52 protein-coding genes, 1 tRNA gene and 1 pseudogene are annotated in these 51,609 nt (G+C 61.8%); 27 read left to right on the forward strand and 27 right to left on the reverse strand.

Translation table 11 applies throughout. The features are described 5' to 3' along the window. Positions 1-373: 373 nt before the first annotated feature. Positions 374-450: transfer RNA gene (locus tag GO014_RS18035), tRNA-Ile, on the reverse strand. A gap of 338 nt (positions 451-788) precedes the next feature. Here GO014_RS18035 and GO014_RS18040 point away from each other — a divergent pair. From GO014_RS18040 to phoB, 7 genes are all read left to right on the forward strand, one after another. Next, entirely contained in the window at positions 789-1,544 is a 756-nt protein-coding gene (locus GO014_RS18040) for an IclR family transcriptional regulator (protein ID WP_116589098.1), read from the forward strand. A gap of 303 nt (positions 1,545-1,847) precedes the next feature. Continuing rightward, a complete protein-coding gene (locus GO014_RS18045) occupies positions 1,848-2,876 on the forward strand; it encodes a PstS family phosphate ABC transporter substrate-binding protein (protein ID WP_157291700.1) in 1,029 nt (342 codons plus the stop codon). A 109-nt stretch (positions 2,877-2,985) separates the two neighbouring features. Then, positions 2,986-4,362 carry a phosphate ABC transporter permease subunit PstC gene (gene pstC / locus GO014_RS18050; protein WP_343031010.1) on the forward strand — a complete coding sequence of 459 codons (1,377 nt, stop codon included), beginning with the start codon at positions 2,986-2,988 and terminating at the stop codon, positions 4,360-4,362. Positions 4,363-4,364: 2 nt separating this feature from the next. Continuing rightward, positions 4,365-5,726 carry a phosphate ABC transporter permease PstA gene (gene pstA / locus GO014_RS18055; RefSeq protein WP_116589097.1) on the forward strand — a complete coding sequence of 454 codons (1,362 nt, stop codon included), beginning with the start codon at positions 4,365-4,367 and terminating at the stop codon, positions 5,724-5,726. A 66-nt stretch (positions 5,727-5,792) separates the two neighbouring features. Next, entirely contained in the window at positions 5,793-6,575 is a 783-nt protein-coding gene (pstB, locus tag GO014_RS18060; protein WP_246204726.1) for a phosphate ABC transporter ATP-binding protein PstB, read from the forward strand. Positions 6,576-6,598: 23 nt separating this feature from the next. After that, entirely contained in the window at positions 6,599-7,309 is a 711-nt protein-coding gene (gene phoU, locus GO014_RS18065; RefSeq protein WP_116589095.1) for a phosphate signaling complex protein PhoU, read from the forward strand. Positions 7,310-7,465: 156 nt separating this feature from the next. Next, positions 7,466-8,167 (forward strand): phosphate regulon transcriptional regulator PhoB, encoded by a 702-nt coding sequence (gene phoB / locus GO014_RS18070; RefSeq protein ID WP_116589094.1) that lies wholly within the window; start codon positions 7,466-7,468, stop codon positions 8,165-8,167. 71 nt (positions 8,168-8,238) lie between these two features. Here phoB and GO014_RS18075 read toward each other — a convergent pair whose 3' ends face one another. Continuing rightward, positions 8,239-9,678 carry an aldehyde dehydrogenase family protein gene (locus tag GO014_RS18075; protein WP_157291702.1) on the reverse strand — a complete coding sequence of 480 codons (1,440 nt, stop codon included), beginning with the start codon at positions 9,676-9,678 and terminating at the stop codon, positions 8,239-8,241. A 45-nt stretch (positions 9,679-9,723) separates the two neighbouring features. Next, on the reverse strand, positions 9,724-10,869 hold the full coding sequence (locus GO014_RS18080; RefSeq protein WP_157291703.1) for a fumarylacetoacetate hydrolase family protein: 1,146 nt from the start codon (positions 10,867-10,869) through the stop codon (positions 9,724-9,726). Between the two features lie 190 nt (positions 10,870-11,059). Here GO014_RS18080 and GO014_RS18085 point away from each other — a divergent pair, with 190 nt between their 5' ends. Continuing rightward, positions 11,060-11,776 (forward strand): SIMPL domain-containing protein, encoded by a 717-nt coding sequence (locus GO014_RS18085; RefSeq protein WP_116589091.1) that lies wholly within the window; start codon positions 11,060-11,062, stop codon positions 11,774-11,776. A gap of 277 nt (positions 11,777-12,053) precedes the next feature. On the opposite strand, the gene GO014_RS18090 is transcribed toward GO014_RS18085, so the two are convergent. Together GO014_RS18090 and GO014_RS18095 are read right to left on the reverse strand one after the other, a co-directional pair. Further along, on the reverse strand, positions 12,054-12,884 hold the full coding sequence (locus GO014_RS18090) for a sulfite exporter TauE/SafE family protein (RefSeq protein ID WP_157291704.1): 831 nt from the start codon (positions 12,882-12,884) through the stop codon (positions 12,054-12,056). Positions 12,885-12,886: 2 nt separating this feature from the next. Then, the gene (locus GO014_RS18095) at positions 12,887-13,306 is read right to left on the reverse strand and encodes a secondary thiamine-phosphate synthase enzyme YjbQ (RefSeq protein WP_157291705.1); all 420 of its coding nucleotides are present in this window, start codon (positions 13,304-13,306) and stop codon (positions 12,887-12,889) included. 270 nt (positions 13,307-13,576) lie between these two features. Between GO014_RS18095 and GO014_RS18100 the strand changes: the two genes are divergently transcribed. The 4 genes and pseudogenes from GO014_RS18100 to GO014_RS18115 form a co-directional block, all read left to right on the forward strand. Then, positions 13,577-15,706 carry an OmpA family protein gene (locus GO014_RS18100; RefSeq protein WP_157291706.1) on the forward strand — a complete coding sequence of 710 codons (2,130 nt, stop codon included), beginning with the start codon at positions 13,577-13,579 and terminating at the stop codon, positions 15,704-15,706. Positions 15,707-15,957: 251 nt separating this feature from the next. Beyond that, positions 15,958-16,320, forward strand: coding sequence for a hypothetical protein (locus tag GO014_RS18105; RefSeq protein WP_157291707.1), 363 nt, complete (start codon positions 15,958-15,960; stop codon positions 16,318-16,320). A gap of 155 nt (positions 16,321-16,475) precedes the next feature. Then, complete coding sequence (locus tag GO014_RS18110; protein WP_157291708.1) at positions 16,476-17,168, forward strand: tellurite resistance TerB family protein; 693 nt, start codon at positions 16,476-16,478, stop codon at positions 17,166-17,168. A 90-nt stretch (positions 17,169-17,258) separates the two neighbouring features. Then, positions 17,259-17,533 (forward strand): annotated as a pseudogene (locus tag GO014_RS18115) (glutamine cyclotransferase); the annotation flags it as partial. 20 nt (positions 17,534-17,553) lie between these two features. Here the strand turns inward: GO014_RS18115 and GO014_RS18120 are convergent. From GO014_RS18120 to dnaG, 5 genes are all read right to left on the reverse strand, one after another. Beyond that, positions 17,554-17,775 carry a hypothetical protein gene (locus GO014_RS18120; RefSeq protein WP_104893731.1) on the reverse strand — a complete coding sequence of 74 codons (222 nt, stop codon included), beginning with the start codon at positions 17,773-17,775 and terminating at the stop codon, positions 17,554-17,556. A gap of 74 nt (positions 17,776-17,849) precedes the next feature. Next, a complete protein-coding gene (locus tag GO014_RS18125) occupies positions 17,850-18,137 on the reverse strand; it encodes an HlyU family transcriptional regulator (protein WP_157291709.1) in 288 nt (95 codons plus the stop codon). Then, positions 18,137-18,442: a DUF2442 domain-containing protein gene (locus tag GO014_RS18130; protein WP_157291710.1), complete on the reverse strand. Its 306-nt coding sequence runs from the start codon at positions 18,440-18,442 to the stop codon at positions 18,137-18,139. The genes GO014_RS18125 and GO014_RS18130 overlap by 1 nt, the downstream gene beginning before the upstream one ends. An 11-nt stretch (positions 18,443-18,453) precedes the next feature. After that, positions 18,454-20,502 carry an RNA polymerase sigma factor RpoD gene (rpoD, locus tag GO014_RS18135; protein WP_116589191.1) on the reverse strand — a complete coding sequence of 683 codons (2,049 nt, stop codon included), beginning with the start codon at positions 20,500-20,502 and terminating at the stop codon, positions 18,454-18,456. 190 nt (positions 20,503-20,692) lie between these two features. Continuing rightward, positions 20,693-22,636, reverse strand: a complete 1,944-nt coding sequence (gene dnaG, locus GO014_RS18140; protein ID WP_116589081.1) for a DNA primase — start codon at positions 22,634-22,636, stop codon at positions 20,693-20,695. A gap of 57 nt (positions 22,637-22,693) precedes the next feature. Here dnaG and GO014_RS18145 point away from each other — a divergent pair, with 57 nt between their 5' ends. Further along, positions 22,694-23,083: a hypothetical protein gene (locus GO014_RS18145; protein WP_116589080.1), complete on the forward strand. Its 390-nt coding sequence runs from the start codon at positions 22,694-22,696 to the stop codon at positions 23,081-23,083. Positions 23,084-23,096: 13 nt separating this feature from the next. Here GO014_RS18145 and GO014_RS18150 read toward each other — a convergent pair whose 3' ends face one another. Continuing rightward, positions 23,097-23,657, reverse strand: a complete 561-nt coding sequence (locus GO014_RS18150; protein WP_116589079.1) for an HdeD family acid-resistance protein — start codon at positions 23,655-23,657, stop codon at positions 23,097-23,099. Between the two features lie 181 nt (positions 23,658-23,838). Between GO014_RS18150 and GO014_RS18155 the strand changes: the two genes are divergently transcribed. Together GO014_RS18155 and GO014_RS19680 are read left to right on the forward strand one after the other, a co-directional pair. After that, positions 23,839-25,029, forward strand: a complete 1,191-nt coding sequence (locus GO014_RS18155) for an MFS transporter (RefSeq protein WP_157291711.1) — start codon at positions 23,839-23,841, stop codon at positions 25,027-25,029. Between the two features lie 170 nt (positions 25,030-25,199). Continuing rightward, the gene (locus GO014_RS19680) at positions 25,200-25,499 is read left to right on the forward strand and encodes a GGDEF domain-containing protein (RefSeq protein ID WP_157291712.1); all 300 of its coding nucleotides are present in this window, start codon (positions 25,200-25,202) and stop codon (positions 25,497-25,499) included. A 6-nt stretch (positions 25,500-25,505) separates the two neighbouring features. Here the strand turns inward: GO014_RS19680 and GO014_RS18165 are convergent, their stop codons facing one another. Beyond that, on the reverse strand, positions 25,506-25,958 hold the full coding sequence (locus tag GO014_RS18165) for a GatB/YqeY domain-containing protein (protein ID WP_157291713.1): 453 nt from the start codon (positions 25,956-25,958) through the stop codon (positions 25,506-25,508). A 191-nt stretch (positions 25,959-26,149) separates the two neighbouring features. Here GO014_RS18165 and carA point away from each other — a divergent pair, with 191 nt between their 5' ends. Continuing rightward, positions 26,150-27,361: a glutamine-hydrolyzing carbamoyl-phosphate synthase small subunit gene (gene carA / locus GO014_RS18170; RefSeq protein ID WP_343031011.1), complete on the forward strand. Its 1,212-nt coding sequence runs from the start codon at positions 26,150-26,152 to the stop codon at positions 27,359-27,361. Between the two features lie 108 nt (positions 27,362-27,469). Here carA and GO014_RS18175 read toward each other — a convergent pair whose 3' ends face one another. The 4 genes from GO014_RS18175 to GO014_RS18190 all read right to left on the reverse strand — a co-directional run bounded on the left by GO014_RS18175 (position 27,470) and on the right by GO014_RS18190 (position 30,820). Then, positions 27,470-27,643: a hypothetical protein gene (locus tag GO014_RS18175; protein ID WP_157291715.1), complete on the reverse strand. Its 174-nt coding sequence runs from the start codon at positions 27,641-27,643 to the stop codon at positions 27,470-27,472. Between the two features lie 67 nt (positions 27,644-27,710). After that, a complete protein-coding gene (locus tag GO014_RS18180; RefSeq protein WP_157291716.1) occupies positions 27,711-28,217 on the reverse strand; it encodes a cupin domain-containing protein in 507 nt (168 codons plus the stop codon). A 50-nt stretch (positions 28,218-28,267) separates the two neighbouring features. After that, on the reverse strand, positions 28,268-29,188 hold the full coding sequence (gene ypfJ, locus GO014_RS18185) for a KPN_02809 family neutral zinc metallopeptidase (protein WP_157291717.1): 921 nt from the start codon (positions 29,186-29,188) through the stop codon (positions 28,268-28,270). 159 nt (positions 29,189-29,347) lie between these two features. Further along, complete coding sequence (locus tag GO014_RS18190; protein WP_425482103.1) at positions 29,348-30,820, reverse strand: mannitol dehydrogenase family protein; 1,473 nt, start codon at positions 30,818-30,820, stop codon at positions 29,348-29,350. Between the two features lie 133 nt (positions 30,821-30,953). Here GO014_RS18190 and GO014_RS18195 point away from each other — a divergent pair, with 133 nt between their 5' ends. Then, entirely contained in the window at positions 30,954-31,862 is a 909-nt protein-coding gene (locus tag GO014_RS18195; RefSeq protein WP_343031012.1) for a sugar kinase, read from the forward strand. Between the two features lie 42 nt (positions 31,863-31,904). Here GO014_RS18195 and GO014_RS19685 read toward each other — a convergent pair whose 3' ends face one another. After that, positions 31,905-32,255: an endonuclease domain-containing protein gene (locus GO014_RS19685; protein ID WP_157291718.1), complete on the reverse strand. Its 351-nt coding sequence runs from the start codon at positions 32,253-32,255 to the stop codon at positions 31,905-31,907. Positions 32,256-32,547: 292 nt separating this feature from the next. Here GO014_RS19685 and GO014_RS18205 point away from each other — a divergent pair, with 292 nt between their 5' ends. Beyond that, entirely contained in the window at positions 32,548-34,533 is a 1,986-nt protein-coding gene (locus GO014_RS18205; protein WP_157291719.1) for a bifunctional 2',3'-cyclic-nucleotide 2'-phosphodiesterase/3'-nucleotidase, read from the forward strand. Positions 34,534-34,597: 64 nt separating this feature from the next. Here the strand turns inward: GO014_RS18205 and GO014_RS18210 are convergent, their stop codons facing one another. Beyond that, positions 34,598-34,795, reverse strand: coding sequence for a hypothetical protein (locus GO014_RS18210; RefSeq protein WP_133244501.1), 198 nt, complete (start codon positions 34,793-34,795; stop codon positions 34,598-34,600). A gap of 93 nt (positions 34,796-34,888) precedes the next feature. Here GO014_RS18210 and GO014_RS18215 point away from each other — a divergent pair, with 93 nt between their 5' ends. From GO014_RS18215 to GO014_RS18225, 3 genes are all read left to right on the forward strand, one after another. Then, positions 34,889-35,866 carry a ribonuclease T2 family protein gene (locus GO014_RS18215; RefSeq protein WP_157291720.1) on the forward strand — a complete coding sequence of 326 codons (978 nt, stop codon included), beginning with the start codon at positions 34,889-34,891 and terminating at the stop codon, positions 35,864-35,866. Between the two features lie 165 nt (positions 35,867-36,031). Then, a complete protein-coding gene (locus GO014_RS18220) occupies positions 36,032-36,796 on the forward strand; it encodes an ABC transporter ATP-binding protein (protein ID WP_157291721.1) in 765 nt (254 codons plus the stop codon). Next, a complete protein-coding gene (locus GO014_RS18225; protein ID WP_343031013.1) occupies positions 36,793-38,331 on the forward strand; it encodes a permease in 1,539 nt (512 codons plus the stop codon). The genes GO014_RS18220 and GO014_RS18225 overlap by 4 nt, the downstream gene beginning before the upstream one ends. Before the next feature lie 43 nt (positions 38,332-38,374). Here the strand turns inward: GO014_RS18225 and GO014_RS18230 are convergent, their stop codons facing one another. Further along, on the reverse strand, positions 38,375-38,548 hold the full coding sequence (locus GO014_RS18230) for a DUF1328 family protein (RefSeq protein ID WP_104893707.1): 174 nt from the start codon (positions 38,546-38,548) through the stop codon (positions 38,375-38,377). 143 nt (positions 38,549-38,691) lie between these two features. On the opposite strand from GO014_RS18230, the gene GO014_RS18235 reads away from it, so the two are divergent. Further along, positions 38,692-41,016 (forward strand): putative bifunctional diguanylate cyclase/phosphodiesterase, encoded by a 2,325-nt coding sequence (locus tag GO014_RS18235; RefSeq protein WP_157291722.1) that lies wholly within the window; start codon positions 38,692-38,694, stop codon positions 41,014-41,016. Here the strand turns inward: GO014_RS18235 and GO014_RS18240 are convergent. The 4 genes from GO014_RS18240 to motA form a co-directional block, all read right to left on the reverse strand. After that, a complete protein-coding gene (locus GO014_RS18240) occupies positions 41,013-41,984 on the reverse strand; it encodes a FecR family protein (protein WP_157291723.1) in 972 nt (323 codons plus the stop codon). The two genes, GO014_RS18235 and GO014_RS18240, sit on opposite strands and share 4 nt — an antisense overlap. Positions 41,985-42,155: 171 nt before the next feature. Continuing rightward, positions 42,156-42,965 carry a FecR domain-containing protein gene (locus tag GO014_RS18245; protein ID WP_157291724.1) on the reverse strand — a complete coding sequence of 270 codons (810 nt, stop codon included), beginning with the start codon at positions 42,963-42,965 and terminating at the stop codon, positions 42,156-42,158. Between the two features lie 135 nt (positions 42,966-43,100). Then, positions 43,101-44,021, reverse strand: a complete 921-nt coding sequence (locus GO014_RS18250) for a flagellar motor protein MotB (RefSeq protein ID WP_116589065.1) — start codon at positions 44,019-44,021, stop codon at positions 43,101-43,103. A 23-nt stretch (positions 44,022-44,044) separates the two neighbouring features. After that, complete coding sequence (gene motA, locus GO014_RS18255) at positions 44,045-44,908, reverse strand: flagellar motor stator protein MotA (protein WP_116589064.1); 864 nt, start codon at positions 44,906-44,908, stop codon at positions 44,045-44,047. Between the two features lie 177 nt (positions 44,909-45,085). Here motA and GO014_RS18260 point away from each other — a divergent pair, with 177 nt between their 5' ends. Beyond that, positions 45,086-45,526, forward strand: a complete 441-nt coding sequence (locus GO014_RS18260) for a hypothetical protein (protein ID WP_157291725.1) — start codon at positions 45,086-45,088, stop codon at positions 45,524-45,526. A 70-nt stretch (positions 45,527-45,596) separates the two neighbouring features. On the opposite strand, the gene yghU is transcribed toward GO014_RS18260, so the two are convergent. Further along, the gene (gene yghU, locus GO014_RS18265) at positions 45,597-46,463 is read right to left on the reverse strand and encodes a glutathione-dependent disulfide-bond oxidoreductase (protein WP_157291726.1); all 867 of its coding nucleotides are present in this window, start codon (positions 46,461-46,463) and stop codon (positions 45,597-45,599) included. Between the two features lie 141 nt (positions 46,464-46,604). Here yghU and GO014_RS18270 point away from each other — a divergent pair, with 141 nt between their 5' ends. Then, a complete protein-coding gene (locus GO014_RS18270) occupies positions 46,605-47,711 on the forward strand; it encodes a THUMP domain-containing class I SAM-dependent RNA methyltransferase (RefSeq protein WP_157291727.1) in 1,107 nt (368 codons plus the stop codon). A 66-nt stretch (positions 47,712-47,777) separates the two neighbouring features. Here GO014_RS18270 and GO014_RS18275 read toward each other — a convergent pair whose 3' ends face one another. Then, entirely contained in the window at positions 47,778-49,145 is a 1,368-nt protein-coding gene (locus tag GO014_RS18275; RefSeq protein WP_343031014.1) for an HD-GYP domain-containing protein, read from the reverse strand. A gap of 206 nt (positions 49,146-49,351) precedes the next feature. On the opposite strand from GO014_RS18275, the gene GO014_RS18280 reads away from it, so the two are divergent. The 3 genes from GO014_RS18280 (at position 49,352) to GO014_RS18290 (ending at position 50,668) form a co-directional block, all read left to right on the forward strand. After that, on the forward strand, positions 49,352-49,720 hold the full coding sequence (locus GO014_RS18280; RefSeq protein WP_157291729.1) for a response regulator: 369 nt from the start codon (positions 49,352-49,354) through the stop codon (positions 49,718-49,720). Between the two features lie 10 nt (positions 49,721-49,730). Next, positions 49,731-50,399 carry a VTT domain-containing protein gene (locus GO014_RS18285; protein WP_157291730.1) on the forward strand — a complete coding sequence of 223 codons (669 nt, stop codon included), beginning with the start codon at positions 49,731-49,733 and terminating at the stop codon, positions 50,397-50,399. 68 nt (positions 50,400-50,467) lie between these two features. After that, positions 50,468-50,668: a CsbD family protein gene (locus tag GO014_RS18290; protein WP_116589189.1), complete on the forward strand. Its 201-nt coding sequence runs from the start codon at positions 50,468-50,470 to the stop codon at positions 50,666-50,668. A gap of 64 nt (positions 50,669-50,732) precedes the next feature. Here the strand turns inward: GO014_RS18290 and GO014_RS18295 are convergent, their stop codons facing one another. Both GO014_RS18295 and GO014_RS18300 read right to left on the reverse strand, forming a co-directional pair. Beyond that, positions 50,733-51,122 (reverse strand): VOC family protein, encoded by a 390-nt coding sequence (locus GO014_RS18295; RefSeq protein WP_157291731.1) that lies wholly within the window; start codon positions 51,120-51,122, stop codon positions 50,733-50,735. Next, complete coding sequence (locus GO014_RS18300; RefSeq protein ID WP_157291732.1) at positions 51,119-51,427, reverse strand: ArsR/SmtB family transcription factor; 309 nt, start codon at positions 51,425-51,427, stop codon at positions 51,119-51,121. The genes GO014_RS18295 and GO014_RS18300 overlap by 4 nt, the downstream gene beginning before the upstream one ends. Positions 51,428-51,609: the final 182 nt, after the last annotated feature.

A 51,609-nucleotide genomic window follows, 5' to 3' on the forward strand; every position in this document is an offset into this window, starting at 1 on the left:
GCACCCAAAACACGGAAGGAAAAACCCGCCACTTGACCGTTCCCGCGTCGCGGGAAACTATCGTCCAACCGGGTCAGTTCTCGATGACAATCCCGGGTCAGTTCCTGGCGACAATCAACACCCCACACGCCCGCAGAAGCGAGCTCACATTTTCTGTGAGTTCACAGTTGCGGATCCGTGCAGAGTCTGCAAGCTCAAATTTTCCGTGGGGACAGGTAGATATCGCCTGCACTGGCAAAGGCGCTAGAACTGCCCTACCATGCATCAGCCCTGCAACTGGCAGTCCGGCGTGTGTCGGATAAAATGCCGGATCGACTCTCAATTGCTCGAAATCGACTCGGTCTTAATTTTATCCGACAGGGAAGAAGGCGTATGGTGGGCGCGGAGGGACTCGAACCCCCAACCAAGTTCTTATGAGGAACCAGCTACTAACCATTGAGCTACGCGCCCGCCGTGGCCTTTTGCGACATCCAGGAGGACGACGCAAGAGGCCGAAAATCGTCGTTTCATGGGACATAACATGGGACGTGAATTCCATGCTTGCTCCCAAAATCCGCCAAGTCATTGACTTAGCAGTAGTAATTTTAGCGTCACCGCTCTTCGAGCCGGACGTTATGAGCGGTCGGCTCTAACCATTGAGCTATAGGCCCCTGTCCGCGTCATATCAGGGTCGCGGCCGCTGTCAAACTCTGTTTGCACAGCCTATGCACGCAAACCCATAGCCGCTTCCCCCAGCGCCAATGCCCGGCTAGCTTGTGCGCAAGCCGAACAGATGACGGACAGCGCCCATGCGAAACGGGGATATCATTCATGGCCTGATGCGCGGGCTCTCGGTGATCGAGTGCTTCGACGAAGACCATGCGCGCATGTCGATCACCGATGTGGCCGAGCGCACCGGCCTTGAACGCGCCACCGCACGACGCTGCCTGCTTACTTTGGTCCACCTGGGCTATGCCACCTATGACGGCAAATTTTTCCAGTTGACGCCGCGCGTGCTCAATCTGGGCCATTCCTATCTCGCCGCCACGCCCCTGCCCCGGCTGATCCAGCCCTTCCTCGAAGAGCTCTCCCGCGCCACCGGCGAGAGCACCTCGGCGGCCGTGCTGGAAGGCACCGACATTCTTTATGTCGCCCGCGCCTCCACCCGCCGGGTCATGTCGATCAATCTGGGCGCCGGTGCGCGCCTGCCCGCCTATTGCACCTCCATGGGTCGGACCCTGTTGGCCGCGTTGCCGCCCGAAGAGGCCCAGGCGATTCTCGAACGCTCCGATATCGTCGCCTATACCGCCCGCACCAAGGCCGATAAGGCCACCATAACCACCGAACTGGCCGTCATCGCCGCGCAGGGATTCGCCGTCATCGACCAGGAACTCGAACTGGGCCTGTGCTCGATAGCCGTTCCGCTGCACAATGCCGTTGGTCAGGTGGTGGCTGCCATCAATATCGGTGCCCACGTCGCCCGGGCGCCCACTTCGCGCATGATCGCACATTTCCTGCCGCTGATGCGCAAGGTGCAGGCCGAGGTCCGTCCACTGCTGCGCTAAGGATTTGCAAAGCCCGCGACAATGTCCGGAAACTGTCACACAGCGCCGCTAGTTTGACAGTCAGAGGCCCGGAAAAGGCCTGGTTAACGGCCATTGACGCCGTGTCTACATGGATCGGCAAGAGTCTGGCACTTTTTGCTCCCAGCCGATTTTAGCTCTCAATTTCAACAGATTAAACTGTCACAAACCAGTCATTGAACTGCAATAAAACTGTCGCTGCGCCCTCCTATGGTCTGCCGCGTCACAGGGCGGCCCAACGAATGGCTGGCCATGTTTGCAAATGAATTCCGGAAGGGACATTCCATGAAGACCGCACTCTACGCCAGTGCCGCCGTTATCGCTCTTGCAGCATTCGGCACCAATGCTGCCTACGCCCAGTCGCGCAACACCATTCAGATCGCCGGTTCCTCGACCGTGCTGCCCTTCGCTTCGATCGTTGCCGAAGAATTTGCCAATGCCTTCCCCGACTACAATGCACCCAACGTTGCCGGCGGCGGTTCGGGCGGCGGCAAGCGCCAGCTTTGCGAAGGCGTCGGCGAGGCCACTCTGGACATCGCCAATTCGTCCTCCAAGATGAGCGCCAGCGAGCTGGAAAGCTGCCATGCCAATGGCGTGACCGATGTGCGCGAAATCGTGTTCGGCTATGACGGCATCGTCTTCGCCACCGGCATCAACCAGGGCGACTTCGCTCTCGAGCCCGTCCACCTCTACAAGGCTATCGCTGCTCAGGTTCCGGTTGACGGCGAACTGGTCGACAATCCCTACACCAACTGGTCCGAGATCGACGCATCGCTGCCCGACCAGGGCATCTTCGTAGCCATTCCCGGCACCAATCATGGTACCCGCGAAGTCTTCGACCAGCGCGTCCTCGAAGCTGGTTGTGAAGCTGCCGAACTCCCGGAAATGGATGAAGACGCCATGGAAGCAGCTTGCCTGACCCCACGTCAGGATGTCGTTGTGGAAATCGCCGGCGACTACACCGAAACCCTGGCCCGTCTGCAGTCGAACCCCGAAGCCGTCGGCGTGTTCGGTCTGAGCTTCTACGACCAGAACCGCGACACCCTCAAGGTTGCCACGGTTTCCGGCGTTGAGCCGAGCCTGGACACCATCGCGGCCGGTGACTATCCGGTCTCGCGTCCGCTCCAGTTCTACGTCAAGGGCGCCCATGTTGGCGTTATCCCGGGCATCGAAGATTACGTCGCCTTCTTCCTGTCCGAGCAGATGGCCGGTGCCGGTGGCACTCTGGAAGCTGCCGGTCTGGTTCCGGCTTCCAGCGAATTCCTCGCTGGCCAGCTCGAAGCCTTTAACAACGCTGAACAGTACACCCGCTAAGCGGTTCTACTTTTCCCAGGAGGATCCCGGCCCCGCCGGGGTTCTCCCCAAGCATTCGAGATACGCGCCAGGCCCATTGGCCCGGCACACCAGGAAGGATCGCTTTGTCGTGAACGCCCTCGTTATTGCAGCCCTTCTTCTGGTGCTACTCACGGTCTCCTATCAGGTGGGCTGGTCGCGCAGCCGCAAATTGGCCGATGGCAAGGACACGCGCCTTCACTCTCGCCCGATCTATCATGGCGCACTGGCCGCGCTCTTCGCTCTGCTGCCCGCCATTGTCATTCTGGGTCTGTGGGCTCTGTTCAGCCAGTCGGTGACCAACAGCTTCATTCTGGCGCAACTCCCGGCAGAAGTCGCACAGCAGCAGCCTTTCGAAGTCCAGGCCGCCGTTTCTCGGGTACAGGCCATCGCTTCGGGCTATGGCGTCATCGGCGAGCCGACGCCGATGGAGACCGCCGCCGCCAGCGCCTATGCTTCCTTCCAGCAACTCTCTTTCCTTGGCGTCATCGCCGCCGCCGCTGCCCTTGGCGCGGTCGGTTTGTTCTGGGCGCAGCGCCGTATTGCGCCCCGCCTCCGCGCCCGTACCGAAGTGGAAATTTTCGTCCGCCTGGCGCTCATCGCCTGTTCCACCGTGGCCATTTTGACCACCCTGGGCATCGTGCTCTCCCTTCTCTCCGACGCACTGCGCTTCTTCAGCTTCATCAGCCCGCTCGATTTCTTTTTCGGCACCACCTGGAACCCGCGCTTCCAGAGTACCGGTTCGGGGTCGGCCGGCGAATATGGGCTGCTGCCGCTGCTCTGGGGGACGGTGATGATCAGTATCATCGCCATGCTGGTCGCTGTTCCCATTGGCCTGATGTCGGCAATTTACCTGTCTCAGTACGCCCACGCGCGCGTGCGCAGCGTGGTCAAGCCGATCATCGAAATTCTTGCCGGCATTCCCACCATCGTCTACGGCTTTTTTGCTCTGGTCACCGTCGGCCCGTTCCTTTCGGGACTGGGTGACGTCATCGGCATCAACATTCGAGCCACCAGCGCGCTCACGGCCGGCGTGGTGATGGGGATAATGATCATCCCCTTCATCTCCTCGCTCAGCGACGACATTCTGGGCCAGGTGCCGCGCACCATGCGCGACGGATCGCTGGGCCTTGGTGCCACCCAGTCCGAAACCATCCGCAAGGTGCTGCTGCCCGCCGCCCTGCCCGGCGTGGTCGGCGCTGTGCTGCTCGCAGTCAGCCGCGCCATCGGGGAAACCATGATTGTGGTGCTGGCTGCGGGCAACAGCCCGGTGTTGCGCGCCAATCCGGCGGAACCGACCTCGACGGTTACCGTCAGCATCGTCAATCAGCTTACGGGCGATGCCGACTTCACCAGCCCGCAATCGCTGGTCGCCTTCGCCCTCGGCCTCACGCTTTTTGCCATGACATTGCTGCTCAACGTCCTGGCGCTCTACATCGTCCGCAAATTCAGGGAGCAATACGAATAGCCATGACTGATACCGTGCTCCCTGGCGCCGCGGCCGGCGCGCAAAATCGCGAACGGGTTCGCAAGAGCCTGACCCGTCGCCATCGCAACGAAACGCTGTTCCGCTGGGCCGGCATCCTTTCCATTGCCGCCGCACTCGGTTTCGTCGCTATTTTGTTCGGCATGATCCTGTCCAAGGGCCTGCCCTCGTTCTGGCAGTCCACTGTTCATTTCGAAGCCTATTTCGACCCCGAACTGATCCAAGGTGGCCCGCGTCCAGAGCGCGCCGATTTCGCTTCGCCTGCTGACCACCAGCAGGCCGTGAACACCTGGCAGCGCGCTGTGACCATGTCCAATTGGAACAAGATCGTTGAGACCGGTCTGCGTGAGGCTGCGCCGGACTTTGAGATCGAGAGTCGCGATCTGCTCGAGCTTGTGACCTCCGCCGGCCGCTTCCAGTTGCGCGACATCTATTTTGCCGATCCGGAGGTGCTGGGCCAGACCGTCCCCGTCTCTATTCTTGCCTCGGCGAATACCGACAACTGGCTCAAGGGCACCATCGATCGCAGCCAGCCCGATGAGCGTCAGCAGCTTGCCGCTACGACCCGAGCCCTGGCCGACCAGTTTGAAGAGAATGGCACCATCAGTTTCGATTTTGCCTGGCACATCTTCACCAATGTCGACAGCCGTTCGGCACCCGCGACAGCGGGTTTGGCGGGCGCCTTCATGGGGTCGCTCTACATGATGATCGTGGTGATCGTGCTGGCCGTGCCAATTGGCGTGGCAAGTGCGGTCTATCTTGAGGAATTCGCGCCCAAGAACCGCCTGACCGACCTGATCGAGGTCAACATCAACAATCTGGCGGCCGTGCCCTCCATCGTCTTCGGCCTGCTCGGTGCCGCCGTCTTCATCAACTATTTCGGTCTGCCGCGCTCGGCGCCCCTGGTTGGTGGCCTGGTGCTGACCCTGATGACGCTGCCAACAATCATCATCGCTACCCGCGCCGCGTTGCGAGCCGTACCGCCATCGCTGCGACAGGCCGCCCTCGGCCTTGGTGCCTCGCACAACCAGACCGTATTCCACCACGTTTTACCCATGACCTATCCGGGCGTGCTGACGGCGACGATCATCGGCGTGGCGCAGGCTCTGGGTGAAACCGCGCCGCTGCTACTGATCGGCATGAGCGCCTTCATTGCCAATATTCCGGCCGGTCCGCTGGACTCCGCCACCGCCCTTCCAGTGCAGATCTATCTCTGGCAGGGTAACGAAAACCGCAACTTCTTCGAGGCGAGGACCTCTGCAGCCATCATCGTTCTGCTCGGTTTGATGCTGCTGCTCAATGCCATCGCCATCTTCCTGCGCTCGCGCCTCGAAAAGCGCGCTTAAGGAGACACCAAAATGGACGTTCTCGCCGGCAAGGTTAAAGTAACCTCAAAGACTCTGGATCAGACCATGAACCCCGCTGAATTGATGGATCATCCCATCCGCCTCTCTGCACGCGACGTCACCGTCCATTACGGTGAAAAGCAGGCGCTCCATGGTATCTCCATCGATATTCCCGATCGCGCTGTGACCGCCTTCATCGGGCCCTCGGGCTGCGGCAAGTCTACATTCCTGCGCTGCATCAACCGCATGAACGACACCATTGAAGGCGCCAAGGTCGGCGGCAAGATCGAACTGGACGGAGAGGATATATATTCGGCAGACCTCGATGTGGTCGAGCTGCGCGCCCGCGTCGGCATGGTGTTCCAGAAGCCGAACCCCTTCCCCAAGTCGATCTATGACAACGTGGCCTATGGCCCGCGCATTCACGGCCTGGCCAAGTCCAAGGCCGATCTCGACGAGATCGTCATTTCCTCGCTGCGCAAGGCGGGCCTGTTCGAAGAGGTCAAGGATCGCCTCGCCGAGCCTGGTACCGGTCTGTCCGGCGGCCAGCAGCAGCGCCTCTGCATTGCCCGCGCCATTGCCGTTGGCCCAGAAGTCATCCTGATGGACGAGCCCTGCTCGGCCCTCGACCCGATCGCCACCGCCATCATCGAAGAACTGATCGACGAACTGCGCGAAAACTACACCATCGTGATCGTCACCCACTCGATGCAGCAGGCTGCCCGCGTCAGCCAGAAGACCGCCTTCTTTCACCTGGGCAACCTGATCGAGCATGGCGACACCGAGGATATTTTCACCAATCCGGTGAACAAGCAGACCCAAGACTACATCATGGGCCGTATTGGCTAAAGGCCGCGGGAAGAGGAAACATCATGCCCAATACCGGCACCGACCACATCGTAACGTCTTACAATGAAGAGCTGCTAGCACTCGCCCAGGCCATCGCCGAAATGGGCGGCCAGGTCGAAGTGGCCATCGAGAATGGCACCCGCGCGCTGCTCAAGCTTGACCGTGAGCTGGCCGACCTGACCATCATCGCCGACCAGAGCATCGACGACATGCAGCGCGACATTGACGAGATGGCCGTCTCGATGATTGCCCGCCGCCAGCCCATGGCCAGCGATCTGCGCGCCATCGTCACCGCGATCCACGTGGCTTCCGACCTTGAGCGCATTGGCGACATGGCCAAGCAGCTGGCGCGCCGCTCGCTGAAGCTCGAAGGCCTCAACCTGCAGCCAACCTTCTACAATGGCGTCAAGAACATGACGGCGCTGGTCCTGCGCCAGGTAAAGGATGCGCTCGACGCTTACGGCAATCGCGAGGAAGCCGCTTCCATTGAGGTCTGCAATCGCGATGACGAGGTAGACGCCATGTACACCTCGCTGTTCCGCGAACTGCTCACCTATATGCTCGAAGATCCGCGCAACATCACCGCCTGCACCCATCTGCTGTTCTGTGCCAAGAGCTTGGAACGCGTCGGCGATCACGCCACCAATATCGCCGAGCGGGCTTATTATCTCGCCACCGGCAAGCAGCTCACCAGCGACGTCCAGGACCTGCAGCGCCAACAGATAAAGGCATAGCAGGCGGTCTGCGCTGCAAATGAGAGGCTCCACGGGAGCCTTTCAAGCCAACTAGGCCATGAGACCTGTGGTCGAATGGCGGGAAGGTGGGACAACCACCATATCCGAACACAATGCCCGGCCCCTTCCACGGGTGCCGACCGATGGAGCACGTCCATGCCCGCGACGATACTTGTTGTCGAAGACGAAGGCGATATCGCCATCCTGCTGCGTTACAATCTGGAGGCCGAAGGCTTCCGCGTGGTCACTGCCGAAAGTGGCGATGAGGCGCAGCACGCCCTGGCTGAAAAGCTGCCTGACCTGATCCTGCTCGACTGGATGCTGCCCGAGATCTCCGGCATCGAACTTTGCCGGCGTCTCCGTGCCCGCGACGAGACTTCGCGCATTCCGATCATCATGTTGACTGCGCGCGGCGAAGAAGAGGAACGCGTTCGCGGGCTCTCGACCGGCGCCGATGATTACGTCGTCAAACCCTTCTCGGTGCCCGAACTGGTGGCGCGCATTCACGCTCTGCTGCGCCGCGCCAATCCCAATCTGGTCACCACGGCCCTGAAAGTCGGCGATCTCGAACTCGATCGCACTACTCATCGCGTGCGCCGCGCCAGCCGCGACGTTCATCTTGGCCCCACAGAGTACCGCCTGCTCGAATATCTCATGCGCCATCCAGGCCGCGTCTATTCGCGCGAACAGCTTCTCGATGGGGTGTGGGGCAATGACGTCTATGTCGACGAACGCACGGTCGACGTCCATATCGGGCGGCTCCGCCGCGCCATCAATCGCGGCCGCGAGGCCGACCCCATCCGCACCGTCCGCGGCGCCGGCTACGCCTTCGACGAGCGGTTCGCGGCCAACGCCTGAAACCAGACACAGCGACGAAACAAAAAACGGGGCCGCGAGGGCCCCGTTCTGGTTTCCTGTGTCCGCGGCAATCAGCCTGCCGCGGTGTACGCCGTCTTGACCACGGTGAAGAACTCGGCGGCATATTTGCCCTGCTCGCGCGGGCCGTAGCTCGAGCCCTTGCGGCCGCCAAAGGGCACGTGGAAGTCCACACCCGCGGTCGGCACATTGACCATCACCATGCCGGCCTCGGCATTGCGCTTGAAGTGCGTGGCGTATTTCAGCGAGGTGGTCACGATGCCCGCGCTGAGACCGAACTCGGTGTCATTGGCCGTGGCCAGCGCTTCCTCATAATCCTTGACCTTGATGACCGCAGCGACAGGCCCGAAGATTTCCTCGCGGGCAATGCGCATCTGGTTGGTCGCCCCGACAAACAGCGCCGGCTGCAGGAAGTGGCCTTCGGTCTCCGCATTGACGCGATTGCCGCCAGCGCGCAGTTCGGCGCCTTCGCCCCGGCCAATCTCGATATAATCCATGTCCTGCTTGAGCTGGCTCGGATCAACCACCGGGCCGATTTCGGTGTCCTTTGCCAACGCATCGCCCACGCGCAAATTCTTGGTCCGCTCGCTCAGGGCTTCGACGAACTTGTCGTGAATGCCCTCGGTGACGATCACCCGGCTCGAGGCCGTGCAGCGCTGGCCGGTGGAGAAGAAGGCCGACTGCGCCACTGTCTCCACAGCCACCCTGAGGTCGGCATCGTCGAGCACGATGGTGGGGTTCTTGCCGCCCATTTCGAGCTGGAACTTGCGGCCATGTTCGATCGACGCCGCAGCAACGCGCTTGCCGGTGCCCACCGAGCCGGTGAAGCTGATGGCGGCAACATCCTTGCTGTCCAGCATGGTCTGGCCGACCACCGAGCCCTTGCCCATCACCAGGTTCAGTACCCCCTTGGGCAGGCCGGCGCGGACGAGGATATCGACGATCGCCCAGGTCGAGCCAGGCACCAGATCGGCCGGCTTGACCACCACCGTGTTGCCATAGGCCAGGGCCGGCGCGATCTTCCAGGCCGGAATGGCGATGGGGAAGTTCCACGGCGTGATGATGCCGATCACCCCAAGCGGCTCGCGGGTAATTTCCACACCCACGCCCGGCCGCACCGAGGGCAGTACCTCACCAGCCAGGCGCAGCACTTCACCAGCGAAGAAGTCGAAGATCTGAGCGGCGCGGGTCACCTCGCCAATACCCTCGGGCAGGGTCTTGCCCTCTTCGCGGCTCAGAAGCTCGCCCAGCTCCTGCTTGCGCGCCGTGATCTCATCAGCAGCCTTGCGCAGGATCGCATGGCGCTCGAGGATGCCCGAACGCGACCAGGCCGGAAACGCAGCCTTGGCCGCCGCAATGGCCTGCTGCGTGTCCTCGACCGTCGCGCGCGCGTAAACGCCCACAACTTCCTTGAGATTGGACGGATTGATGTTCTCGACGCCATCGGTGCCGACCCATTCGCCGTCAATCAGGTTCTTGTGCAGTTCGGTCATGGAAAGGCCTTTCGGTTGATACGCTCGGGAAGAGGAAGCGTGAAATTAGAGAAGGTTGGCCTGCGCAAGGTCGCGCAGCAAATGGCTGGTGCCATAGGTCCAGGGCGGACATTTGGTGGACAGGTTGACCCGATTGGTCAGCGTACCCAGGCTCGGTGTCGAAATGGAGACGACGTCACCCAACTTGTGGGTAAAGCCCTTGCCCTCGCCGTCGCGATCCTTGACCGGGGCGAACATCGTGCCGAGATACAGCACCAGTCCGTCGGGATATTGATGATGCGCGCCGACGGTCGCGGCGACCAGCGATTCCGGCGTGCGCGAAATCTGCGCCATGTTGGACTGGCCTTCGAGCACGAAGCCATCCGTACCCTCGACCCGCAGCGCAATTTCCGCCTGCTTGATGGTCTCGAGCGAAAAATCGCCATCGAACAGGCGGACAAACGGCCCCAGCGAAGCTGACGCATTATTGTCCTTGGCCTTGCCAAGCAGCAGCGCCGAGCGGCCCTCCACATCGCGTAGATTGACGTCATTGCCCAGCGTCGCACCGATGATGTCGCCCGTGCTGGTCACCACCAGGGCCACTTCAGGCTCAGGATTGTTCCAGTTCGAAATCGGATGCAGCCCGACTTCGGCACCATGGCCCACCGCACTCATCGGCTGGCCCTTGGTGAAGATTTCCGCGTCCGGACCGATGCCAACTTCCAGATACTGGCTCCAGACGCCCTTTTCGATCAGCGCCGCCTTGACCTTCATGGCCGCATCCGAGCCGGGCACGAGCTGGCTGAGGTCAGTGCCGATCAGATCGAGGATTTCGGTCCGCAGCGCATCGGCCCGCGAATTGTCGCCCCGCGCCTGTTCCTCGATCACGCGCTCAAGCAGCGACACCACGAAGGTCACGCCCGAGGCCTTGAGCGCCTGCAGGTCAATAGGTGTGAGCAGTTGCGGCAGGTCCGGCTTGCCGACCAGCGCATTGGCCATCACCGCATCAATGTCGGCTACCGCGCGACCGGGAGCGGTTTTCACATGTTCGGCGGCCCGCCCGCTTTCGGCAATATCGCGCACAGTGGCCATGCCACGCGCGGTAATGTCTACCAATTGCCCATCACGCACCGTCACGATGCGGGGATAGTCGAACCCGTCAACTCTGGCCCGGCCGACCAGAACACCATTGGGAATACCGTTCACGCTCATTCACGCCCCCTGACATGTTAGCCATGTGACTAGCCCATGGGATCGCCGCGGGGCAAGTGCAGAACGGCATAAGTCATACTTAATTACAAGGCAATGGCGGGTTTTCCGTTCAACTCCGGTTCATCTGCGCCGCAATACTGACGCATTGGGTCGGGACATCTCGGCCCAGCATTGATTCAAGGAGTTTTCCATGCGTGCCCTGAGCGTCCTCATGCCTTTCGCCCTGATCGCAACTGCCTTGCCCGCCTATGCTGGCACTATCGCCATTGAGGGACGCGGCGAAGTGCGAGCCGCACCTGACATGGCCACCATCAATTCCGGCGTCACCACCCAGGGCAGCACTGCCCGCGAGGCACTCGACGCCAATTCGGCTGCGATGAGCGATCTGATTGCGGCGCTCAAGAAGGCCGGCATCGAGGCGCGGGATATTCAGACCTCCGGCTTCTCGGTCAATCCGAATTATGTCTATTCCGACGCCCGCGACGAGTTGGGCTATTCCCTGCCACCCAAGATCAACGGCTATCAGGTGTCGAATTCGGTCACCGTGGTAGTGCGCGATCTCGAAGATCTGGGCAGCATTCTCGATAGTTCCGTAACCGTGGGCGCTAACACCGTCAACGGTGTCAGCTTCTCGGTGGCCGATCCGTCCGAACTGCTCGATGAAGCCCGCAAACTGGCCTTCGCCAACGCACGCGACAAGGCAGAGCTCTATGCCGACGCAGCAGAAGCGACGCTGGGCGATTTGGAGCAGATTTCCGAGCGGCAGGACTTCAATGCGCCCCAGCCCTACCCCATGTATGCCCGCGCCGAGATGGCAGACGGCGCGTCCGTTCCAGTGGAAGCAGGCGAAATGAGTTTTGCGATCACCGTCAATGTGACGTGGGATTTGAACAACAGCGCCGAGTAATCGGTGCACAACTGGCAGCACTGCCATGTTTTGGCCAAACCCGAACGGCCAAACGCGCGTTGTCTTCTTTCATGAGCGGGTCCGGGTCTCCGGCCTGCCCTTGAGTTCCCGGATCCCCTCATTGAGGGGGCTTGGGCGGTGGGGACGGTTCCACCGTAGTCACTCCGTCCCCACCAACCCCAAACCGGGCGGCCATGCCGCAAAATCGCTCCGGTGGAGCGATTTTAGGTAAGAAGGCCACGAGACCCACGGTCGAGTGGCTACTCGAATGGTTTCACTACCCCACCACTACCTTCCACAACATGTTCAGCCCCACCGCGACCAGGAACAGGGCGAAAACATATTTCAGCGTCTTCTGGTCCAGCCGGTGCGCCAGCGCCGCGCCCCAGGGCGCACAGATCGCCGCAAGCACGCCCACCAGTGCCAGCGCCAGCAGGTTGATGTAGCCGATGCTGAGCGGCGGCAGTCCGTCCACACCCCAGCCCGAAATCAGAAATCCGGCAGTGCCCGAAACGGCAATCGCCACGCCAATCGCCGCCGACGTACCAACCGCCTTGTGCATGGTTTCCCCGAAGGCTACCAGCGTCGGCACGGTCAACGAGCCGCCGCCAATGCCCATCAGGGACGACACATAGCCCACCACCAGCGCGGAAATGCGATGCGTGATGTTCGAACCCTTGAGATGTCCCATCAACTTTGTCTGGAAGGCGAAAATGATATTGGCCGCGATCACGAAGGCCATGACGGCAAACACGATGCGCAGCACATCACCCGAATAGAGCCCCGCCATCAGCCCGCCGACAAAGGTGCCGACAACGATGAACGGTGCCCAGAGCTTGAGCACGTCGATATCAAGCGCCCCGCGCCTGTGGTGCGCCCGCGCGCTCATGATCCCGGTCGGAATGATGATGGCGAGGGAAGTGCCAACGGCCACATGCTGCACCACCTCGGCGTCATAACCCATCAGCAACAGGGCATTGCTCAGCGCCGGGACAATCACCGCGCCGCCGCCAATGCCAAGCAGTCCCGCGGCGATCCCCGAGACCACCCCCGTCACCATCAGCCCCACGACGAAGGGCCAGTAACCGGCCAGAACGCCCCAATCCATATTCATTCCCCGATGATATGAAACACCAGTTCGCGCCGATGCGGGCGCCGCCGGTGTTCAAAAAGATAAAGCCCCTGCCAGGTCCCCAGCACCGCTCGCCCCCCGCTGATCGGAATGCCGATCGAGGTCTGGGTCAGTGCGGCCTTGATATGGGCGGGCATGTCGTCTGGCCCTTCAGTGGTGTGCACCAGCCAGTCCATGCCCTCGGGCACCAGCCGCCCGAAAAACCCCATCATGTCGGTCTGCACATCAGCATCGGCATTTTCCTGGATCAGCAGCGAACAGGAGGTGTGCCGCACATAAGCGGTGACCAGCCCGGTCTCGATCCGGGTACTGGCGACGAAACTTCGCAGGGTGCGGGTTACCTCAAAGAGCCCCTGCCCCCGCGTCTCGACAATGTGGTTATCGATGGCCTGATGCATCCTGTTGGCCTAGCACGGGGGCTTGCGGTCCGGAAGGCCGGCACCGGCTCGATCCGTCCAGCAGAGCGCCCGTCTTGCCGCATTGAAGCCGCAATGCACCTGTCCCTCTGGCGATAACGTCCACGGCGGAACCCATGGCACAGCCCCGCGTTCTGGCCATTGCGGGGCCTGTCGGACACATCTGTGGTCAATCAGTTCTGTTCATACAGCGTTCAGGTACGCCCCACGATGCTCGACAGGAAGTGTTTTAAACACAAAAGGATAAGAACAATGCGCCTCAAGAACTGGCTCCTTGCCGGAACCAGCATCGGCCTCTTGGCCTTTGCGCCCATCTCGGCCCAAGCCCAGGACGCCGAATTGCAGACGGCCTATCAGGCCTATGTCGAAGCCCAGGCCTCCGGCGACGCTGCCGCCCTGGAAGCAGCACAGACCGCCCTGACCGAGCTGTGCATCGTTGGCGGCTACGCAAGCCTGGAAGAATGCATCGCCGCCATTGAAGCAGGCAGCGCGCAACCGGCTGCGGAAGCACCCTCGGTTGAAGAAGAAGCCCCTGCTGAAGAACCCGTCGCCGCGGAGCCTGCGCCGGTAGAGGAGCCCGTTGCCGAGGAGCCCGCGCCCGAGCAGCCGCCTGCCGAACAGCCCGCAGCTGAGGAACCGGCCGCCGAAGAACCCGTGGCTGAACAGCCTGTCACCGAGGAACCGGCCGCCGAACCCGCCCCGGTGCGGGAAGAGCCGGTGTCTGAAGAACCCATGATGGAAGAAGCACCGGCAGAAGAAACCCCTGTCCTTGATGAGGCTGCCCCTGCTGAAGAAGAAGCCAGCATCGAAGCGCAGTTGAGCGCTCAGGTCGACGCCCACAATGCTGCCGTCGCCGATCTGGCGGCCGGCGCTGACGCCGCCGAAGCACAGGCCCGCATTGACGCAGCCCTGGCCGAGATCACCGCGATCTGCGGCGTGCTGGGCTATGGCGATATCGACGCTTGCCTCGCCGAATTCGGCCTGGAGCTCTCCCCGCTTCCAAAAGCCGCCTCCACCGAAGAGCAGCCTGCCACCCCGGCCGACGAACAACCCGAACCTGTGGAAGACACCACATCCGAGGGCGAGCCTGCCGAAATGGTCGAGGACCTGCCTGAGGGCGTGACCCAGGATCAGGTCGCTCCGGTGCTTGACAGCGCCAAGGACGAACAAGCCGCACCCTCGGAAAGAGCCAAGCCTGTTGAGGGCGAAGCCGCCGTCCAGGCCGGCGCCAACGCAGAGGCCCAAGCACAGCCGAAACCCGCCGCCGAGCAACCCGCTGCGCCGCCTCCGGCCAGTGACGAGGAAGCCCAGTCCGAAGCAATGCGCACGTTTGCCGCCAAACCTATCGCCGCAGTGACCGCGGACGAAGGCGAAGCTGTGACGGCCCAAGAGAACGCCACCGTCAACCAGACCGTGATCAACAACTACGTCACCAACATCACGACCAATGTGACTGGCGACAACAACACCGTCACTACCGGCTCGCAGCAGACGCCGGTGACCGTGGTGGAATCCCCCCAGGTCCAGACCGGTGGCGGCGACGCTTTTGCTCAGTTGATCCTGCAGGTTGGCACACAGCTCATCGTGAACTCGGTCGGCCTCGACACGGATCGCTTCTACGATCCGCAGGAAGACGAGATCTATTATGAACGCCTGAGCAATAATCGCGTACGCGAAGTGATCACCCGTCCCGACGGCACGCAGATCATCACCGTGCGCAATCGCAATGGCGACATCCTGCGTCGCTCGCGCATAACCCCGGATGGCCGCGAATATGTCTTGGCCTATTTCGATGACAGCTATTACGACGATCTCGAACGCTGGCGCGATCCGGCAGAGAACCTGCCCCCGCTTCGCCTCAACATTCCGGTCCGCGAATATGTGCTCGACTCCCGCTATGCTGACGAGGAAGAACTGGAAGTCTTCTTCAGCCAGCCGCCAGTCGAGCAGGTCGCCCGCCTCTATTCCATCGATGAGGTGAAGCGTTCGGCCCGCCTGCGTGACAGCGTCCGTCGTCTCGAAGTGGGTAATTTGACCTTCGATACCGGCGCTGCCACGATCGAGCGGAGCCAGGTGCAGGCATTGTCCGGTGTGGCCAATGCCATGCTGTCCCTGCTTGAGCGCAATCCGAACGAGACTTTCCTAATTGAGGGGCACACTGACGCCATTGGTTCGGATATCGCAAACCTGCGCCTGTCGGACCTGCGCGCTGCCACCGTCGCCCGCGTGCTGACCGACTTCTATGGCGTACCGCCCGAAAACCTGGCGACCCAGGGCTATGGCGAACGCTATCTGAAGATCCGCACCGAGGCGGCCGAACGTGAAAACCGTCGCGTCACCATCCGCCGCATCACGCCGCTGATCACCGTCGCTGCACGCTGATCGTAGCGCCACAGACTACACTGAAAGGCCGGGCCCAGCGCCCGGCCTTTCTCGTGGCCCCTCTGGCAATGACGAATTCTTGAAAAAGCCACAATGAGTCACGGCGGAAACATGCCCAAGAAGATCAGCAACGCATTGAATCAAAAGGGGTAATTTGCCAAATTCCGGCAAAGAACACCCTCTTCACAATCCCGGGAACTCTCCATTCAGGGCCGCGTTTATTAGCCAGCGTTGAAACATAGGAGCATATGATGGCTACCCCCGAACGCGATACTGTTTACACCCGTGACGGCAACCGTACCGTCTACACCCGCGAGAGCAATGGTACCGGCTGGTTCGTCGGTATCATCGTTGCCCTGGCCCTGCTGGCCATTGGCTATCTCGTCTTCTCGGCCAATTCTGGTCCTGCGACAACCGTTGATGTGAACGGCGTCCCGGCCACCGAGGCCCCGATGACCGACCCGGCCATCGCTCCGGCCCCGATGACCGAGGCCCCCGCCGCGGAAACGGCCCCAATGACTGAGACCGCTCCGGCTGCCGAGCCCGCCGCGCCGGTCGAAACGGCTCCGCCCACGGACGCTGAAGTCGCCCCGCCGGCCGAGCCCACCCAGTAACACCTGAACCGGGCCTGGCCCCTCCCTCCAGGACCGCAAGAGACCCCGGCACCCCCACCGGGGTCTTTCTTTGTGCGCATTACATCCCGGCAAGAAAGCTTGCAGCAAGCGCACCACGTCCCCATTTAGAGCACGACGCCAATAAGGGAGCATCCATGTTCAATATCGACCAGATCCTTAAGTCCTTGCAGACCGACCAGAACACCCAACGCACCGCCATGACCGGCGCGGCTGGTCTTGCTGCAGGCATGCTCCTGTCCGGTGGCAAGCCCGGAAAGCTTTTGGGCAATGCGGTAAAAGTCGGCGCCATCGCCGCCGTCGGCGGTCTCGCCTACAAGGCCTGGCAGAACCATCAGCAGGGCCAGTCGGCACCCGCAGGCACTCAGCCTCCGCGCGAAGACGCCTTCATCCCCGCCCCGACCGACACGGCAGCGCAGGAAGAACTGGGCAAGACCCTGGTGCGCGCCATGATTGCCGCCGCCAAGGCCGATGGCCGCATCGACGCTGCGGAGAAGGAAGCAATCTTCGAAAAGCTCAAGACCATGCCGCTATCCGCCGAGGAAAAGGCTTGGGTCTTTGATGAGCTTTCAACCCCGCTCGACATCAATGCCGTTGTCGCCCGCGCCGATACCCCCGAACACGCCGCCGAAATCTACGCTGCCTCGCTCGTCGCCATCAGCGCCGACACGGCGGCAGAGCAGGCCTATCTTGAGGCTTTGGCCATCAAGCTCAAGCTTGACCCGGCCCTGGTGGCCGAAATTCACCGCCAGGCCGATGAGAAGGCCCCTCTGCCTGCCGCCACTCCGCCATCGCCCTGGGCCTATACGCCCAATACTAGCAACATCTGAAATGCCGGGCTGCGCGGACAAAGTTTGCGTAGCCCCAATATACGGTGCCGGTCAGTTCCAGTTGTCGATACTGACGTCTTAGGGATGCAGCGAGTCCTGGCCCAGACCGACCCCGAAACCGGCGACATCCTGCGCAGCATCGAATCCAACCGCTTCGTCACCGGGGTGACCTGGGTCGATGGCGAACTCCAGCATGGCGCGTGGCAGGACGCGCGCAGCGATCTCCGCCACATCGATCCAGATTCCGGCAATGTCATTGAGCTGGTCGAAATGCCCGAGGGTACGGGTGTATAGGGCTGGAATCCGTCGGGGCGGAGCGCTTTTTCTGTGGCGGCGGCAGTAGCGGCAAGCTGCGCGCCGTACGCGTCCGGGCCCGGCCGTCTGACTATTTGCCGCTGCGCTTGATCGACTTGATCTCCAGCGGGGGCATACCGGACTTTTCCGAGATGACCCTGTCCTGTTCCATGATCGCGGCACGCGCCGGCTCGTCGCCGTCCAGGCCACCGAGTAGGCTTGCATCGACCTTGCGGTTGGACCGCTGCGAGCCGTCCTCATAAACAATATCGAACATTACGAATTCTGTACGGGCGGTCGGCTTCCTGGCCATTCTGGCTTCCTTTCAAAACAGAAACCGCGAGCCGGTGTGGCTCGCGGTCGTCGGTCAATTTGTACTTGCGCGTCTTAGCGGTAAATCTGGTCGCCCTGCTCGTCGATGATCTGGCGTCCCTTGCTCAGCGCCAACGCCACCAGATCCTCACGCGAACTCATCTTGTCGGCACGAATAAAGCGATAGGTCTTGAGTTCATCCCCCACCTGCTTTTCGATCAAGCCCGCCAGCTGCAATTCGCTGCCCGCTTTCATCTCGATGGCCTTGATCTGATAGCCCTTGTAGCCCTCTTCGCCCAAGACCTTGTCGCCTTCCGGTTCCGGGGCGGCGCCACCGCCGAAGAGCTTTTTGAAGAACGACATTACGGGCCTCCTATCTGTCCTGTTCTGCGCGCTGGCCGGGGTCTTTGCAACTCACCGCGCTTGTCCATCTCCTCCTGCAACCAAAGCGGCGAGATGTCAAAATAGTTCGGCCAGATCGGCTTGCCATTCACTAGGTCGACCTGGGCGAAATAGCGCCGGTCCCGCAACGCCTCGGTGCCTTCGCCGCGCTCGGCAAGCATCGAGGCCGCATTGAACGTGCCCCAGGTACCGTCCGAAAACGTCACCACCAGCTTGAAGGGAATGGCGGTGCGCAGTGAGGTGAGTTTGAGCTGGGGAGCAGCCATCAGCTACTCTCCTAATTGTCTAGGAAGCTCCGCAGTTTGCGCGAGCGGCTCGGGTGCTTGAGCTTGCGCAGCGCCTTGGCCTCGATCTGGCGAATACGTTCGCGCGTCACCGAAAACTGCTGGCCCACCTCTTCGAGCGTGTGGTCGGTGTTCATGCCGATACCAAAGCGCATGCGCAGCACCCGCTCTTCACGCGGCGTCAGCGAGGCCAGCACGCGGGTCGTGGTTTCGCGCAGGTTCGACTGGATCGCCGCATCGATCGGCTGCACAGCATTGGCATCCTGGATGAAATCGCCCAGGTTCGAGTCTTCCTCATCACCAATCGGGGTTTCGAGCGAGATCGGCTCCTTGGCAATCTTGAGGACCTTGCGCACCTTGTCCAGAGGCATCTGCAGCTTTTCGCTGAGCTCTTCCGGCGTCGGCTCACGGCCGATTTCATGCAGCATCTGGCGGCTTGTCCGGACGATCTTGTTGATCGTCTCGATCATGTGCACCGGGATACGGATGGTGCGCGCCTGATCGGCAATTGAGCGTGTAATCGCCTGACGGATCCACCAGGTGGCATAGGTCGAGAACTTGTAGCCGCGGCGGTACTCGAACTTGTCCACGGCCTTCATCAGGCCGATATTGCCCTCCTGGATCAGGTCCAGGAACTGCAGGCCGCGGTTCGTGTACTTCTTGGCAATCGAGATCACCAGGCGAAGGTTGGCCTCCACCATTTCCTTCTTGGCGATGGCGGCTTCGCGCTCGCCCTTCTGCACCTTATGCACGATGCGGCGATATTCACCAATATCGAGCCCGGCTTCGGTGGCCAGCGTGGCGATGTCGTTGCGGATATCGGCAATGGTGTCGGTCTCACGGCGAGCAAATTCCGCCCAGCCCTTGCCTTCGAAAGTCTCCAGCGACCATTCCCAGCTCGGGTCCAGCTCGCGGCCATAATAGTTCTCGAGGAAGGACTCGCGCTTGACGCCATAGCTTTCGGCCAGGCGCAGCAGGCGGCCTTCAAGCCGCACCAGCCGCTTGTTGATGTCGTAGAGCTGCTCGACCAGGCTTTCGATACGGCCATTGTTGAGCGAGAGCGACTTCACATCGGCAATCACCTTGGCGCGCAGGGCGCTAAGCCGGCTGTTTTCGGCATCCGAAATCGTCGCGGTGCGGTCTTCGGCATGGCGATCCTGCATTTCGCGCATCTGCCCATAGGCATCGGCGATGCGATCGAACGTCTCCACGACCTGCGGCTTGAGCTCGGCTTCCATGGCCGAGAGCGACAGGGCGTTGTCGAATTCGTCGTCGTCGTCGTCCTGCGGGTCCTGCGGGGCCTCAGGCTCCTCAGGCACATAATCGTCATCGCTGCCGGACGCGCGCTTGGGCGCGGTCTTCGGCTTTTCCTTGACCGGCTCAGGTTCCGGCTTTGGCGCAACATGCACCTCGGGCGCCGCCTGCTTGGCGTCGGGTCCGGCATAGGTGGCTTCCAGGTCGATGATGTCGCGCAGCAGGATCTCGCCCTGACCGAGCTGTTCGCGCCAGATGATAATGGCCTGGAAAGTCAGCGGGCTTTCGCAAAGCCCCTCGATCATGGTCTCGCGGCCAGCCTCGATGCGCTTGGCGATGGCGATTTCGCCCTCGCGGCTGAGCAGTTCCACCGAGCCCATTTCGCGCAAATACATGCGCACAGGGTCGTCAGTGCGGTCAGAGCCGGACTTCGCATTGGACGTGTTGGCGACGGCCGTGCCGGTCGAGGTAGCGACTTCGGTGCCGCTGTCTTCCTCGTCCTTCTCGACTTCCGTCTCTTCGACCTCGTCCTCGTCGACCACGTTGATGCCCATTTCGGAGAACATCGACATGAAGTCTTCAATCTGCTCGGAACTGACCTCGTCCGAAGGCAGGACCGCGTTCAGTTCCTCATAGGTGACATAGCCACGCTTCTTGGCGACCTTGATCAGCTTTTTGACGGCTGCATCATTCTGATCGATCAAGGGAGAATCGTTGGAGGATTCCGGGGCGCCGCTTTCCGGCTTTTCGGTTTCCTTCGAGGCTTTGTTCGCTGCCTTGGTGGCCATCTGGTACTCCTCGGGACCCACGGGCGAGTGGTCCCGGCTGTGTCTTAGGTGGTGACAACTCAAGACAAGGTAAAGGTTCCATCACCGGAGCGTTAACACGCTCGTGTGACATGGCTCGCTTTCGGGGATTGTGGCAGTGATTCGCCACAACGCAAAATCGCGCAGCGTCGCCAGTCTCTCGGGTCTCCCCTCAAAAACTGCGAGTTGCGCGTCCCGATAGCGAACCAAATCCTTCGATCAATGCCTCTGTGCCATCGACAGTGGTAATCTGGTTCTTGATGTCCCGCAGCCTTTCAAAGGTTTCTTCGCTCGGGTCTTCGCCCAGCGCGGCTTCGGCTGCCTTCAACTCCCTATTTAGCTGAACTTTCTTGTTATGCAAGGCCAGCGCGTGACTTAATCCGGTCTCGGCGTCCACCAGGGCCGTCTCTGCGCTGACTTGCCACACACCCTGTCGCGTCAGTGATTCGGTCATCCGCTGCAGCGCCGGACCATGTCCGCGCACCCCCAGCGCCGCGCGCAGATCATCGGCAGTGATATCGTGATGCCGGACCACCAGCGCCAGGATGTCACCCAGCACCTTCTGCGCCACCGGCGTCTCGCAATCGAGGGCCGCCAGCGCCTCGAACTGGTCTTCGACCAGCGCCGGATGATTGACCAGCGACAGAATGATCGTCGCCTCACGCGGGCTGGCATCAGCTGCCGCTCCTGTCCTGAGCAGGCGTGAATTGCGCAGCGTGTCCGAAACGACCAGGCGCGGAGTGCCGCGACCCGGATAGCCATAGGCTCCGCTCTGCCCATAGGCCGGCTTGCCACCGCCCCGCCAGTTTTCGCGCCCGCCACCCTGGCGCAGCGGCGCAAAGAACGCCTTCAGCTTCTCGTCAAAGGCCTGCGCATAGTGGAAGCGCACGGTCGAATCCTGAATGCCATTGGCCCGCTCGCGCAAACGTGCCTGGAGCGCAGCACGCTCTTCGGGCGCCTCGGGCACCAGCCCGCCCGTCTCGAAACTCCACACCATGTCCGAAAGGCTACGCGCCTTTTCGATCACTTCGGCAAAGGCACCACGCCCCTGTGCCTTGATCAGGTCGTCCGGATCCTGCCCCTCCGGCAGGGTGGCAATCTTGACGCTCTTGCCCGGCTTGAGATGCGGCAGGATCAGGTCCGCGGCACGCTCGGCGGCCTTGAGGCCGGCCTTGTCCCCGTCAAAACACAGGATCGGCGTATCGCTCATGCGCCAGAGCAGTTGAATATGCTCCTCCGTCAGCGCCGTCCCCAGCGGTGCCACCGTCCCCTCAAAGCCGGCGGCCACCGCCGCGATCACGTCGAGATAGCCTTCTACGACAATCACGCTGGCCCCATCGCGTGCGGCCGTGCGCGCGGACTGACCATTGTACAGCGTCTGCCGTTTGGAAAAGAGCTGCGTCTCCGGCGAGTTGAGATATTTCGCCGGCACATCGGGGCTCATCGCCCGTCCACCAAAGGCGATCACCCGGCCGCGGAAATCGGTGATCGGGAACATCACCCGGTTGCGAAACCTGTCATAGGTCAGCGGATCATCGTCGCGGCTGGTCACCAGCCCGGCATCGATCATCGCCTGTCCCGACACGCCATTGGCCGCCAGATGCTCCTTGAGCCCGTTGCGGCTATCCGGCGCAAAACCGATCCTGAACCGGGCCTGGCTCGCCGGCGTCACTCCGCGCTCGAACAGATAGCCCCGCGCCCGCGCCCCGATATTGTGCGACAGCGCCGCCTCGAAATATTTCGTCGCCAGTTCCATGACGTCAGCCAGCCCGCGCTGCGCCGCTTCGCGCTTTTCGGTGCGCTCGTCCCGCGCCGGCATCTGCACGCCGGCCATCCCCGCCAGCTTCTCCACCGCCTCGGGGAAGCTCATTCCGGCCTTTTCGGTCAGAAAGCGGAAATGGTCGCCCGTCGCGCCACAGCCAAAGCAGTGATAGATGCCGCGCCGGTCATCGGCATGAAAGCTTGGACTTTTCTCGGCGTGAAACGGGCAGCAGGCCCACATATCGCCCTTGCCCGGCTGGCTTTTGCGCTTGTCCCACAGCACATGTTCGCCCACCACCTGCGTAATCGGCAGGCGCTGGCGAATTTCGTCCAGGAACGTATCGGTAAAGCGCATGTGTGTTATCTAGGCGCTCATAGCGCCCAAGTCATCAGCAGAGAGTTTTCCACAGCCATGCCCAAAGCCAAGATGCCCGTCGCCGTTCTTCTTGCCCTCACCGCAGGGCCGGCACTGGCCATCGGCGTGACGCTATGGGTGGTCAACGACATGGTACCTGCCTGCGTTGTCACCGAAGCCGAGCGCCTTACCGCGCCAGATGGGGAATATGATCTGGTAACATTCTCTCGCGCTTGCGGCGAGACACCACCCAATATCCAGGCCGCGCTTGTCCCGCCCGGTGAAGAAGTGCCCTTCGATGCCGCCAGCTTTGTCTCTGTCGTCGAGGCCACCGAACTTACCCCGCGCTGGATCGCGGACGGCCAGATCGAGATCACCCTGCCCCAGACCGGCGAAGTGCTACGTCAGGACGAGACAGTGGCGGACATTCCCGTCGTGTACCGTTGAGGCAACACACCAATCAGGCCTTGCTCGCCTGGTACAACCGCCAGGCCCAGCCAAACAGGCCGATGGCAAAGATGATCAGCAGGATGCCGCCGATGACCATCCCCACCCAAGCGCTGAGCAGCGGGAACAGCAGCAAGACCAGACCGAGCAGCACATAGGATGCGCCCGAAAGCACCACCGGCCAGATCCGCGCATAGCTCTCGCGCTCCCGTACGATCACCACGATTTGCATCACCCCGACGACAATCGCGGCAAGCCCCACCAGGGTGGAGATGAAGGTCACGGTAAAGATGGTGGCCAGCAAGGGGCTGATCAGGATCACCACGCCCAGCACCAGCGAGGCAGCATTGGCCACCACGTCGAACCAGTAATTGCCGCTCTTGCCGCCACCGAAGGTCAGGCTCCAAAGCCCCAGCGCGCCGTCGATCAGCAGCAAGATGCCGCCGAACACCAGCAGCACCGCAAGCGCCTCCAGCGGCCAGATCACCGCATAGATCCCCGCCGCCAGCATCAGCAGGCCACGCAATGCCGTTGCCAGTGCAAACCGTTTTCTGGTCTCAGACGAAACAGGCATTTCACCCTCCTTGCGGCAAGCCGCATCCCGTTCACCGCTGGCAGCTTAGCCGCACTTGCAGAGTCGCCCAAGCTTTTGCCTGCTATAGATTTTCTAAATCAGTCAGGCCAAATTGTGCATTGCACCTGGTCCTCGTCCGTGGAATGTGGCGCCATACCCTCCTCCCCTCGCGGCCCTGACCATGTCCCTGCCCCTGCTTGCCCTGTTTCTGGCGGCCTTTGCTTTTGGCACGGCCGAATTCGTCATTGCCGGTGTCCTGCCCGACGTTGCCCTGGGGCTCGGCGTGTCCATTCCTGTCGCCGGTTACCTGGTTTCGGGTTATGCCATCGGCATTGCCATTGGTGGCCCGGCCCTGGCCGTCCTGTCCAAGAAGATGAACCGCAAGCTGCTGGTCATCCTGCTTGGGCTCGGCTTCACGATCGGCCAGGCGCTCTGCGCCATCGCGCCCAATTTCGAGCTGCTGCTTCTCGCCCGCGTCTTCGTTTCGGTGCTGCACGGCGCCTATTTCGGTATCGCCTTTGTCCTGGCCACCAGCATTGTTCCGCCGGCCCGGCGTGGTTTTGCCATGGCGCTGATCCTCTCGGGTCTCACCGTATCCAACGTTCTGGGCGTGCCGGGCGGTACGGCGATCGGCACGATGCTGGGCTGGCGCGCCACCTTCTGGGCGGTCGGCCTGCTCGGCCTTGCGGCAACCCTGGTCATTGCCGCCGTGCTGCCCGCAAGGGCCGGTTCGGGCGCGGCCCAGGGCAGTTTCCGGCGTGAATTTGCAGCCCTTGGGCGCCAGCAGGTGTTTCTGGGCTTTCTCATCGCCATCCTGGTGATGACTGGGCAATACAGTCTCTTCACCTATATCGCCCCATTGCTGCTCACGGTCACTGGCGTGGGAAGCCAGGCCATTCCGATCATTCTGCTGTTGTTTGGCGTTGGCGCAACGGTTGGTGTCTTCATCGGCGGGCGCCTCGCCGACTGGCGCCTCATGCCCTCGCTGATCGCCATTCTCACGCTCCAAACGACACTCTTTGTCAGCCTCTACTTCGCCGCACCCTATTCCGTCCCAATGTCCATCGCGGTCATCCTGTGGGGCGGCGCCACCTTTGCCTTCGGATCGCCCCTGCAGTCCCGCATGCTGCTCTGGGCCGCCGACGGCCCGAACCTGACTTCAGCGCTCATTCCGGCCGGATTTAACATCGGCATCGCTATTGGCGCCGTCCTGGGTGCGGCGCTGATCGAAGCGGGCCTGGGCTATCAGGCCCTGCCGCTGATCGGCGCCGTCTCGCTCGCCTTCGCCGTATTGATAGCTGCCTTCTCGGCCTTTCTGGAGCGCCGCAGCAGCACCGTCCCGCCGCTCCCGGAGGGCGTTCCCGCGCAATAGCAAGAATGCGTTAAGCTTTCGCTGACCAACACCGTGCAGCAGCACTGCGTCCTGGTATCGGCTCCAAACAATTGGGCCGAGGACTCCACATCTGTTGTCAGCGTCGTTGGCTTCACGGCGATTGCTGCTATCACTCTGCCGCCCTGACCGGACTGCTCAATCGCAGGGCATTGTTCGAGGAATTTGATGCAAAATTACCCGGGGCAAGTTCCACCATCGTCATATTTGACCTCGATCAGTTCAAGCTGATCAACGACAACATGGGACACGCCCATGGCGATGAACTGCTCAAGCGTTTCGCAGACACTTTGGGGACGCCCATCCGCGCCACCGCTAGTGCCGGCATCGCCATACCAGGAAAAGAGGAACCCTTCTCCTCGGTCCTTAGCCGCGCCGACGCTGCCCACGACAAAGCCGAGCAGGCTGGCCGAAACCAGGTACACATCGCTCCGTTCCGCTTGGTCGCATGATCCGGGTCAGGCGCTCAGCGCCGCCCGCACCAGTCCACTGGCCTTGCCGAAATCGATTCGCCCCGGATAGTCGGCCTTGAGCTGGGCGATCACCTTGCCCATGTCCTTGGGGCCTTCAGCGCCGGTGGCCGCAATCGCCGCGGTGATGGCCTCGGCAACCTCCTCGTCACTCAGCCCCTTGGGCAGGAACTCGTTGAGAATGTCGATCTCTTCCTTTTCCACCGTGGCCAGATCGCTTCGCCCGGCCTGCGCATAAATGGCAAAGCTCTCTTCGCGCTGCTTCACCATTTTCTGAATCATCGCCAGAATTTCGTCATTGGTGGCCGGGCCCTTGCCGTCACCGCGATTGGCAATATCGCGGTCCTTGATCGCCGAATTGATCGACCGCAAGGTCACGGTGCGCCGCTGATCCCGGGCCTTGAGCGCCAGTTTGAGCCCTTCGCTGATGTCTTCGCGCATGTGTCGTCTGGCTCCTTGCCATGCAATTTGTCGCTCCCATATAGGCAACAAACGCAGGCTTCGCCACTTGCGCTGTCTGCCATGGCCTTCTAAGAGGAGGCCTCAACCGACATCATTGCCGCGGCTGTGGGCAGGCCTCCCCGCCACCACTCATGCCGCGCGCCCCGATAAACCGAGCTTGGAGATCCAAAGTGACCGGCTGGCAGCAGACCCCCGCGACCGCAGTTCTGATTCTGGCAGACGGCACCCGCCTGGAAGGTTTCGGCCTCGGCGCTGTCGGCCATGCCGCCGGTGAAGTGTGTTTCAACACCGCCATGACCGGCTATCAGGAAGTCCTCACCGACCCATCCTATGCCGGGCAGATCATCACCTTCACCTTCCCCCATATCGGTAATGTCGGCACCAATGACGAAGACATCGAGACGGTGAACATGGCCGCCCTTTCGGGCGTGCGCGGCGTTGTGCTCAAGGCCGACATCACCAATCCGTCCAACTACCGCGCTGCCGAAAAACTCGACGCCTGGCTCAAGAAGCGCAACATCATCGGCATCGCCGGCATCGACACCCGCGCCCTGACCGCGCTGATCCGCGAAAAGGGCATGCCCAACGGCGTCATCGCCCATGAGCCGACCGGCCAGTTCGACGAAGGCTCGATTGCCGCCGAACTCAAGGCCTTTCCGGGCCTCGAAGGTCTCGACCTCGCCAAGGAAGTCACCACCGCCCAGACCTATCACTGGGACCAGACCGGCTGGCAGTGGAATGTCGGCTACGGTACGCTGGAGAACCCAGAGTTTCACGTCGTGGCCATCGACTACGGTGCCAAGCGCAACATTCTGCGCTGCCTCGCCGATCAGGGTGCCAAGGTCACCGTCGTGCCCGCCACCGCCAGCGCGGCCGATATCCTGGCCCATAATCCCGATGCAGTCTTCCTCTCCAACGGACCTGGCGATCCGGCCGAGACCGGCAAATATGCCGTCCCCACCATCCAGAAGCTGATGGAAACCGGCAAGCCCATGTTCGGCATCTGCCTTGGTCACCAGCTCATGGGCCTGGCCCTTGGCGGCAAGACCTCCAAGATGCATCAGGGCCATCATGGCGCCAATCATCCGGTCAAGGACCTGACCACAGGCAAGGTCGAGATCACCTCGATGAACCACGGTTTCGCTGTGGATGCCGACAGCCTGCCCGCTGGCGTCACCCAGACCCATGTGTCCTTGTTCGACGGCTCCAATGCGGGCCTGGCCGTGGATGGCAAGCCGATCTTCTCGGTGCAGTACCACCCCGAAGCCAGTCCTGGCCCCAAGGACAGCCACTATCTGTTCACGCGCTTCCTCAATCAGGTGCGCAAGCAGAAGGGCCTGCCAGAGAAGCCGGAATACGTTGCGGCGGGCGATGCGGCCTGATTCATTCAGGGCCTCATTCCGAGACTCTCGCGGTACGTTCCTGAACAAAGTTATTGTTGAGGGCGGCGCGGTTATCGCGCTGTCCGCCGCCCGGCATCTGCTTAGGCTTTAGTTGTCGCTATCGCCATGCGAACTGACGCTACGCGGACCGTTGGACTCGCGGTCAGGTTCACTCCGCTCGCCTGTTTCCTGCTGGTCCCTGGACTGCGACGGGCCGCTATCTTCGCGGGGCCGCTCGATTTCGTCAGGCTGCGCCGGACCGGTCTTCTGATGTTTGTCCATGATATCGCTCCACTCGCTGAGCATACTCAAGGGATCGCGCCCGGTTGAGTTCGCTTCACGCTCAGGGTTAGCCCCATTTTTCCAGCACCGGGCCGCCTTGCCCGCCGACCGGATCGCTTTTTGGCAATGGCACCTGCGCGATCCGTTCATCCGCCCCGGGCCGCTCGCCCACCTCTCCTCGCATCAGGTCGGCACTGAACCCTGGCGGATAGGCACCCACGACGAGAAAATCGTCGCTCGCCTCCAATTTCTTGTGTCCCGTTCCGGCCGGCAGCACGATCACATCTCCTGCCGAAACCGAAAACTCTCGTCCCTCAGGCCCGCCCAGTTGCAGCCGTGCATGGCCCTGCGCCACGCCCAGGCACTCGTGGGTGTTTGAGTGATAATGATGGTAGTCATACACGCTCCAGCGCCAGGCGCTTGGCCAGCCATTGACGTCGAACAGCGCCTCCAGGGCCTCCGCCGAGGGCGATGAAACCGCTGCCTTGTAGATCACCGTCGGTAGCGCGGTATTGGGGATCGCGCCGCCATCGGCGAAATGCTCCAGTGTAACTCCAGCCAGATTGCCTTGCATGTGCGCCTCCGTTTAGCCCATGCAACGCGCAAGCCCCGTCGCTGGTTCGGCTACACATTCCCCGAAAACGTATCGCAATCCCCCGGATTGCCCGACTGATACCCACGCGCAAACCACTCCTGCCGCTGCGCCGAAGTCCCATGATTGAACGTCTTGGGCACTGCAAAGCCCTGCATGCGCCTTTGCAGCGTGTCGTCGCCGATCTGGTTGGCCGCGTTCAGCGCTTCCTCGATATCGCCGCTATCGAGCAGGTTTTCCTGCCCCGCATAATTGGCCCAGACCCCGGCATAGCAATCGGCCTGCAATTCCACCCGCACCGACCACGCATTGGCCTCTTCCTGCCCCATCGACTGCCGAACCCGGTTGAACTCAGGCAACACCCCGGTCAGGTTCTGGATGTGGTGCCCCACTTCATGGGCCAGCACATAGGCCTGGGCAAAATCGCCCGGCGCCCCGAACTGGCGGTGCAACTGGTCATAGAAGGAAAGGTCGATATAAACCTTGCTGTCCCCCGGACAGTAGAACGGCCCCACCGAGCTGTCCGCTGCTCCGCAGGCTGTGTTCACCGCATCGGTAAACAGCACCACTACCGGCTCGGGAAAGTCTTCCCCGATGGCGGCAAACTGTTCATTCCATAGATCCTCGGTTTCCTTGACCACCACGCCGACGAAGTCGGCCAGCTCGTCTTGTCCCTCCGCTGGAAGCTGCCGCGAAGTTGCGCCGGCGCTCGGCACACTGCCCGATCCGCCGGTCAGCATGTCCAGCGGATTCTGCCCGGTGGCGAACCAGATGATCCCCAGCACCACCACAATGCCGATCAGCCCCGAAATCCCGCCGCGCGAACCACGCCCGCCGGTCGGAATGCGAATGCCGCCGCTGCGCCCCAGACCGCCCAGGCCACCCAGCCCGCCGCTGCGCCGGCCGCGTCGATCCTCGATATTGGAGCTGCGCTCCCGACCCCGCCACTTCATCGTCGCGCGCCTTTCACATTTTCATGGACGCTAGCAGTAAGTGGAGTGCGGGGGAACTCGTTCCACGCGGGCTATGCCGATGAACGCAAAGCCCACTTCCCCCTGCAAGGGGGAGGTGAGTGCGATTGATCCGAAAGGCCCTGGCAAAGCTGGGAGGGGCTACCCCGCCGCCTTTGCCACCGTCGCCCGGGCACCTTCGTCGAACAGGCTCTCCAGATGCCCGACGACCACTGCGCGGAATTCCGCATTCGCCGCCAGATCGGCCCCAAACACTTCGCTCAGCCCGACCAGCCCATCGAACAGTGCCTCTGCGTCGTCCCCGGCATCAGCGGCAATCGCATGCATTTTGAGCGCCAGCGGATCGCGTACATCGATCTCGCCGCCGTCCTCGGCCACGCCGGTGACATAGCGGATCCAGGCCGCCACCCCGAGAGCCAGCCGCTTGAACCCCTGCCCCGCTTTCAACCGGTCACGGATCGTACCCAATAGACGCTGCGGCAGTTTCTGGCTGCCATCCATGGCAATCTGCCAGGTCCGGTGCTTCAATGCAGGATTGCCAAACCGCTCCAGCAACTGATCACGATAGGCACCCAGATCGACGCCTGGCATATCCAGGGTCGGCATGGCTTCCTCGGTCATAAGCCCGTGGATCAGCTTCACATAGGCCGGATCGCCCATCACTTCGGCGATGTATTCATAGCCACCCAGATAACCGGCATAGGCCATGGTCGAATGAGAACCATTTAGCATGCGCAGCTTCATCAGCTCGAACGGCTCGACATCCTCGACCAATTGCGCGCCCACCGTCTCGAATTCAGGACGGCCCAACGGGAAATCATCTTCGATCACCCATTGGGTGAACGGCTCGGTCATGATCGGCCAGGCATCCTCCGCCCCGAGCAATCCGGCCACTTCGTCACGATCGGCATCGGTCGTAGAGGGCACGATGCGATCCACCATGGTCGAGGGAAAGGCAACAGACTTCACCCACTCGCCCAATTCCGCATCGCGCAGCGTTGCATAGGCCGTAACGATCCGCTTGGCTGTCTCGCCATTGCTCGGCAGATTATCGCAACTCATCACCGTAAATGGAGCCACGCCCGCTGCCTTGCGCCGCGCCAGCGCCTCCACCAGCATGCCCGGCGCCGATTTCGGCGCGGTCGGGTTGGCCAGATCGTGTACGATGTCGGAATGCTTCTGGTCCAACTCCCCGGTCGCCGGGTCATGGCAATAGCCTTTTTCCGTCACCGTCAGCGAAACGATGCGGATCGCTGGGTCTGCCATAAGCGATAGCAATTCCTCGCGTTGCGTGTTGGCGTCCATCACCGAAAGGATGGAACCGATCACCCGCGGATGCGTGCCCTCGGCGTCGCGCACGGCAATTGTATAGAGCCCGTCCTGCGGCTCCAGCGCCTCCTTGGTGTCGGGCCGGCGAAGGCTTGCCCCGATAATGCCCCAGCTCGGGTCCTGGCCCAGCAGATCGTCGACATAAACCGCCATATGCGCCCGGTGAAATGCCCCGATCCCCAGATGCACGATTCCCGGTGTCACCTTGGCCCGGTCATAGCCAGGCACTTTCGTGCCCTTGGCGAGTGTGGCAAGGCTGGCTGTGTTGAGGCGCGGGCTGGACACGGAAAATCTCCTCGAGACATGCGGCTTCCATCTTGTATGGAAGTTTGGCGCAAGATAGAGCCTCTTTAGTGGTAAGCCCTTGCCGGAGCAAGCCCACACCGGCATAACCCGATTGAAGTTCAGGAGGATATCCGTGGCCAAACGCATCGTCTCAATCGGGGAATGCATGATCGAGATGAGCGGCGGTGAAGACCGCACCTATCGTCTCGGCTATGCCGGGGACACGCTCAACACCGCCTGGTACCTCCGCGCCCTGCTTGATCAGGACTGGTCGGTCGACTACGTCACCGCTCTCGGTCAGGACCGCTACTCAAGCGATATCCGCGCCTTCCTCGACGACAACGGCATCGGCACCAACCACATCCAGACCATTCATGATCGCCGTCCTGGCCTCTACATGATCCACCAGGAAAAGGGCGACCGGCACTTCACCTATTGGCGCGACAGCTCCGCTGCAAAACTTCTGGCCGACGACAAATCCGCTCTCGCCAATGCCGTCGAAGGCGCCGAACTGGTCTATTTCTCCGGCATTACCCTGGCCATTCTCGCCCCCCGCGCCCGCGGGCGCCTGCTCGGCGCCATCGTCAAGGCGCGCGACAATGGTGCCAGAATCGCCTTCGATACCAATCTCAGGCCCGCCCTCTGGTCCTCGCCCCGCGTCATGGCTGGCGTCCTCACCGCCGCCGCGAGCCTCTGCGACATCGTTCTGCCCACCCATACCGATGAGGCACCCCTTTTCGGCGACAAGACCATCGACGACACCGCCGACCGCTATCTCGAACTCGGCGTCGAGGAAGTCGTGGTCAAGGACGGCAGCAAGGAAGCGCTGATCGCCACGGCCAACGAGCGCGTCCGCATCGCCCCGCCCCCAGTCACCAATGTGGTCGACGCCACCGGCGCCGGCGACAGCTTCAACGGCGCCTATCTCTCCGCCCGCCTCACGGGCAAGAACTTGCGCGAAGCCGCCGAGGCAGCCCACCGTACCGCCGGCATCGTCATCGGCCACAAGGGCGCCTTGGTGGATCCGAAACTGGTACGGTAGCTCTTTCTGTCCTCTCCCGCTTGCGGGGGAGGGGGACAGCCGTCAGGCGGTGGAGGGGGCGGCCGTACGCACAATGGCCACTACAACTGCCGCAGACCGATGCTCCACGTCTTCAGTGGTAAACTTGAGCACACGAATTCCCTCTCTCTCAAGCCAGGCGGTCCTGCGTCGATTGTATTCCACCCGCTCTGCGTGCATCGGACCATCGATCTCGACACAAAGCTTGGCCTTGGCACAATGGAAGTCGAGGATGAATGGGCCGACCGGATGCTGCCGACGAAAGTGCAGCTTGAATTGATCCCGCCGAAGCAATGACCACAGCGTCCGCTCCGGACCAGTCATGGCCCGTCTAAGCGATTTGGCGCGCTGCCGGATGAAATCTGGTGCTCGCAACCATGCCTCCCCGCAGCCGCTCCCCCCTCCACCACGCTACGCGTGGTCCCCCTCCCCCGCAAGCTGGGGAGGAATACGCACCCGTGGCATCCATTTCACCGTCATCAAACTGTCATAAATTGACCAACCGGTAAAAACTTCATAGCGTCTCCATCCAGCCGTCATGCGCGCGTCATTTGCGCAAGGCATGAGCGGTCTGCTCCCCGTGGACGGGGAAGCGCCAAGAACCGGTCGAAAACCGGCCGCCGGGAGCACGCCCCCGGCAAAGCGGCACTTCATTGGAGACGATCAAATGAACTTCTTCCCAGCCATTTCTCGGCGCAGCTTCCTGGCCGGTTCGGCCAGTGTGGGCGCCATGGTCGCCATGCACCCCTTCGCAGTCATGGCGCAGGCCAACCAGGCCCATCTGCGCATCATGGAAACGACGGACATTCACGTCGCCATCCTGCCTTACGACTATTATGCCGACGCCCCCAACGACACCATGGGTCTGGCGCGCACCGCTGCCATCATCGAACAGATCCGCGCCGAGGCCGGCAATGCCGTGCTGTTCGACAATGGCGACCTGATCCAGGGCAACCCGATGGGCGATTACATGGCCTATGAAAAGGGCCTTGATCAGGGCGACATTCACCCCGCCGTCGCCGCGCTCAACACGCTGGGCTATGACGCGGCCACCCTCGGCAATCACGAATTCAACTACGGCCTGGAATTCCTCGACCGCGCGCTTGAAGGCGCCAACTTCCCGCTGGTCTCGGCCAATCTGGTGCGCGGCACCGAGTTGGGCGACAACCCGCTTGAAGACGACACCTATCTCGAGCCCTACCGCATCTTTGAAAAAGAACTGACCGACGGCTCAGGCGCCACCCACACGGTCAGGATCGGTGTCATCGGCTTCCTGCCGCCGCAGATCATGACCTGGGATGCCACCCACCTGACTGGCAAGGTCGCCGTGCGCGACATCGTCGAGACCGCCGAGGCCTGGGTTCCCAAGATGCGCGAAGAAGGTGCCGACATTGTCGTCGCCCTTTCCCATTCGGGCATCGATGGCAGCGAATACGTCCCGGGTATGGAAAACGCCTCGCTGCAGCTTGCTGCCGTCGAGGGCGTCGACGTCGTCCTGACCGGCCATCACCACCGCGTCTTCCCGGGCCCTGACTACGCCGACGTGCCCGGCGCTGATATCGAAGCTGGCACCCTCAACGGCAAGCCGGCGGTGATGCCCGGTTTCTGGGGCTCACACATGGGCCTGGTCGATCTGCTGCTCGAAGTCGATGCGGCAGGCAAGTGGGCCGTGGTATCCCACACCTCCGAAGCGCGCCCGATTTTCGAACGCGTCGAGCGCGAGAACATCCCCACGGTGGAATCCGAGCCTGAGGTCGAAGCCTCGGTTGCCGAAGAGCATCAGGAAACGCTCGATTACATCCGCCGCCCGGTTGGGGAAACGGCCGCTCCCCTGCACTCCTATTTCGCCCTGGTCGCCGATGACCCATCGGTACAGATCGTCTCCCAGGCCCAGTCCTGGTACATTGAGCAGATGATGAAGGGCACCGAATGGGAAAGCCTGCCGATCCTGTCGGCTGCTGCTCCATTCAAGGCCGGCGGCCGTGGCGGCCCGGACTACTACACCGACGTGCCGGTCGGTCCGGTCGCCATCAAGAACGTGGCTGACCTTTATCTCTACCCCAACACGATCCAGGCCCTGGTCGTCACCGGCGCGGATGTGAAGAACTGGCTCGAACGTTCGGCCGGCATCTTCAACCAGATTGAAGCCGGCGCCACCGATGCCGATCTGATCAATCCGGATTTCCCGTCTTACAATTTCGACGTGATCGACGGCGTCACCTACAAGATCGACCTCACCCAGCCCTCTAAATATTCTTCCGACGGCAAGGAAGAGATCAATCCCGACGCCAATCGTATTGTCGACCTGATGTTTGACGGGGCGCCGATCGATCCGGAGGCCAAATTCGTCATCGCTTCGAACAACTACCGCGCCGGCGGTGGTGGCTCCTTCCCGGGCACCGGTGCCGAGAATATCATCTTCATCGGCCCGGATACCAACCGGGACATCATCGTCCGTTTCATCATCGAAAACGGCACCATCAACCCCAAGGCAGACAGCAATTGGTCGCTCGCCCCGATTGGCGACACGACCGTGCTCTTTGCCACCGGCCCGAAAGCTGCTGACAAGGTGGCCGATGTCACCGCCGTCAGCATCGAAGCGACCGGGGAAACCGACGAAGCCGGCTTCGGCATCTACCGCATCACACTCTAGGTCGTGCACAAAAAACGCGGGCGTCCCACTGGGACGCCCGTTATTATCTGGTCAGCAGCCGCTTCTACTGTCCGTCCGGCGTCACATCGACACTCACGGCGGGAACGTCGAGATCGACAGTGCCCCCACCAGAGCCGTCGCCATTGAAAAAGACCAGGTAGCCGATGGCCAGCAGCGCCAGCACCACAATGATACCGACGATCATTCCAGCGCCGCTCCCGCCTCGGTCGACAACTACAGTTTCACGATCAGGTTCAGACATTCCATGCCTCCTTTGGCTATGGCAGGAGAACGGCGCTGGCAGCCTGGCGGTTCCGGCATGCTCAACCGGCACAAAAAGCCCCGGAGATGAAACATGCTAAAGCAACTCGCTCTCGCATCTGTACTGTTCGCCGCGTCACCGGCACTGGCAGAGGTTCCACTGTCTGGTACGTTCACCGCAGGAGCAGCCTGCCCGGCTTTTCAGTCGATCAACCGCCAGACCAATCCCGGTGGTGTCGCCCTCTCCCCCGGCGATTCCTATGAGCTCGTCGCCGCCAACAACACGCCGGCCACCCATCTTCGGCTCATCATTCCCGGCGCAGAACCTGCGCGCCGCTGGGTAGAGATCAATTGCGGCACCACCGACGTCGCCCTGCCGGCGGCAGACAAAACGGCCTCGCCTCAACAGGCCTATCGCGGCACCCAATACGTGCTGGCCGTCAATTGGCAGCCCGCCTTTTGCGAGACAGCCTCCCGCACCATCGAATGCCGGAACCAGCGCGAGAACAGTTTCGAAGCCACCCACTTCACCTTGCATGGCCTCTGGCCGCAGCCGCGCAGCAATGAATATTGCGGGGTCCCCGAGCGCGACATCTGGGCCAGCCGCGACGGTCGTTGGCGTGATCTGCCCCTGCTCGATCTCACCATCGCCCAACGGCGCGACCTGGATGAAGTCATGCCCGGCAGCCAGTCCGGGCTCGACCGGCACGAATGGACCAAGCATGGCACCTGCTATGGCACCGACCAGGGCGAATACTTCGCCGACTCCCTGGATTTGATGCTTGCCCTGAATACCTCTCAAGTCGCTGAACTCTTTGCCCGCAACATCGGCAAGCGCATTACCCTTGCTCAGGTGCGCGATGCCTTCGACTCGTCATTTGGTGCCGGGAGCGGCGAGCGCATCGCCATGCGGTGCGTGCGCGACGGCAATCGTACATTGATCACCGAGTTGCAGATCAACCTGACGGGCAAAATCACTGGCCCCGACGATTTCGGCGCCCTGATGATGGCTGCCAACCCGACCGATTCCGATTGCCGCTCAGGCCAGGTGGATGCGGTAGGGCTGCAATGACAAGAAACAGCCACCACCGAACCACCCCTTCACCCGAGATTGCGTAGCCGCGTTCGGCAATGCCGACGCGCCGCTCCCCGATGGCTGTTCCATTCCGTTAACGATTGCCATTCACTTGACCGAAAGGGCAGCCAGGCTAGCGTTTCCAGACCAACAGGAGCCGCCATGCCCGCCGCCCTTTCCATTTCCGGCCTCACCAAAGCCTTCGAACGCCCGGTCGTAAAGGGTGTCGACCTGATGATCGGAGCCGGCGAATTCTACGCCCTGCTCGGCCCCAATGGGGCCGGCAAGACCACCATCTTGCGCATGGTGGCAGGCTTGCTCAAACCCGACGCGGGAAGTATCTCCATTCTCGGCATCGATGCCCTGGCCGATCCGGTATCCGCCAAGCGTCGCATGGCCTGGGTGTCAGATGAGCCCATGGTCTATGACCGCCTCACCCCTCTCGAATATCTCGACTTCGTTGCTGGCCTCTGGCAGGTCGACCCGACCCGCGCCCGCCAATCGGCGCACGAACTGATCGATTGGCTCGGCCTCTCGCCACATGCCAATGAGCTTTGCGGCGGCTTCTCCAAAGGCATGCTGCAAAAGGTTGCCCTGGCCGGTGCCCTCGTACATGACCCCGATCTCATCATTCTCGACGAGCCGCTGACGGGCCTGGATGCCGGGTCGGCCCGACAGGTCAAGGATGTCCTGCGCACCAAGACGTCCGCAGGCGTCACCGTCATAATGACCACCCATATTCTCGAAGTCGCCGAGCGCATGGCCGAACGCATTGGGGTCATTGCCGAAGGCCGCCTGATCGCCGAAGGCACGCTTGAGGAGCTGCGCACCCGTATCGGCCGTGAAACCACGCTCGAGGAAATCTTTCTCGATCTGGTTGCCCAGGGCGCGGCCGAAGACAGCCTGTCAAAACAGGACGCCGCGTGACCCTCACCCCTGCCTCCCTGCCCTGGCTTGCTGCGCATGAATTCCGGCTCGCCTGGCGTGACACGGTGGCCATGATGACAGGCGGCCGCCGCATGCGCCTTTTTGGCTGGATCGCGGGGGGCGGCACAGTCTTCGGCATCATGCTACTTATCGCCTGGTTCGCGGTCCGGCCCTGGGTCGAGGCGGGCATCGTCATCGACAAGCAAGCACTGGTGATGATCTCGGGTATGGGCCTGCTGTTCTGGACCGTCACCCTGTCCCAGGCGCTCGAAGCGGTCACCAGGGTTTATTATGGACGGTCCGATCTCGACCTGATCCTGTCTTCGCCGGCCTCCAGTGCGCGCCTTTTTGCCGTCCGTGCCGGCGCGGTCTTTGTCTCAACGACCGCTCTCGGGCTTCTTCTCGTCAGCCCCCTGGTCATAGCCCTCGTTCTGCAGGACGGTCCGCGCTGGTTCTCGGCCTTCCTGGTTATCATCGCCCTGGCCGCATTCTCTGTCGCCATCGCCATGGCTGTCACCCGCCTGCTGTTCCGCCTCACCGGCCCGCGCCGCACACGCCTGATTGCCCAGATCGTCGCCGGCATTGTCGGCGCCGGCTTTGTCATTGGCATTCAGGCCGCCGCCATTCTCTCCCACGAAGGCTTTTCGCGGCTGGCCTTTTTCCAGTCCGACGCCATTATCGCCGCCGCGCCTGCTTCCGACAGCCTGCTATGGCTACCCGCCCGCGCGGCCTTGGGCGAACCTATGCCGGCCCTGCTGCTGATTGCCTTGTCACTCGTCGCGCTTGTGGCAACAGCGGCCCTCATCGCCCCCAGCTATGGCCGCCTGGCCAACGCCGCCGCCGGGCTCAATCATGTCCGCGGCCAGCGCCGTCCGCACAAACGCGCCTTCCGCCCGGCCAGCCAGCGCCAGGCCCTGCGCCGCAAGGAATTCTTGCTGCTCCAGCGCGACCCCTGGCTGCTCTCGCAAACCCTGATGCAATTGCTCTATCTCGTGCCGCCCGCCCTGCTGCTCTGGATCAATTATGGCGCATCATCGGGCGATGGCACGTTCATTGTCATCGTGCCGGTGCTGGTCATGGCCTGCGGCCAGCTTGCCGGTGGCCTTGCCTGGCTCGCCATTTCAGGCGAGGACGCACATGATCTGGTGGCAACCGCGCCCCTCAGCCCGGCTACAATATTGCGCGCCAAGATCGAGGCCGTGCTGGCCATCATTACCCTGGTCATGGCGCCGCTTCTGCTCATGATCGGCCTTGCCGCCTGGCCCATGGCGCTCGTCACCGCAGCTTGCGCGGCCGCCGCCGCAGCTGCCTCAACTACCATTCAGCTCTGGTTTCGCGTCACCGCCAAGCGCTCTATGTTCCGCCGTCGCCAGGTCGCCTCGCGAGCGGCAACCCTCTGCGAGGCCTTTTCATCCATCCTCTGGGCCGGTACTGGCGCGCTCTGGGCCGCAGGCCTGTCCCTCGCCATCGGCCCGGCAGTTCTGGCCTTGCTGGTGCTTGGAATTGCTCGCCTGTTGGCTCCGCGACCGGGCTGATCAGTTCGGCATCTGGCAGCAACGGGAGCTGTTGCAGCCTGCCCTAAAACAGGATCGCCAGGCCCATCATCGCCATGATCAGGATAATGACGATCCCGATGAGCATGATGCCGGCAACGATCTTGGCGAGGGTTGCCGCCGCCCCGGCTAGCCCGGAAAATCCCAACATGCCGGCAACAAGCGCGACGACGACGAGAATGAGCAAGAGTTGCAGCATTGGATATCTTTGCCTTCCGTCTGGTTCATCTTGCAAACGTCGCCGCTCTTGCTCCGTTCCAGCATGAATGCACGAAATATCCGGTCTTAACCGGATGTGAGGAGCGGCCAGGCTAATCTACCCTTTGGCCGGGGAGATTACTGTTGCGGCACCTTCTGAGATGGACCGCTGCCATTGTTGCAATACTGGTGCTGCTGGGTTTGACCCAGTCTGGCATGCTGGCCTCGCTCGACCGCCGCTTGGACGATTGGCGGTTGGCCGCCACGTCCCGACCGGTCAGCGAGACGACCGTCGTCGTTGAGATCGACAGCCAAAGTCTGGCCGAAATCGGCATCTGGCCCTGGCCGCGCAGCCTGCACGCCACCCTGCTGGACCGTCTCATGGCCGCAGGCGCCGACGAAGTGGTCTTCGATATCGACTTTTCAAGCAGCCGCGATCCGTTCGACGACGCCCAGTTCACCGCGGCCCTGGAACGGGCAGGCGGCTATGCCTGGCTGGCGGCATTTGCCCAGACCGGAGCAGATGGTCACCTCCATTTTTCCCGCCCCCTGCCCGAATTCGCAGCCAGCGCCGGCTCGGTTCTGGTTAATGTGCTGCTGGACCCGCTGACTGCAACGGCGCGCAGCCTGCCTGTTTCAGCCACCGATGAATACGGCACTATTCCCGCTCTGGCGGTTCAGCTTGCCCGCAATCAGTCCCCCTTGCCAGAAATCCTCGAGGTCGACTTCAGCCTGAACCTGGCCGATCTGCCGCGCCTCAGCTTCACGGATGTGCTCTACGGTCGCGTCGACCCGTCCATGCTCTCGGGCAAGCAGATCATCGTCGGGGCCAGTGCCATCGAGTTGCGCGACTTCTTCACTGTTCCTCGGTATGGCGTGATAGCCGGGCCGGTGCTTCAGGCTTTGGCTCTGGAAACTCTCAAGGCTGGGCGGATCCTGGCCAATTGGGGCCACCTGCCCGGCGTTCTGATCGTCTCCGCCCTCGCGCTTCTGCTGCTCTTCCGCCCACGCCGGGCCAATGTACCGACCGTTTTCGCTGTCCTGGCAATGACGTCTTTTCTCGGTGAGGCCATGGCACTTGTTGCCTACGCCCAGCTCAGCCTGCTGGTCAGCACCGCCAGCCTGCATGTTGGTCTGGTCATCCTGTTTGGCCTGGCCTTGGCCGACAATGGCTACGATCATCTCCTCGCCCGCCGTGCCGCGCAGGACCGTTTGCGTTTTCTGGCCACCCATGACGCCGCGACCGGCCTGCTCTCCCAGCAGGGGTTGATGGAGTTGCCCCGCACGCTGGTGCCGCAAGTGCTCCTGCTGCTGCAGGTTCAGGCCACAGACGAACTGCGCGTGACGCTGGGCCACGATGTGGTCGAAGCTGTGCTGCACCAGTTTGCCCACCGCTTGGGGCATGCCGGGTTCGCCGAGGTTGCGCGCACCGCCCCCGCGACATTCGCCTTGCTGCGCGGCGATGATGGCGATGCGGACGGACTGGCCCGCACAGCCGCCCAGCTCAGAACGAGCCTTTCGGGCGAATACCAAGCTGACGGTCACCATCTGCACATCGAGGTCGTGGTGGGTTATGCCAGCGGCGCGGGCACTCGCTCAGAACTGCTCAACCAGGCAGAGATTGCATTGATCCAGGCCCGCGCCGACCGGCTCCAGACCCGAAGCTTCAGCCCCGCGGATCAGTCGATCCTGGACCGTCAACGCCAGCTCGATCGCGATTTGCGCCGGGCCCTGGGCCGCAATCAGCTTCGGTTGAACTTCCAGCCCCAGGTCGATCTCAAATCCCGCAACGTCATCGGCGCCGAAGCCCTGATGCGTTGGGACCACCCCGAACTTGGCCCGGTCTCTCCCGCCGAGTTCATTCCACTTGCTGAAGAAACCGGCCTGATCGTCGATCTGGGGCGTTGGATCCTCTTTGAGGCCTGCCAGCAGGCAGCCGCCTGGCCAAGCCCGATTACGGTGGCTGTCAACGTATCGCCGATCCAGTTTCAGCATGTCGATCTGGCCGCGACTGTAGCGAACGCCCTGCGCAGCTCGGGCCTGCCAGCCTCACGTCTGGAACTGGAAATTACCGAAAGCAGCCGGGTCACCGATCCCGGTCGCGTCCACGCAGTAATGTGGCAATTGCGCGATCTGGGCGTGCGCCTCGCGATCGACGATTTCGGCACCGGCTATTCGTCACTCAGCTATTTCCGCGACCTGCCCTTCGATCTGGTCAAGATCGACCAGAGCTTCGTGCGCGACCGCACTTCGGCCGAAGATCACCGGCTTTTGGCGGCGATCATCGAGCTTTCCTCCAAGATGGACAAGCACACCATTGCCGAGGGTGTCGAGGACGAGCCCACCGCTCGTTTACTCACGGAGATGGGCTGCACTTATGGGCAGGGCTACTATTTCAGCCGCCCAATCTCGGGGGAGAATCTGTGCAAGCTGCTTTCACAGCCGCACAGACAACAGCTTATCAGCTAGAGGCCCAGCCCGCTCAGGCTAACGCCAACCTCAACGATGCCAGCGTCAACAGTGGCAGTGCTTCCCGAACTGCTGCTGCCGCTCGAACTTCCACCACCCACGCCTACACTGACCCCAACAGACCCACTACCCGTCGAGGCGCCTGCCCCGACGCTTGCGCCACCTGCTGAGGTTCCCACCGAAACGTTACCGCTGCCACCGCCTGTCGACGCTCCGGCAGATACGTTTACGATGCCACCGCCTGCCGACGCTCCGGCAGATACATTGGCCGTTCCGCCGCTGACAGCAGCCCCGACGGCCGCATTGGTCCCGCCTGATGTCGCTCCGACATTGGCCACCGCACCCGCGAGGTCACCACGCAGCACCGCATCGCGCGCTGCCGCCGGCACCGCTGCGCCTTCAATCAGAAACACCACCTTGTCCGCACCCGGACCGCTGACATCAAGCGGTCGCGTCAGGCTCGCGGCGGCTGACTGCCCACGCGTCACGTCCACGACCATGTCGTGAACGCTGTCCTGTACCTGCACGACCCCGCTCGCCACATCTACTGTGGCTAACCCATTGCTGTAGGTCACCGTGAACTGCGTCCCCTTGACTATCGCCGCGAGGATTGGGGTCTGCACGGAGAAATGCTGCACATTTCGTTTCTCGGCTTCAATCGTCACAACGCCGCTGCTTTGAATGACGCTGGTCATTTTCTGTCCTGCTGCGTCGCGCACCGCGATCTGGGTATTTGGGCCCAGCGCAATACTCTCCTGGCCGCGCACCAGTTCCAGCCGTCCATTTGCGGCCGTGCGCACCTTGCCGCCGTCAGGCACCACATCGCCGCGCTCCAGAGCCACCCAGGTGTTGCGCTCAAGTTGCATGACGGTGCCCCGCAAGCGCTCGGCGATCCATTCTTCGGCCAATGCGGCCGAACCGGTACAGAGCAACGAAAATGCGACTATTATGGATTTTCCGAGATACATGAACTTCCTCCGGCGCGGACCAATGCCGCTTTGAGGTTTATTCCTCACCCAAACCCTTTAACCGCATCCTACTTTTCTCGAATGCCGATCCGGAAGTGCAGATACTTCTACCGTTGCGGTTAACAGGTATCTCGAAAGAACAATACAATTGGAGACATGCGTCAGCTCATGTCAGTCATCATCATCGTCGTCATCATCATCGTCGTCATCGTCGCCGCCACCCACGCCAGCGCCTCCTCCACCCGCGCCAGCGCCACTACCGCCGTTTGACGGCGGCGGGGACACAACGGCTTCGACGGACCTGTTGGGCTCCCCCTGGGCTAGAGATTGGAAGGTCGAGCCTGGATCTGGCGCAGGATCGAAGCCCGCCGCCTGAGCGGCCGCGTTTGCCCCGACAACAGCCTGCCCGTTTACGAGATACACCGTGTTGACGGAACCCGGCCCACTGACCTGAAGAGGTCTGTCAGCTCCAGCGGAGGCCGATTGACCGACAACGACGTTTGCGATCACATTATTGCTGGTGTCTTGAACCTGAACGACGCCGCTATCGACATCGACCAATGCGCGACCATTCGCAAGGCGGACCGAAAACCGCGTACCCTTCACAACGGCGGCGAGTACCGGCGTGGTAACCTGAAAATGCTCCACATTACGTTTGTCGGCGGAGATGACGACGCTCCCAAGATGGTGCTCCACATTGGTGAGTTTACGGCCCTGCGCCTCGTGAATTGCAAGAAATGTTCCGGGGCCCAGATCGATTGATTCATTTCCGCGAACAAGTTCCATTCGTCCATTGTGCAGGGTGCGGACGTGATGGGACCGCCTTACGGTGTCACCAATCGCCAACGGATGCCACTCGCGCCCGTCATAATGCTGGGCATCGCCGCGCAACCGAACTACTGTCCATTCCTGAGCAATCACAAGAACGGAAGTTGAAAGAAGTGTCAGCACCACAACTGCCAGACGCGCCAGATTTCGCATGTAAAAACTCCATGGAACCACCGTCTAAGCTTGCGCTGAACTAATTAACTGACTCTGCTAATTGCGCTCGCAGTGAAGCCGTATCCGTGCACACCCAAGAACAGGGTTAACAGAGTATGACGCGTCTAGTGCAGTCTAGAATTCAAGCCCCGCCGGCACTGGCGGCGGCGTATGCACCACAGTGATCCGAACGCGCTCATTGGCGGCCATATAGGGATCGTTGGGAAAGAACGGTTCACCCGTCGCCCGCCCGGCTACGGCCTTGAAGCGATCGTCGCTCATGCCGAATTCGCCCAGGATCGAGCGCACCACATTGGCGCGGTCCGCCGACAGTTCCCAGGGTCCGTAGCGCGGATTGTCGTAGCGCCCGCCCGCCGCGGTATGGCCCGATATTGTCACCTGCGCATTGAGTTGCTGCAGGATCGGACCAATCGCCGCGATCGCTGCACGGGTCGGCTCCAGCGGATATTTCGACCCCTCTGGGAACATGGGGCGGCCCTGCTGGTCAACGATCTGGATATCCAGTCCCTCCTCGGTCTGCTCGACAAGCAGATTGTCCAGGAATGGGGTCACTTCGGGCAGCGACTGCCAGGCCTGCTTGATGCTCGCCGCCGCACTGTGGAACGCCTGTGCTTCAAGCGATTGCAGGTTGAATTCACTGTCGCTGCTGGCGCGTTGCTCGCTGCCCTGCTGGCGCGCCGCGCCGCCGATATGGGTATCGGTGGTACCCTGGTCCGAGCTTTGCGGCGAAGCTGGTCGGTCCTCGATGATGTCGGCAGAGGAGCCTGACATCTGGTTGCCCGAATTGTCCATCGCACTGCCACCCATCACGCCGCCAGCGCCGCTCGTGGTCGTACTAAGAGATGCGGGCGCGAAATAATTGGCGAGGCCTTCCTTCTGCTCAGGCGTCGTCATGCTGATCAGCCACATCAAGAGGAAGAATGCCATCATCGCCGTCACGAAGTCGGCATAGGCAATCTTCCACGCCCCGCCATGATGAGCATGGGCGGCCTTCTTGACCTTCTTGATGATGATAGGCTGGTCGTAATTCGCCATTCTGGCTGCCCCCGTTCAGGCTATCAGGTCGTTGCCGGCAGCGCGGCGGTGGCAGCTTCAACTTCAGCAAAGCTCGGGCGCACATCGCTCATCAAGGCCTTGCGCGCGAATTCAATCGCCATCACCGGCGGCTGGCCGCCGATATGGGCCAACAGGCCCACCTTGAGCGAGAGGAAGTATTTGGACTCGGCCTCATATGTGCTCTTGAGTGACTGGGCCATGGGACCAAAAAAGCCATAGGCGACAAATACGCCGAAGAAGGTACCAACCAGCGCGCCACCGATCAGGTGCCCCAGCACTTCGGGCGGCTCCGAGATAGCGCCCATGGTCTTGATCACGCCCAGCACGGCGGCCACGATGCCCAGTGCGGGCGTGCCGTCAGCGACCGCCTGCATGGCAGAAACGATCCGTTCCTGCTCCTGATGGTGCGTTTCCAGCTCCTCGTCCATCAGCGCATCCATCTCATGCACATTGTTGGACCCCATAGTCACCATGCGCATGTAGTCGCACACGAACTCCACCGCGTGGTGGTTCTTGGCAAATGTCGGGAAGGCGTTGAACAGAGTGGAATTATGCGGGTCCTCGATATGCGGCTCGATCCCCAAAATGCCCTTCTGCTGGATCAGCTTGTACATCGAGAACTGCAGACCCAGCAGTTCCACATAAGCCGCCTTATTGTATTTCGGCCCCTTGAGCATCGTACCGAACATGGATGGCACCGCCTTGAGCACCGGTGCCCCGTTTGCGATGATGAAAGCACCGATCGCTGCGCCCAGAATGATCACGAATTCAAAAGGCTGCCACAACACGTAGAGCTTGCCGCCCATCGCCGCATAGCCACCAAACACGCAGGCAAAGACGACGACGATACCGATAATCAGACGCATAGGGCTTACTCAAACTCAATACAAACAGGGCAGGAGGGCAAAAAACGCGCCCCCGACAGCCCACATAATGGTCCGGTTACGCTTAACAGGGGGTGTATTCCCGCCACCACGCCGTGCATGTAGACTGAATTGGACCGCTGCTACGTCGCGGCAAATTTTGACCCCTGCGAGACCACAATGTTCCTGCGCCCCGCTCTTGCGTTCCTTGCCGTCCTGCTGTTGGCACCCGCTGCCGCCGCCCAGTCAGAAGAGGACGTATACGCCCACATCGAGTCCATCCATGGCAATGCCGATGGGTTCTTCGAGGTCTTCTCTTTGCTTCAAGATGCCGTCATGTTCGGCGACCCTGTCACGTGGGGGCAATATGCCTTTTTCCCGCTGGTGGTGAATGCCAACGGCGAAACCTACGACGTGCTTGAAGAACAGGACCTTGCTGACAATTTCGACATGCTGGTCTCGTTCGACACGCAGCAGGCGTTCCTCAACCAGGATGTGGCAGACCTCATTGTCACCTCAGAAGGTGTCGGCGTCGGCAATGGCGCAGTGTGGATCAGCAATATGTGTCTGGACGACGATTGTGCTGCCACCCAATGGGGCATTATCGCCATCAACAATTGAACGCACTCCGGCGATGCTAAGTCACCTCCGTCAGACGGAGGTGACTTCAAATCCCAAGGCGAAACCGGCGCTAGACCGTCCCGCGCTCCTTGCGTAGCGCCACAACCTTGTCGACATCGGCCGCCGAGTGCCGCTCGTGCAATTGCTCGTCTTCCGGTCCACCGCCGGAATTGACACAGCGCCCGCGCTTTACCGGCTCGCGCGCATCGATCTGCTCGGCCCAGCGAATGACATTCTTATAGGTGCCCACATCAAGGAATTCAGCCGCATTATAAGCCCGGCCCAGCACCATGTTGCCGTACCACGGGAAAATCGCCATGTCGGCGATGGTGTACTCGCTCCCCGATATGAACTCCCTGTCCGCCAACTCCCTATCCAGAACGTCGAGCTGGCGCTTGGCTTCCATCGCATAGCGATTGATCGGATATTCGAGCTTGATGGGCGCGTAGGCATAGAAATGCCCGAAGCCGCCGCCGAGGAACGGCGCACTGCCCATCTGCCAGAACAGCCAGTTCATCGTTTCGGCCCGCTTTGCCACATCCTTGGACAGGAATGCATCGAACTTGTCCGCAAGATAGACCAGCATCGAGCCGCTCTCAAACAGCCGGATCGGCTCTTTCGGACCATAGTCCATCATCGCGGGGATCTTTGAGTTCGGATTTACCGACACAAAACCCGACCCGAACTGATCACCCTTGCCGATATTGATCAGATAGGCGTCATATTCAGCGTCATGCCCGGCTGCCAGCAGCTCCTCGAGCATGATCGTGACCTTCTGTCCATTGGGGGTTGCCAATGAATAGAGCTGGATGGGATGCTCGCCGCGCGGAAGCTCCTGGTCATGTGTCGGCCCGGCGATCGGCCTGTTGGTGCTGGCAAAGGCACCCCCGTTCTCCTTGTCCCAGGTCCAGACTTTGGGCGGCACATATTCGCTCATCACTACAACTCTTTCGACAGTGTCCTGAAATTACGGCGCGTGGTCCATCGCCTTTCACCGATATAAGCATAGATCACGCCGAGCGTAACCCTCCCCACCGCAGAACTTGCCAGCCCAAGCGCCCACAGCTACTGCTCGCCCATGAACACGCCCCCATTTGATATCTTCCTGGTCGCCACCCCCGGTCTCGACGCCCCGCTCGCCGATGAAGCACGCGCAGCTGGCTTCATCGATGCGAAAATCATCGATGGCGGGGTGACCTTTCCCGGCTCCTGGCCCGATGTCTGGCGTGCCAATCTGATGCTGCGCGGCGCCACCCGCGTTCTGGCACGCATCGCCTCCTTCCGCGCCATGCATCTGGCCCAGCTCGACAAGCGCGCGCGCAAGCTTCCCTGGTCCGAACTCCTCCGTCCCGATGTGCCCGTCCATGTCGAGGCCAGTTGCAAGCGCTCGCGCATTTATCATGCCGGCGCTGCGGCCCAGCGCGTCGCCACCGCCATCCGCGACGAGTTGGGCGCGCCCATCGCCGAAGACGCCGCCTTGCGCATTATGGTCCGCATCGAGGACGACCTCGTGACCATCAGTATCGACACCTCCGGCGAGTCCCTGCACAAGCGCGGCTTCAAGGAGGGCGTCGCTAAGGCCCCAATGCGCGAAACCATGGCCGCGATGTTCCTCGCACAATGCGGCTATACTGGCGCCGAACCAGTGCTCGACCCGATGTGCGGCTCGGGCACCTTCGTCATTGAGGCCGCCGAAATCGCCCTTGGCCTGCAGCCCGGACGCGGCCGAAACTTCGCCTTCGAACAGCTTCCCGGTTTTAACGCCAAAGCTTGGGCAGAGCTGCGCACACCTGCCGCCCCAACCCCGACAACTACGCGCTTCCTTGGCTTCGACCGCGATCCCGGCGCCATCCGCATGGCATCGGAAAACGCTGCCCGTGCCGGTATTTCGAACTGCACCGGTTTCGCCCAGCAATCCATCGAAGACCTGACCCCGCCCGAGGGTCCGCCGGGCCTGGTGATCGTTAATCCACCCTATGGCACCCGCGTGGGCGAAAAGGGCCCGCTCATCGGACTGCACCGTACCCTCGGAACGGTTCTCAAGACGCGCTTTTCCGGCTGGCGCGTCGGCATCGTCACGGCCGACCGGCAATTGGCGCAGGCGACCGGCCTCGGCTTTGACCCGCCAATGCCACCTGTCCTGCACGGCGGCATCCGCGTCGGGCTTTATCGGTCCAGGCTGTAGAATTCCAGACGAACGCGATACGTCCCTCCCCCTTTCAGGGGGAGGCTAGGTGGGGGTCCCCTTCCCCTAAGCCGCGCGTTCCCCCTCCGCCACGTCTTCAAGCCGCACAAAGCCACGCCGCAACGCTGCAAACACATCCGTGTCGAGCCCGGTACCTACTTCCTTTTCCATGATTTCGAATGCTGCCGACACCGGCATCGCCTTGCGATAGGGCCGGTCCGCCGTCAGCGCGTCGAAAATATCGGCCACGGTGACAATGCGGGTGTCCAGATCGATTGCGTCCGCCTTGATGCCATGCGGATAGCCCCGGCCATTGAGCTTTTCGTGGTGGTCCCCGGCAATCCGCGCCATGTCGTGGAATGCTGCGATCTTGGAGAGAATCACCCGCCCCAGCTCGGGGTGCCGTTTGATTTCGGCCCACTCGTCATCATCCGGCTTGCCGTTCTTGTCGAGCACGCTGTTGGAAACGCCCAGCTTGCCGATATCGTGCAGCAACGCCGCGCGCTTAAGCCAGCGCCGCCGCTCGGGCGCATAGCCCATTTCCTCCGCGATCAGGTCGGTGAACAGCGCCACCCGGTCACTGTGGCCGGCCGTAAACGGGCTTTTGGCGTCGACCACCTGCGCAAAGCCGGCCGCGATGTCGTCCAGATAGTCCTCATCCACCGCCCGCGTCAGCGCCCGCGGCTCGAGCTCCATCACGCGCTCATGCAGGTCATTGCTGAGCATGGCCTGCCAGAACCCGGCATCGTCCTTCATCCCGGCCAGCAGGATCACCAATTGCGGATCGAACCAGCGCCCGGAGCGCTCGGTCACCTCGGCCAATGCCGCCTCGGCTCCGCCGCGCATGAAGAACACGTCCACCACCTGCGCCAGCAACGCAATGCGCGCGAACAGCGAAATCTCTTCGCCTTCCAGTTTCACCGGCTGCCCGCTGCCGTCCCAGTGCTCGTCGAGATCGAGAATACCCTGCGCCACGGCCTCGGAAAACCGCATCGACCGGGCGATCACCGCGCCCCGCTGGCATCGCGTCTCGATCAGTTCCTTGGAGATTTCCCCGCCATTGCGCGCAATATGCACCAGCGTCTGCAGCCGCTCGACAAAGCCTGACTTGCGGCCGGTATTGGCAATCAGAAAGCGCAGGATTTCAGGCAGCTTGGTGTCGACCACCTTGTAGTTGCTTTTGAAGCTCAGATCATCGGCCAGATAGAGCTGGCAGATCCGCGCCGCATTCGAGCTGCATCCGATATCCTTGAGCAGCAGCGTATAATAGAGATCCGAAAGCTCGGCCTGGCTCAGTCCCAACCTCATGCCCAGATGCATGCCGATCCAGCAGCATCTCAGGCTATGCCCCACCGGCTGCCCCTCGGTAATATCGAGCGCAAAGCTGAGCGCGCCCACCACTTCGGACAGATACACCACTTCGCGTTCGGCCACGGCACTCCCCTTTCGTGCCGCCCAGCCTATGGGAAAATCCTTAAGGCAATATCCAGACCCGATGTCGTCCGCACGCCGCCAATCCATCCAATTTGAACCAAATCCTAACCATGTGATCAGCCATGCGTCCTCCGCATGCAACGATCCGCCACGCCGGCGCTTCCTCTTCCACGCTTTCACTGTAGCCGCGTATGGAGGCCAAACAAATGTCCAACGCTTTGCGTATTCTGGCCGTTGAAGACCAGCCGCTCCTGCTGCTCGATCTGGCGGATCAATTGACCGAACGCGGCCACCATGTCCTGACGGCCGGCAGCGCCCGAACTGCTGCGCGCCTGATCGACGCCCGCATCGACGCTCTGGTTACCGATATCGAACTTGGCGACGGCCCCGATGGGCTGGCCCTGGCGCGCCTCGCCGCTCAGGCCCGGCCCGGCCTGCCCATCATCGTCGTGTCCGGCGGTGTCCGGCCGACACGGGCCCAATTGCCCCCCGGCGCCCTGTTTCTACCCAAGCCCTACCGGATCAGCGACATCCTGGCCGCGCTCGACACCCAACAGGCCGCCCGCGCCGCCTGAGGATCAGGCCGTGGTCGTCACAGAGCTGTTCCAACAGGCTGTTATTTTGCGCGCCTCGACGTGCAAATCAGCGGCCCATATGGACATTCTCAACGATCTCGTCCTGCCTCTTGCGACCTCGCCCTGGGTCTATCTGGTGGCGTTGTTGCTGGTCGTGCTCGACGGGGTGTTTCCCGTCTTTCCCAGTGAAGTGGTCGTCGTCGGTCTGGCGGCCCTCGCCGCTTCCAATGCTGTCCCTGACATTGTCCTGCTGCTGCTGACCGCCTCGCTCGGAGCCATGCTGGGCGACAGCCTGACCTACGCATTGGGCCGTCTTGTCGGCGTTCGCCGCCTTCAATCCACCCGCTTTCGCCCCCTGGCGCGCCTGCTGCGCTGGGCCAGCCGCCGCTTGGGTCCGCGTGCCGGTATGGTGGTGCTCACCGCCCGCTTCATTCCCTTTGCCCGTCTGGCCGTCAACCTTACCGCTGGCAGCACTGGCTTTGCCTATGCCCGTTTTGCCCCCTTCTGCCTCATCGCCGGTGTGGTCTGGGCCGCCTATAACGTCACCATGGGATATCTCGCCGGCCAATGGTTTCGCAGCCAACCGCTGCTGGGCATGGTTTTGGCTATCCTGCTCGCCGTACTGATCGGCCTTCTGCTCGATCGCCTCGGCGCCCGCCGCCGCCGCCCTGCACCCTGAAGGGATCACTTTGTGGGAACGGGCACGCGAGTCAGGCGTTGGTCTGTCACACCATCAAGGAGATGAAAATGGACTGGAACCGCATCGAAGGCAGTTGGAAGCAGTTCTCTGGCAAGGCCAAGGAACAGTGGGGCAAGCTGACCGATGACGATATCGCCCAGATCAACGGCAACCGCGAGCAGCTCGAAGGCAAGCTTCAGGAGCGCTACGGCAAGACCAAGGACGATGTCCGCAAGGAAGTCGACGACTGGTCCAGCCGCGTGAACTAAGCGGCCAGCCACCCCTCACAAAAGCCCGGTCACCGACCGGGCTTTTGTGCGTCTTTCGCCCGCGCTATTTGAGCTGCACAATCTGGATCAGATTCCCGCAGCTATCATCGAACACGGCCATCATAACCGCGCCCGCATCCATCGGATCTACGGTGAATTGCACGCCCTGGTCCTTGAGCCGCGAAACCTCGGCGACAATATCATCCACCATGAACGACGTGGCGGGAATACCGTCGGCAACCAATGCGGCCTTGAACGGCCCCACAGCCGGATGCTCGCTCGGCTCCAGCAGCAATTCGGTGCCCTCCGGGTTTTCTGGCGAGACCACTGTCAACCAGCGATTGCCATCGCCCAGATCCAGATCGTGCTTCACCTGGAAGCCCAGCCTGTCCCGATAGAATTCCAGTGCCTTGCTCTGATCGTCGACGAAAACGCTCGTCACGTAGATTTTCATGTCTCTGGTCCTTTTCCCAAATGCTTCTCCAGCCACGCCTCTCCAGCCGCGCGCAGCGGCGTCAGGTCCAGCGTATGCAGCTTTGTCCGGCCGGCCCAGGTGACTGCGATCAATCCGGCACGTTCCAGCACGTCGAGATGTTGACTGACCGCCTGGCGGGACATCGGCGTCTGGCCCTTGGCCACCGCGGCAGCGCAGAGCTCGAGCAGTGACTGGTTCGGTCGTACGGACAATCGATCCATCAACCGCCGCCGTGTCGGATCGGCGATCGCCTTGAACACAAGGTTGAGCTGGTCGGCGTCCATTGCTATTTGACATGCAAGTGATTCATTGCCTTTTTATATGCAAGCATATTGTTGCATGTCAACATCAAGCCATACCGGGGGGGGGGGGGGGGGGGGGCAAACAGAAAAAAGAAAGTGGGAAAGAAGGGCCGGGTTTCGATGGCCGCCCCCCCCCTCGCCCCCCCCCCCCCCCACACCACCCC

This window comes from Devosia marina (genome assembly GCF_009758415.1).
GTDB classification, from domain to species: Bacteria; Pseudomonadota; Alphaproteobacteria; order Rhizobiales; family Devosiaceae; genus Devosia; species Devosia marina.

What these genes read in the sequence shown, in the direction of transcription:
- GO014_RS18040 (WP_116589098.1), top strand. Translation starts at nt 789, where the DNA reads ATGCGAAACGGGGATATCATTCATGGCCTGATGCGCGGGCTCTCGGTG.
- GO014_RS18045 (WP_157291700.1), top strand. Translation starts at nt 1,848, where the DNA reads ATGAAGACCGCACTCTACGCCAGTGCCGCCGTTATCGCTCTTGCAGCA.
- pstA (WP_116589097.1), top strand. Translation starts at nt 4,365, where the DNA reads ATGACTGATACCGTGCTCCCTGGCGCCGCGGCCGGCGCGCAAAATCGC.
- pstB (WP_246204726.1), top strand. Translation starts at nt 5,793, where the DNA reads ATGAACCCCGCTGAATTGATGGATCATCCCATCCGCCTCTCTGCACGC.
- phoU (WP_116589095.1), top strand. Translation starts at nt 6,599, where the DNA reads ATGCCCAATACCGGCACCGACCACATCGTAACGTCTTACAATGAAGAG.
- phoB (WP_116589094.1), top strand. Translation starts at nt 7,466, where the DNA reads ATGCCCGCGACGATACTTGTTGTCGAAGACGAAGGCGATATCGCCATC.
- GO014_RS18075 (WP_157291702.1), bottom strand. Translation starts at nt 9,678, where the DNA reads ATGACCGAACTGCACAAGAACCTGATTGACGGCGAATGGGTCGGCACC.
- GO014_RS18080 (WP_157291703.1), bottom strand. Translation starts at nt 10,869, where the DNA reads ATGAGCGTGAACGGTATTCCCAATGGTGTTCTGGTCGGCCGGGCCAGA.
- GO014_RS18085 (WP_116589091.1), top strand. Translation starts at nt 11,060, where the DNA reads ATGCGTGCCCTGAGCGTCCTCATGCCTTTCGCCCTGATCGCAACTGCC.
- GO014_RS18090 (WP_157291704.1), bottom strand. Translation starts at nt 12,884, where the DNA reads ATGGATTGGGGCGTTCTGGCCGGTTACTGGCCCTTCGTCGTGGGGCTG.
- GO014_RS18095 (WP_157291705.1), bottom strand. Translation starts at nt 13,306, where the DNA reads ATGCATCAGGCCATCGATAACCACATTGTCGAGACGCGGGGGCAGGGG.
- GO014_RS18100 (WP_157291706.1), top strand. Translation starts at nt 13,577, where the DNA reads ATGCGCCTCAAGAACTGGCTCCTTGCCGGAACCAGCATCGGCCTCTTG.
- GO014_RS18105 (WP_157291707.1), top strand. Translation starts at nt 15,958, where the DNA reads ATGGCTACCCCCGAACGCGATACTGTTTACACCCGTGACGGCAACCGT.
- GO014_RS18110 (WP_157291708.1), top strand. Translation starts at nt 16,476, where the DNA reads ATGTTCAATATCGACCAGATCCTTAAGTCCTTGCAGACCGACCAGAAC.
- GO014_RS18120 (WP_104893731.1), bottom strand. Translation starts at nt 17,775, where the DNA reads ATGGCCAGGAAGCCGACCGCCCGTACAGAATTCGTAATGTTCGATATT.
- GO014_RS18125 (WP_157291709.1), bottom strand. Translation starts at nt 18,137, where the DNA reads ATGTCGTTCTTCAAAAAGCTCTTCGGCGGTGGCGCCGCCCCGGAACCG.
- GO014_RS18130 (WP_157291710.1), bottom strand. Translation starts at nt 18,442, where the DNA reads ATGGCTGCTCCCCAGCTCAAACTCACCTCACTGCGCACCGCCATTCCC.
- rpoD (WP_116589191.1), bottom strand. Translation starts at nt 20,502, where the DNA reads ATGGCCACCAAGGCAGCGAACAAAGCCTCGAAGGAAACCGAAAAGCCG.
- dnaG (WP_116589081.1), bottom strand. Translation starts at nt 22,636, where the DNA reads ATGCGCTTTACCGATACGTTCCTGGACGAAATTCGCCAGCGCCTGCCG.
- GO014_RS18145 (WP_116589080.1), top strand. Translation starts at nt 22,694, where the DNA reads ATGCCCAAAGCCAAGATGCCCGTCGCCGTTCTTCTTGCCCTCACCGCA.
- GO014_RS18150 (WP_116589079.1), bottom strand. Translation starts at nt 23,657, where the DNA reads ATGCCTGTTTCGTCTGAGACCAGAAAACGGTTTGCACTGGCAACGGCA.
- GO014_RS18155 (WP_157291711.1), top strand. Translation starts at nt 23,839, where the DNA reads ATGTCCCTGCCCCTGCTTGCCCTGTTTCTGGCGGCCTTTGCTTTTGGC.
- GO014_RS18165 (WP_157291713.1), bottom strand. Translation starts at nt 25,958, where the DNA reads ATGCGCGAAGACATCAGCGAAGGGCTCAAACTGGCGCTCAAGGCCCGG.
- GO014_RS18175 (WP_157291715.1), bottom strand. Translation starts at nt 27,643, where the DNA reads ATGGACAAACATCAGAAGACCGGTCCGGCGCAGCCTGACGAAATCGAG.
- GO014_RS18180 (WP_157291716.1), bottom strand. Translation starts at nt 28,217, where the DNA reads ATGCAAGGCAATCTGGCTGGAGTTACACTGGAGCATTTCGCCGATGGC.
- ypfJ (WP_157291717.1), bottom strand. Translation starts at nt 29,188, where the DNA reads ATGAAGTGGCGGGGTCGGGAGCGCAGCTCCAATATCGAGGATCGACGC.
- GO014_RS18205 (WP_157291719.1), top strand. Translation starts at nt 32,548, where the DNA reads ATGAACTTCTTCCCAGCCATTTCTCGGCGCAGCTTCCTGGCCGGTTCG.
- GO014_RS18210 (WP_133244501.1), bottom strand. Translation starts at nt 34,795, where the DNA reads ATGTCTGAACCTGATCGTGAAACTGTAGTTGTCGACCGAGGCGGGAGC.
- GO014_RS18215 (WP_157291720.1), top strand. Translation starts at nt 34,889, where the DNA reads ATGCTAAAGCAACTCGCTCTCGCATCTGTACTGTTCGCCGCGTCACCG.
- GO014_RS18220 (WP_157291721.1), top strand. Translation starts at nt 36,032, where the DNA reads ATGCCCGCCGCCCTTTCCATTTCCGGCCTCACCAAAGCCTTCGAACGC.
- GO014_RS18230 (WP_104893707.1), bottom strand. Translation starts at nt 38,548, where the DNA reads ATGCTGCAACTCTTGCTCATTCTCGTCGTCGTCGCGCTTGTTGCCGGC.
- GO014_RS18240 (WP_157291723.1), bottom strand. Translation starts at nt 41,984, where the DNA reads ATGTATCTCGGAAAATCCATAATAGTCGCATTTTCGTTGCTCTGTACC.
- GO014_RS18245 (WP_157291724.1), bottom strand. Translation starts at nt 42,965, where the DNA reads ATGCGAAATCTGGCGCGTCTGGCAGTTGTGGTGCTGACACTTCTTTCA.
- GO014_RS18250 (WP_116589065.1), bottom strand. Translation starts at nt 44,021, where the DNA reads ATGGCGAATTACGACCAGCCTATCATCATCAAGAAGGTCAAGAAGGCC.
- motA (WP_116589064.1), bottom strand. Translation starts at nt 44,908, where the DNA reads ATGCGTCTGATTATCGGTATCGTCGTCGTCTTTGCCTGCGTGTTTGGT.
- GO014_RS18260 (WP_157291725.1), top strand. Translation starts at nt 45,086, where the DNA reads ATGTTCCTGCGCCCCGCTCTTGCGTTCCTTGCCGTCCTGCTGTTGGCA.
- yghU (WP_157291726.1), bottom strand. Translation starts at nt 46,463, where the DNA reads ATGAGCGAATATGTGCCGCCCAAAGTCTGGACCTGGGACAAGGAGAAC.
- GO014_RS18270 (WP_157291727.1), top strand. Translation starts at nt 46,605, where the DNA reads ATGAACACGCCCCCATTTGATATCTTCCTGGTCGCCACCCCCGGTCTC.
- GO014_RS18280 (WP_157291729.1), top strand. Translation starts at nt 49,352, where the DNA reads ATGTCCAACGCTTTGCGTATTCTGGCCGTTGAAGACCAGCCGCTCCTG.
- GO014_RS18290 (WP_116589189.1), top strand. Translation starts at nt 50,468, where the DNA reads ATGGACTGGAACCGCATCGAAGGCAGTTGGAAGCAGTTCTCTGGCAAG.
- GO014_RS18295 (WP_157291731.1), bottom strand. Translation starts at nt 51,122, where the DNA reads ATGAAAATCTACGTGACGAGCGTTTTCGTCGACGATCAGAGCAAGGCA.
- GO014_RS18300 (WP_157291732.1), bottom strand. Translation starts at nt 51,427, where the DNA reads ATGGACGCCGACCAGCTCAACCTTGTGTTCAAGGCGATCGCCGATCCG.